The 55,261-nt window shown below is 66.8% G+C and carries 61 protein-coding genes and 2 pseudogenes (2 of these 63 cut by a window edge); 23 read left to right on the top strand and 40 right to left on the bottom strand.

The genetic code is table 11. The features are described 5' to 3' along the window. The 5 genes from MNR00_RS09180 to rpsB form a co-directional block, all read right to left on the bottom strand. Positions 1 to 59, bottom strand: the start of a protein-coding gene (locus MNR00_RS09180) for a phosphatidate cytidylyltransferase (protein ID WP_241925632.1). It extends 1,195 nt beyond the left edge of the window; 59 of the gene's 1,254 nt are visible here — the first part of the coding sequence; it begins with the start codon at positions 57 to 59; the stop codon falls past the left edge of the window. A gap of 5 nt (positions 60 to 64) precedes the next feature. Beyond that, positions 65 to 619: a ribosome recycling factor gene (gene frr / locus MNR00_RS09185; protein WP_241925633.1), complete on the bottom strand. Its 555-nt coding sequence runs from the start codon at positions 617 to 619 to the stop codon at positions 65 to 67. Between the two features lie 72 nt (positions 620 to 691). Beyond that, entirely contained in the window at positions 692 to 1,408 is a 717-nt protein-coding gene (pyrH, locus tag MNR00_RS09190; protein WP_241925634.1) for a UMP kinase, read from the bottom strand. A gap of 95 nt (positions 1,409 to 1,503) precedes the next feature. Then, positions 1,504 to 2,331 carry a translation elongation factor Ts gene (tsf, locus tag MNR00_RS09195; protein ID WP_241925635.1) on the bottom strand — a complete coding sequence of 276 codons (828 nt, stop codon included), beginning with the start codon at positions 2,329 to 2,331 and terminating at the stop codon, positions 1,504 to 1,506. Positions 2,332 to 2,372: 41 nt separating this feature from the next. After that, positions 2,373 to 3,350 (bottom strand): 30S ribosomal protein S2, encoded by a 978-nt coding sequence (gene rpsB, locus MNR00_RS09200; RefSeq protein ID WP_241925636.1) that lies wholly within the window; start codon positions 3,348 to 3,350, stop codon positions 2,373 to 2,375. Between the two features lie 335 nt (positions 3,351 to 3,685). Between rpsB and MNR00_RS09205 the strand changes: the two genes are divergently transcribed. Further along, positions 3,686 to 4,279 carry a M23 family metallopeptidase gene (locus tag MNR00_RS09205; RefSeq protein ID WP_241925637.1) on the top strand — a complete coding sequence of 198 codons (594 nt, stop codon included), beginning with the start codon at positions 3,686 to 3,688 and terminating at the stop codon, positions 4,277 to 4,279. 19 nt (positions 4,280 to 4,298) lie between these two features. On the opposite strand, the gene MNR00_RS09210 is transcribed toward MNR00_RS09205, so the two are convergent. The 9 genes from MNR00_RS09210 to MNR00_RS09250 all read right to left on the bottom strand — a co-directional run bounded on the left by MNR00_RS09210 (position 4,299) and on the right by MNR00_RS09250 (position 11,367). Beyond that, the gene (locus MNR00_RS09210) at positions 4,299 to 5,258 is read right to left on the bottom strand and encodes a tyrosine recombinase XerC (protein ID WP_241925638.1); all 960 of its coding nucleotides are present in this window, start codon (positions 5,256 to 5,258) and stop codon (positions 4,299 to 4,301) included. 57 nt (positions 5,259 to 5,315) lie between these two features. After that, positions 5,316 to 6,500: a DNA-processing protein DprA gene (gene dprA, locus MNR00_RS09215; RefSeq protein WP_241925639.1), complete on the bottom strand. Its 1,185-nt coding sequence runs from the start codon at positions 6,498 to 6,500 to the stop codon at positions 5,316 to 5,318. Further along, positions 6,497 to 8,026, bottom strand: a complete 1,530-nt coding sequence (locus MNR00_RS09220; RefSeq protein ID WP_241925640.1) for a YifB family Mg chelatase-like AAA ATPase — start codon at positions 8,024 to 8,026, stop codon at positions 6,497 to 6,499. The genes dprA and MNR00_RS09220 overlap by 4 nt, the downstream gene beginning before the upstream one ends. Beyond that, positions 8,023 to 8,385 (bottom strand): YraN family protein, encoded by a 363-nt coding sequence (locus tag MNR00_RS09225; RefSeq protein ID WP_241925641.1) that lies wholly within the window; start codon positions 8,383 to 8,385, stop codon positions 8,023 to 8,025. Before MNR00_RS09225 ends, MNR00_RS09220 begins: the two co-directional genes overlap by 4 nt. 97 nt (positions 8,386 to 8,482) lie before the next feature. Then, positions 8,483 to 8,809: a DUF2469 family protein gene (locus tag MNR00_RS09230; RefSeq protein WP_241925642.1), complete on the bottom strand. Its 327-nt coding sequence runs from the start codon at positions 8,807 to 8,809 to the stop codon at positions 8,483 to 8,485. A 28-nt stretch (positions 8,810 to 8,837) separates the two neighbouring features. Further along, positions 8,838 to 9,497: a ribonuclease HII gene (locus MNR00_RS09235; protein ID WP_241925643.1), complete on the bottom strand. Its 660-nt coding sequence runs from the start codon at positions 9,495 to 9,497 to the stop codon at positions 8,838 to 8,840. Then, on the bottom strand, positions 9,494 to 10,228 hold the full coding sequence (gene lepB / locus MNR00_RS09240; protein WP_241925644.1) for a signal peptidase I: 735 nt from the start codon (positions 10,226 to 10,228) through the stop codon (positions 9,494 to 9,496). Before lepB ends, MNR00_RS09235 begins: the two co-directional genes overlap by 4 nt. A gap of 122 nt (positions 10,229 to 10,350) precedes the next feature. Continuing rightward, entirely contained in the window at positions 10,351 to 10,698 is a 348-nt protein-coding gene (rplS, locus tag MNR00_RS09245; RefSeq protein ID WP_241925645.1) for a 50S ribosomal protein L19, read from the bottom strand. A gap of 177 nt (positions 10,699 to 10,875) precedes the next feature. Then, positions 10,876 to 11,367, bottom strand: coding sequence for an MFS transporter permease (locus MNR00_RS09250; RefSeq protein WP_241925646.1), 492 nt, complete (start codon positions 11,365 to 11,367; stop codon positions 10,876 to 10,878). A gap of 104 nt (positions 11,368 to 11,471) precedes the next feature. Between MNR00_RS09250 and map the strand changes: the two genes are divergently transcribed. After that, entirely contained in the window at positions 11,472 to 12,254 is a 783-nt protein-coding gene (gene map / locus MNR00_RS09255) for a type I methionyl aminopeptidase (protein ID WP_241925647.1), read from the top strand. Positions 12,255 to 12,265: 11 nt separating this feature from the next. Here map and MNR00_RS09260 read toward each other — a convergent pair whose 3' ends face one another. Genes MNR00_RS09260 through rpsP form a run of 5 tightly spaced genes read right to left on the bottom strand, consistent with a single transcriptional unit; the run spans position 12,266 to position 15,022 of the window. Continuing rightward, positions 12,266 to 13,003: a class I SAM-dependent methyltransferase gene (locus tag MNR00_RS09260; protein ID WP_241925648.1), complete on the bottom strand. Its 738-nt coding sequence runs from the start codon at positions 13,001 to 13,003 to the stop codon at positions 12,266 to 12,268. A 30-nt stretch (positions 13,004 to 13,033) separates the two neighbouring features. Then, positions 13,034 to 13,723 (bottom strand): tRNA (guanosine(37)-N1)-methyltransferase TrmD, encoded by a 690-nt coding sequence (gene trmD / locus MNR00_RS09265; RefSeq protein ID WP_241925649.1) that lies wholly within the window; start codon positions 13,721 to 13,723, stop codon positions 13,034 to 13,036. Positions 13,724 to 13,743: 20 nt separating this feature from the next. Then, positions 13,744 to 14,373: a ribosome maturation factor RimM gene (gene rimM / locus MNR00_RS09270; protein WP_241925650.1), complete on the bottom strand. Its 630-nt coding sequence runs from the start codon at positions 14,371 to 14,373 to the stop codon at positions 13,744 to 13,746. After that, complete coding sequence (locus MNR00_RS09275) at positions 14,357 to 14,587, bottom strand: RNA-binding protein (protein ID WP_071644715.1); 231 nt, start codon at positions 14,585 to 14,587, stop codon at positions 14,357 to 14,359. The genes rimM and MNR00_RS09275 overlap by 17 nt, the downstream gene beginning before the upstream one ends. A 6-nt stretch (positions 14,588 to 14,593) precedes the next feature. Then, the gene (rpsP, locus tag MNR00_RS09280) at positions 14,594 to 15,022 is read right to left on the bottom strand and encodes a 30S ribosomal protein S16 (protein WP_241925651.1); all 429 of its coding nucleotides are present in this window, start codon (positions 15,020 to 15,022) and stop codon (positions 14,594 to 14,596) included. A 204-nt stretch (positions 15,023 to 15,226) separates the two neighbouring features. On the opposite strand from rpsP, the gene MNR00_RS09285 reads away from it, so the two are divergent. From MNR00_RS09285 to glpK, 3 genes are read left to right on the top strand one after another with little or no spacing between them, the layout of a single operon-like run. Then, complete coding sequence (locus MNR00_RS09285; protein ID WP_241925652.1) at positions 15,227 to 16,375, top strand: glutamate--cysteine ligase; 1,149 nt, start codon at positions 15,227 to 15,229, stop codon at positions 16,373 to 16,375. A 4-nt stretch (positions 16,376 to 16,379) separates the two neighbouring features. After that, on the top strand, positions 16,380 to 18,095 hold the full coding sequence (locus MNR00_RS09290) for a glycerol-3-phosphate dehydrogenase/oxidase (RefSeq protein WP_241925653.1): 1,716 nt from the start codon (positions 16,380 to 16,382) through the stop codon (positions 18,093 to 18,095). A 43-nt stretch (positions 18,096 to 18,138) separates the two neighbouring features. Next, positions 18,139 to 19,665, top strand: coding sequence for a glycerol kinase GlpK (gene glpK / locus MNR00_RS09295; RefSeq protein WP_241925654.1), 1,527 nt, complete (start codon positions 18,139 to 18,141; stop codon positions 19,663 to 19,665). A gap of 37 nt (positions 19,666 to 19,702) precedes the next feature. Here glpK and ffh read toward each other — a convergent pair whose 3' ends face one another. The 4 genes from ffh to MNR00_RS09315 are packed head-to-tail and all read right to left on the bottom strand — an operon-like array spanning position 19,703 to position 22,627. Next, a complete protein-coding gene (gene ffh, locus MNR00_RS09300; RefSeq protein ID WP_241925655.1) occupies positions 19,703 to 21,256 on the bottom strand; it encodes a signal recognition particle protein in 1,554 nt (517 codons plus the stop codon). A 13-nt stretch (positions 21,257 to 21,269) separates the two neighbouring features. Continuing rightward, the gene (locus tag MNR00_RS09305) at positions 21,270 to 21,743 is read right to left on the bottom strand and encodes an RNA polymerase sigma factor (protein WP_241925656.1); all 474 of its coding nucleotides are present in this window, start codon (positions 21,741 to 21,743) and stop codon (positions 21,270 to 21,272) included. A 48-nt stretch (positions 21,744 to 21,791) separates the two neighbouring features. Further along, positions 21,792 to 21,983, bottom strand: coding sequence for a hypothetical protein (locus MNR00_RS09310; protein WP_241925657.1), 192 nt, complete (start codon positions 21,981 to 21,983; stop codon positions 21,792 to 21,794). 59 nt (positions 21,984 to 22,042) lie between these two features. Next, a complete protein-coding gene (locus MNR00_RS09315) occupies positions 22,043 to 22,627 on the bottom strand; it encodes a TetR/AcrR family transcriptional regulator (RefSeq protein WP_241925658.1) in 585 nt (194 codons plus the stop codon). Between the two features lie 107 nt (positions 22,628 to 22,734). On the opposite strand from MNR00_RS09315, the gene lipB reads away from it, so the two are divergent. Next, positions 22,735 to 23,388: a lipoyl(octanoyl) transferase LipB gene (lipB, locus tag MNR00_RS09320; RefSeq protein WP_241925659.1), complete on the top strand. Its 654-nt coding sequence runs from the start codon at positions 22,735 to 22,737 to the stop codon at positions 23,386 to 23,388. Next, positions 23,385 to 24,377: a lipoyl synthase gene (gene lipA / locus MNR00_RS09325; RefSeq protein WP_241925660.1), complete on the top strand. Its 993-nt coding sequence runs from the start codon at positions 23,385 to 23,387 to the stop codon at positions 24,375 to 24,377. The genes lipB and lipA overlap by 4 nt, the downstream gene beginning before the upstream one ends. A gap of 10 nt (positions 24,378 to 24,387) precedes the next feature. Here the strand turns inward: lipA and MNR00_RS09330 are convergent, their stop codons facing one another. Together MNR00_RS09330 and ftsY are read right to left on the bottom strand one after the other, a co-directional pair. Then, a complete protein-coding gene (locus MNR00_RS09330; RefSeq protein ID WP_241925661.1) occupies positions 24,388 to 24,888 on the bottom strand; it encodes a DUF2004 domain-containing protein in 501 nt (166 codons plus the stop codon). Positions 24,889 to 24,926: 38 nt separating this feature from the next. Next, positions 24,927 to 25,802 (bottom strand): signal recognition particle-docking protein FtsY, encoded by an 876-nt coding sequence (gene ftsY / locus MNR00_RS09335; RefSeq protein WP_241925662.1) that lies wholly within the window; start codon positions 25,800 to 25,802, stop codon positions 24,927 to 24,929. Between the two features lie 22 nt (positions 25,803 to 25,824). Between ftsY and MNR00_RS09340 the strand changes: the two genes are divergently transcribed. Next, positions 25,825 to 26,499, top strand: a complete 675-nt coding sequence (locus tag MNR00_RS09340; protein ID WP_241925663.1) for a hypothetical protein — start codon at positions 25,825 to 25,827, stop codon at positions 26,497 to 26,499. An 89-nt stretch (positions 26,500 to 26,588) separates the two neighbouring features. On the opposite strand, the gene smc is transcribed toward MNR00_RS09340, so the two are convergent. Then, on the bottom strand, positions 26,589 to 30,110 hold the full coding sequence (gene smc / locus MNR00_RS09345; RefSeq protein ID WP_241928811.1) for a chromosome segregation protein SMC: 3,522 nt from the start codon (positions 30,108 to 30,110) through the stop codon (positions 26,589 to 26,591). 508 nt (positions 30,111 to 30,618) lie between these two features. Between smc and MNR00_RS09350 the strand changes: the two genes are divergently transcribed. From MNR00_RS09350 to MNR00_RS09370, 5 genes are all read left to right on the top strand, one after another. Then, entirely contained in the window at positions 30,619 to 30,909 is a 291-nt protein-coding gene (locus tag MNR00_RS09350; protein ID WP_241925664.1) for a hypothetical protein, read from the top strand. A gap of 8 nt (positions 30,910 to 30,917) precedes the next feature. Continuing rightward, a complete protein-coding gene (locus MNR00_RS09355; protein ID WP_241925665.1) occupies positions 30,918 to 32,012 on the top strand; it encodes a GNAT family N-acetyltransferase in 1,095 nt (364 codons plus the stop codon). Further along, complete coding sequence (locus MNR00_RS09360) at positions 32,009 to 33,097, top strand: GNAT family N-acetyltransferase (RefSeq protein WP_241925666.1); 1,089 nt, start codon at positions 32,009 to 32,011, stop codon at positions 33,095 to 33,097. Before MNR00_RS09355 ends, MNR00_RS09360 begins: the two co-directional genes overlap by 4 nt. A 98-nt stretch (positions 33,098 to 33,195) precedes the next feature. After that, the gene (locus tag MNR00_RS09365) at positions 33,196 to 33,891 is read left to right on the top strand and encodes an ABC transporter ATP-binding protein (protein WP_241925667.1); all 696 of its coding nucleotides are present in this window, start codon (positions 33,196 to 33,198) and stop codon (positions 33,889 to 33,891) included. Next, on the top strand, positions 33,888 to 35,210 hold the full coding sequence (locus MNR00_RS09370; RefSeq protein ID WP_241925668.1) for a permease: 1,323 nt from the start codon (positions 33,888 to 33,890) through the stop codon (positions 35,208 to 35,210). The genes MNR00_RS09365 and MNR00_RS09370 overlap by 4 nt, the downstream gene beginning before the upstream one ends. Positions 35,211 to 35,216: 6 nt before the next feature. On the opposite strand, the pseudogene MNR00_RS09375 reads toward MNR00_RS09370, so the two are convergent. From MNR00_RS09375 to MNR00_RS09385, 3 genes and pseudogenes are all read right to left on the bottom strand, one after another. Beyond that, a pseudogene (locus MNR00_RS09375) lies at positions 35,217 to 35,354 on the bottom strand (zinc finger domain-containing protein); the annotation flags it as partial. 42 nt (positions 35,355 to 35,396) lie between these two features. Beyond that, entirely contained in the window at positions 35,397 to 35,717 is a 321-nt protein-coding gene (locus tag MNR00_RS09380) for a helix-turn-helix domain-containing protein (RefSeq protein ID WP_241925669.1), read from the bottom strand. 117 nt (positions 35,718 to 35,834) lie between these two features. Then, entirely contained in the window at positions 35,835 to 36,131 is a 297-nt protein-coding gene (locus MNR00_RS09385) for a hypothetical protein (RefSeq protein ID WP_241925670.1), read from the bottom strand. Positions 36,132 to 36,284: 153 nt separating this feature from the next. Between MNR00_RS09385 and MNR00_RS09390 the strand changes: the two genes are divergently transcribed. The 6 genes from MNR00_RS09390 (at position 36,285) to MNR00_RS09415 (ending at position 42,665) form a co-directional block, all read left to right on the top strand. Further along, the gene (locus MNR00_RS09390) at positions 36,285 to 36,461 is read left to right on the top strand and encodes a helix-turn-helix transcriptional regulator (protein WP_241928812.1); all 177 of its coding nucleotides are present in this window, start codon (positions 36,285 to 36,287) and stop codon (positions 36,459 to 36,461) included. A 6-nt stretch (positions 36,462 to 36,467) separates the two neighbouring features. After that, entirely contained in the window at positions 36,468 to 36,914 is a 447-nt protein-coding gene (locus MNR00_RS09395; RefSeq protein WP_241925671.1) for a hypothetical protein, read from the top strand. A gap of 162 nt (positions 36,915 to 37,076) precedes the next feature. Further along, entirely contained in the window at positions 37,077 to 37,964 is an 888-nt protein-coding gene (locus tag MNR00_RS09400) for a hypothetical protein (protein ID WP_241925672.1), read from the top strand. Next, a complete protein-coding gene (locus tag MNR00_RS09405; RefSeq protein WP_241925673.1) occupies positions 37,961 to 41,116 on the top strand; it encodes a hypothetical protein in 3,156 nt (1,051 codons plus the stop codon). The genes MNR00_RS09400 and MNR00_RS09405 overlap by 4 nt, the downstream gene beginning before the upstream one ends. Positions 41,117 to 41,276: 160 nt before the next feature. After that, a complete protein-coding gene (locus MNR00_RS09410; protein ID WP_241925674.1) occupies positions 41,277 to 42,365 on the top strand; it encodes an endonuclease NucS in 1,089 nt (362 codons plus the stop codon). 90 nt (positions 42,366 to 42,455) lie between these two features. Further along, complete coding sequence (locus MNR00_RS09415) at positions 42,456 to 42,665, top strand: hypothetical protein (RefSeq protein ID WP_241925675.1); 210 nt, start codon at positions 42,456 to 42,458, stop codon at positions 42,663 to 42,665. Positions 42,666 to 42,812: 147 nt separating this feature from the next. Here the strand turns inward: MNR00_RS09415 and MNR00_RS09420 are convergent, their stop codons facing one another. After that, positions 42,813 to 43,616, bottom strand: a complete 804-nt coding sequence (locus tag MNR00_RS09420) for a hypothetical protein (protein ID WP_241925676.1) — start codon at positions 43,614 to 43,616, stop codon at positions 42,813 to 42,815. A 56-nt stretch (positions 43,617 to 43,672) separates the two neighbouring features. Between MNR00_RS09420 and MNR00_RS09425 the strand changes: the two genes are divergently transcribed. After that, entirely contained in the window at positions 43,673 to 44,713 is a 1,041-nt protein-coding gene (locus MNR00_RS09425) for a DUF4062 domain-containing protein (RefSeq protein ID WP_241925677.1), read from the top strand. Between the two features lie 10 nt (positions 44,714 to 44,723). Here MNR00_RS09425 and MNR00_RS09430 read toward each other — a convergent pair whose 3' ends face one another. The 4 genes from MNR00_RS09430 to MNR00_RS09445 all read right to left on the bottom strand — a co-directional run bounded on the left by MNR00_RS09430 (position 44,724) and on the right by MNR00_RS09445 (position 47,064). Beyond that, a complete protein-coding gene (locus tag MNR00_RS09430; protein ID WP_241925678.1) occupies positions 44,724 to 45,152 on the bottom strand; it encodes a hypothetical protein in 429 nt (142 codons plus the stop codon). 5 nt (positions 45,153 to 45,157) lie between these two features. Continuing rightward, the gene (locus tag MNR00_RS09435; RefSeq protein ID WP_241925679.1) at positions 45,158 to 45,583 is read right to left on the bottom strand and encodes a hypothetical protein; all 426 of its coding nucleotides are present in this window, start codon (positions 45,581 to 45,583) and stop codon (positions 45,158 to 45,160) included. A gap of 382 nt (positions 45,584 to 45,965) precedes the next feature. Beyond that, complete coding sequence (locus MNR00_RS09440; protein WP_241925680.1) at positions 45,966 to 46,349, bottom strand: hypothetical protein; 384 nt, start codon at positions 46,347 to 46,349, stop codon at positions 45,966 to 45,968. A 133-nt stretch (positions 46,350 to 46,482) separates the two neighbouring features. Continuing rightward, on the bottom strand, positions 46,483 to 47,064 hold the full coding sequence (locus tag MNR00_RS09445) for a hypothetical protein (protein WP_241925681.1): 582 nt from the start codon (positions 47,062 to 47,064) through the stop codon (positions 46,483 to 46,485). A gap of 347 nt (positions 47,065 to 47,411) precedes the next feature. On the opposite strand from MNR00_RS09445, the gene MNR00_RS09450 reads away from it, so the two are divergent. Next, complete coding sequence (locus MNR00_RS09450; protein WP_241925682.1) at positions 47,412 to 48,581, top strand: hypothetical protein; 1,170 nt, start codon at positions 47,412 to 47,414, stop codon at positions 48,579 to 48,581. Beyond that, on the top strand, positions 48,578 to 49,057 hold the full coding sequence (locus MNR00_RS09455) for a hypothetical protein (RefSeq protein WP_241925683.1): 480 nt from the start codon (positions 48,578 to 48,580) through the stop codon (positions 49,055 to 49,057). The genes MNR00_RS09450 and MNR00_RS09455 overlap by 4 nt, the downstream gene beginning before the upstream one ends. 283 nt (positions 49,058 to 49,340) lie before the next feature. Here the strand turns inward: MNR00_RS09455 and MNR00_RS09460 are convergent. Then, positions 49,341 to 49,484, bottom strand: a pseudogene (locus tag MNR00_RS09460) (zinc finger domain-containing protein); the annotation flags it as partial. Positions 49,485 to 49,771: 287 nt separating this feature from the next. Between MNR00_RS09460 and MNR00_RS09465 the strand changes: the two are divergent. Further along, positions 49,772 to 50,809, top strand: a complete 1,038-nt coding sequence (locus MNR00_RS09465; protein ID WP_241925684.1) for a DUF4062 domain-containing protein — start codon at positions 49,772 to 49,774, stop codon at positions 50,807 to 50,809. Between the two features lie 31 nt (positions 50,810 to 50,840). On the opposite strand, the gene MNR00_RS09470 is transcribed toward MNR00_RS09465, so the two are convergent. From MNR00_RS09470 to rpmF, 5 genes are all read right to left on the bottom strand, one after another. After that, entirely contained in the window at positions 50,841 to 52,004 is a 1,164-nt protein-coding gene (locus MNR00_RS09470) for a hypothetical protein (RefSeq protein WP_241925685.1), read from the bottom strand. Positions 52,005 to 52,269: 265 nt separating this feature from the next. Then, complete coding sequence (locus tag MNR00_RS09475; RefSeq protein WP_241925686.1) at positions 52,270 to 53,172, bottom strand: hypothetical protein; 903 nt, start codon at positions 53,170 to 53,172, stop codon at positions 52,270 to 52,272. Positions 53,173 to 53,629: 457 nt separating this feature from the next. Continuing rightward, complete coding sequence (gene mutM / locus MNR00_RS09480; RefSeq protein ID WP_241925687.1) at positions 53,630 to 54,520, bottom strand: bifunctional DNA-formamidopyrimidine glycosylase/DNA-(apurinic or apyrimidinic site) lyase; 891 nt, start codon at positions 54,518 to 54,520, stop codon at positions 53,630 to 53,632. Between the two features lie 7 nt (positions 54,521 to 54,527). Further along, positions 54,528 to 55,220, bottom strand: a complete 693-nt coding sequence (gene rnc / locus MNR00_RS09485; RefSeq protein WP_241925688.1) for a ribonuclease III — start codon at positions 55,218 to 55,220, stop codon at positions 54,528 to 54,530. Positions 55,221 to 55,231: 11 nt separating this feature from the next. After that, positions 55,232 to 55,261, bottom strand: partial view of a 50S ribosomal protein L32 gene (rpmF, locus tag MNR00_RS09490; protein WP_241925689.1) — the end only. The gene runs 180 nt beyond the window's last position; only the last 30 of its 210 coding nucleotides appear in the window; the start codon falls outside the window, past its right edge; the stop codon is at positions 55,232 to 55,234.

A 55,261-nucleotide genomic window follows, 5' to 3' on the forward strand; every position in this document is an offset into this window, starting at 1 on the left:
CCCAAGCGGGCTTCACGCCGCGTGAGCGGGCGTTCCTCGGAGTCGCTGTCGTCAGACATGTGGATCAGACCTCGAGAAGCTCGGCCTCTTTGCGCTTGAGCGCATCGTCGATGGCCTCGACGTGCTGACGCGTGAGAACGTCGAGCTCCTTCTCGCCGCGAGCGATCTCGTCCTCACCGATGTCGGCCTTGAGAGCGTCGAGCTGGTCCTTCGCCTTGCGTCGGATACCACGCAGCTGCACCTTGGCATCCTCGCCCTTGGAGCGCACGAGCTTGACGTACTCCTTGCGACGCTCTTCAGTCAGCTCTGGCATGGTCACCCGCACGATGTTGCCGTCGTTGGTCGGGTTCGCGCCGAGGTTCGGCATGTCGCGGATCGCCTGCTCGATCGCCTTGAGAGCGCTCTTGTCGTAGGGCGTGACGATCAGCGTGCGCGCTTCGGGGTTGGCCATCGACGCGAGCTGCGCGATCGGCGTGGGCGAGCCGTAGTAGTCCACCTGCAGCTTCTGGAACATCTGCGGGTTGGCGCGTCCGGTGCGGACCGTGGCGAAGTCCTCCTTGGCGGCATCGACCGCACGCGTCATTCGGGAGGTGGTATCAGCGAGGACATCCGCGATCACGGGGGTCTCCTTACGTCGTGGGTTTCAGCAATTCTATCGGGCGTCGATCCATCGACACCTGAGCGACAGGGGTCAGGAGGTGACGAGCGTGCCGATCTGCTCGCCGAGCAGGGCGCGCGTGACGTTGCCGGCCGGCTCCATGCCGAACACCCGCATGTCCATGTTGTTGTCCATGCACAGGCTGAACGCCGTGGAATCCACGACCTTGAGTCCACGCTGCAGGGCATCGCGGTAGGTGACGCGCTCGATGCGCTCCGCGCTGGCGTCCTTGTGCGGGTCCGCGGTGTAGATCGCGTCCACACCGTTCTTGGCCACCAGCACCTCGTCTGCGCGGATCTCCAGCGCGCGCTGCGCGGCGACCGTGTCGGTCGAGAAGTACGGCAGGCCTGCGCCTGCGCCGAAGATCACAACGCGTCCCTTTTCCATGTGGCGCTCGGCGCGCAGCGGGATGTAGGGCTCGGCGACCTGAGTCATCGAGATGGCGGACTGCACGCGAGTGGCGGCGCCGGCCTGCTCCAGGAAGTCCTGCAGCGCCAGTGCGTTCATGACGGTGCCCAGCATTCCCATGTAGTCGGCACGACCGCGGTCCATGCCGCGCTGGCTGAGCTCGGCTCCACGGAAGAAGTTTCCACCGCCGACGACGATGGCGATCTCGACGCGATCCACTGCGGCGGCGATGTCCCGCGCGATCTGGCCGACGACATCAGGATTGACGCCGAGCTGGCCTCCGCCGAATGCCTCTCCGGAGAGCTTGAGGAGGACGCGACGGCGTCCGGTGCGTTCGGTCATGGGGGTGTGTGTCCTCTCGTCCCGTTTCAAGATAGTGCCTCATGGGCATGAAGAAGGGGTTCGGATCATGTGGATCCGAACCCCTTCTGCGAAAACTACGCGCCGACCTTGAACCGGGCGAAGTCGGTGACGGTGATACCAGCGTCCTTGGCGACCTGCGCCACGGACTGCTTGTTGTCCTTCGCGTAATCCTGCTCGAGCAGTGCGACCTGCTTGAAGAAGGCGGTCACGCGACCCTCGACGATCTTCGGAAGGGCAGCCTCGGGCTTGCCCTCGTTGCGGGAGATCTCCGTGACGATCTCGCGCTCCTTCTCGACGTCGGCGGCCGGCACGTCCTCACGGGTGAGGTACGACGGGTTCGCGAACGAGATGTGCTGCGCGATGCTGCGAGCGGTCTCGGCGTCGTCACCCGTGTAGGCGACGACGACGCCGATCTGCGGCGGCAGGTCCTTGCTGGTGCGGTGCAGGTACACCGAGAACGCATCGCCCTTGAGCGTGCGGACGCGACGCAGTTCGACCTTCTCGCCGATGATCGCTGCCTCGTCCGAGATCAGCTGCTCGACGGTCTGGTCGCCCGCGGGGGCTGCGAGTGCAGCCTCGAGCGAGTCGGCACCCGACGCGGCAACCGCGTCGACGACCTTGTCGGCCAGCGCCATGAAGCGCTCGTTCTTCGCGACGAAGTCGGTCTCGCAGGCGAGCTCGATCAGCGTCACGCCGCCGTCGGTCTCGCGAGCGACGATCAGGCCCTCGCTCGTCGAGCGGTCGGCACGCTTCGCGTTGCCCTTGGCGCCCTTGAGGCGCAGGATCTCGACGGCCTTCTCGACGTCTCCGTCAGCCTCTTCGAGCGCCTTCTTGGTGTCGACCATTCCGGTGCCGAGCTGCTCGCGCAGCGCCTTGATGTCAGCAATGGTGAAGTTGGCCATGTGTGGTGGCTCCTTGCTTCGTAAGTGGGTGTTCTCGGAAGTTACTTCGACTCAGCGGCCTCGTCAGCGGCCTCAGCGGCCACCTCGGCCTCGACGGCGGCTTCAGCAGCCACCTCGGCCTCGACGGCGGCTTCAGCAGCCACCTCGACGGCCACCTCGGCCTCGACGGCGGCTTCAGCAGCCACCTCGACGGCGACCTCGGCCTCGACGGCGGCTTCGACAGCCACCTCGACGGCGACCTCAGCCTCGACGGCTGCCTCAGCGGCGCCACCCTCGAGCAGCTCCTGCTCCCACTCGGCGAGGGGCTCAGCGCCGCCGGCCTCGGGATTGTGCTTCTGCTGCAGGCCCTCGGCCGCGGCGTCGGCGATGATGCGCGTCAGCAGCGAGACCGAGCGGATCGCGTCGTCGTTGCCGGGGATCGGGTACTGGAAGTCGTCCGGGTCGGCGTTGGTGTCGAGGATGCCGATCACCGGGATGCCCAGCTTCTTGGCCTCGTCGATCGCGAGGTGCTCGCGCTTGGCGTCGACGACCCACAGGGCCGACGGCGTCTTCGACAGGTTGCGGATGCCGCCGAGCGACTTGTGCAGCTTGTCGAGCTCGCGCTTCTTGAGCAGCAGCTCCTTCTTGGTGAAGCCCGAAGCGGACGGGTTCTCGTAGTCGAGCTCCTCGAGCTCCTTCATGCGAGCCAGACGCTTAGCGATCGTCTGGAAGTTCGTGAGGAGTCCACCGAGCCAGCGCTGGTTGACGTACGGCTGGCCGACGCGGTCGGCCTGCTCGGCGAGGATCTCCTGTGCCTGCTTCTTGGTGCCGACGAAGAGGATCGTGCCACCACGGGCAACGGTCTCCTTGACGAAGTCGTAGGCGTTGTCGATGTACGCCAGCGACTGCTGCAGGTCGATGATGTGGATGCCACTGCGCTCGGTGAGGATGAAGCGCTTGACCTTCGGGTTCCACCGACGGGTCTGGTGTCCGAAGTGCACGCCGCTGTCGAGCAGCTGGCGGATGGTGACCACAGCCATGGTCGTCTCCTGGTTCTGGCGCGATAGCGCCGTTGAGGTTGTGTTCTTCGGCCTGGTGGCCGAGGATCCTGGTGCCCGGCGCACACCCGCCCCCTGATGAGGAGGACCTGTGGATGTTGCTGCCACGACCTCTGTCTTCGAAAGACGTCGGTCGCTGTGGGCACGCGTAGTCACCCCGAGATCGAGGTGCTCTCCCAGTGTACAGGATCAGCATGCCGGCCGCCGTCGCGCACGACTGCGGCGACACCTGTCCACAGGGGCGGGTTTCTGCCGGGTTCTCCCCCGTTCGCGGGATGCGCTCCGCGCGTTGCCGTCGCAGAAGTAAGGCTGGTCGGATGCTGTCACGAAGCGCTCGGATGCCTGATGCTGTTCACCTGGCCCGCAGGCGGATATCAGCGGCGTCGCGATCCGTGCTCATCGGCGTGCTCACCGGCGTGCTGCTCGGCGCCCTGCCCGCGGCGGCATCGCCCGCGCCGGGCCGAGGATCAGCACCGACCGCCGTCGCGGACGCCCCCGGCGCTGACTGGCTCTGGCCCGTGCCAGGCCCCCGCACCGTGACCGCCCCGTTCCGTGCCCCCGCTCACGAGTACGGTCCCGGGCATCGCGGCATGGACGTCGCTGCCGGCCCAGGAACAGCGGTGAGCGCGCCCGCCGACGGCGTCGTCGCGTTCCGCAGCACGGTGGTCGACCGGCCGCTGCTGACGATCGACCACGGGCACGGGTACGTCAGCACGTGGGAACCACTGGATTCGACCCTGACCCCGGGAGATGTGATCGCTGCGGGCGACATGATCGGCATCGTCGCTAGCGGCGGCCACGCCGTGCGCGGGACACTGCATGTGGGCGTGCGGGTGGATGACGTGTATGTGAACCCGCGTCCGCTGTTCGGTGATGTGCCGCGGGCCGTGCTGCTGCCCTGCTGCGAGTGAGCAGAAACCCGAGTCGACCTCACGCGCGCGGATGCGCCAGCTTGTAGCTCGCCGTGAGCCGTTCAGCGGAGACATGCGTATAGATCTGGGTGGTGCCGAGGCTGGCGTGCCCGAGGATCTCCTGCACGGCGCGCAGGTCGGCACCCCCATCGAGCAAGTGCGTGGCGGCGGAGTGCCGTAGAGCGTGCGGACCGACATGCTCGGCGCCCACAATCGGTCCCAGCACGCGGGTCACGAGCGCGTACACCGTGCGAGGGCCGATCCGTGCGCCACGTGCACCCAGGAATACGGCGGCGCCAGGCACCGGGGCTCTGGTGAGCAGCGCGGGGCGTGCTCTGGTCAGGTACGCGCCGACAGCATCCGACGCGGGTCCTCCGAACGGCACGACCCGCTCCTTCGAGCCTTTTCCGAGTACTCGCACCGTGCGACGCTGCAGATCGAGGTCGTCGACGTCGATGCCGCACAGCTCGGAGACCCGCATACCCGAGCCGTAGAGCATCTCGAGCATCGCGTGATCGCGAAGCGCGATCGCGTCTCCGTCCGCGGCTGCGGCGCGCTGCGCGTCGAGCAGATCTCGGATGCCGTCCTGCGAGGCGACCACGGGGAGCGTCTTGGACCGCTTCGGCGTGATCAGCCGCAGACTCGGGTCGGTCTCGATGAGGCCGTTCTCATGCGCCCATCCGAAGAACGAGCGCACCGCGGCGGCGCGGCGGGCCATTGTGGACCGGGCGTCACCGCGCTGGGTGGCCTGCCACAGCCAGTCGCGAAGGGCCTCCAGGTCGACCGTGGACAGCTCGATGGCGCTCGCGGCGCGGGCGCTGTCAGTGCCGGCCTGCTCATCAGCGCTCGCTCGCTGCGCGGAGAGCGCTCTGCCGAGGTCGGTGAGGTCCGAGCGATAGGCGCGAACGGTCGCTGGCGAGAGTCGGCGCACCTGCTCGAGGTGCGTCGTGAACTCCGTGACCGCTGCCGAATACTGCACGGTTCCAGCATGCCCCCGAGCGGCCGAACCGGCGGCTGCCGCGCCGACACCGGGGTCTCAGCCGGCGCGGAGCCAGCCGCCTTCGCGCTGCGTCACCTCGCCCTCCAGAGCCAGCAGTCCGAGCAGGCTGCGCACGCGCTCGACTGAGAGCCCGCTGCGGCGGGCGATATCAAGGGACTCGCGAGGAACCCGCGCACTGAGAGCGTCTCTCAGCCGCACCCGATCCGGGTGCTCCGTCGTCGTGGGCACCGGGGCGATCGCCGCTTCGCCCCAGAGCTCACGTACTTCGGCGGCGTTCGTCACACACACCGCGTCATACTCGCGCAACAGCCGATGACAGCCCGCTGACGCCGCGCTCGTGACCGGGCCCGGCACGGCACCAAGCGGCCGCCCGAGGTTCGCCGCGTGACCTGCGGTGTTCAGCGAACCGCTGCGCCACCCCGCCTCGACGACGACGGTCGCCATGCCAGCAGCGGCGATCATCCTGTTTCTGGCCAAGAACCTCCACTTTGTCGGCGCTGCCCCGCACGGCACTTCGCTGAGCACCAGCCCCCTGGTGCGGATCCGGTCGAACAGCTGCTGATGACCGATCGGGTAGGCGCGATCGACACCGCCGGCGAGAAATGCCACGGTCGTGCCACCGACACCCAGCGCCGCGCGATGAGCGGCTCCGTCGATGCCGTAGGCGCCGCCCGAGATGACGGTCGTGCCACCCGCGGCGAGATCGCCGGCGATCTCGCCGGCGATCGACTCGCCGTATGAGGTCGCGGCCCGCGCGCCGACGATCGACACCGTCGTGCGCTCCCGCAGCACGGCGGCGTCACCGCGCGCCCACAGCGCCACCGGCGCGTGCACGCCGAGGTCATCGAGGCCGTGCGGCCAGTATTCATCCGCCGGCAGCAGCAGGTGCCCGCCGACGTCCTGGCAGGAGTGCAGCGCCTCCCGCAGAGCCCGGACGTCGGCCCTGGGTCGCCACCGTGCCTGGGCTTCTGCGAACTCACGGGGAGGAACGGCCCCCGGTGGCAGGAGCCCCGTCTCCCCCAGCGCGACGCTCAGCGCCTCCGCTGGCCCGAGAGCGGCGATGAGCGCACCCGCGATGCCGTCTCCTGGTTCGACGAGCACCGACCACGCGGTCCGTGCAGCGGTCTCGGTGACGTCAGCATGCGGACGCAGTCGCTCGGCCGCGCGGAGCACCTCGTGGTCGGCGAGCAGTTCGTTCTGGGTGCTGGTGGTGGTCTTCATGCGAGCAGTCCTTTCTTGAGGAAGAGGGCGCGACCGAGCTCATCGACACCGGGCGTCCCGAGTCCGGCGATATCGCTCAGCGTCCAGGCGATGCGGAGCACGCGGTCGTACGCCCGCAGCGTCACGGTGCCACGCTCCAGCGCGCGGTCGAGCGGCGCGCGCACCTGGGCAGGCAGGCGCAGGCGGCCCTGGCGCAGCTGCTCCCCCGGGATCTCGCCGTTGACGCGCCACGGTGTGCCGCGCCAGCGTTCGCGTGCCATGCCCCGCGCTGCGAGCACGATCTGCCTGGCGGCATCCGAGGTGCGTGTGGATCGCTCGCCTGACGTCGCACGCGACGCCGCCACCCTGGCGACCTGCAGATCGATGTCGATGCGGTCACGCAGCGGACCGGAGAGGCGGCCGGCATAGCGGCGGATGGCGATCGGAGGGCAGGCGCACTCAGCGCCTCGCACGCCGTAGTTGCCGCAGGGACACGGATTCATCGCGAGAATCAGCTGGAACCTCGCGGGGAAGCTGGCCGTGAAACCCGATCTGCTCACTTCGATGCGCCCGGATTCCAGAGGCTGGCGCAGCGAGTCCAGCGCCACCCGCTGAAATTCGGGTGTCTCGTCGAGAAAGAGTACGCCGCGGTGCGCACGAACGATCGCTCCTGGCCTGGCCACGCGCGATCCGCCGCCGACGAGGGCGGCGGCCGAGGCGCTGTGGTGTGGTGCCTCGAACGGCGCGACCGTGTCCAGCCGGCTGACGGTGCGCCCGGCGAGCGACCTGATCGCCGCGACCTCGAGTGCCTCGTGCTCGTCCAGCAGCGGCAGGATGCCTGGCAGCCGCCGGGCGAGCATCGTCTTGCCTGCACCCGGCGGGCCGCTGAGCATCATGTGGTGGCCTCCCGCTGCGGCAGTGATCAGCGCGTCGACGGCCTCGTCCTGACCGACGACGTCGGCGAGGTCCAGTGGCTCGACCGCGGAAGCGTCATCGAGCGGCGCCGAGACCGGCTCCACGTCGGCGACCTCCACCTCTGCCCCGTGCAGCGCGGCGACCTCGGCGAGAGACACCGCCGCCCGCACGTCCATCCCGGGCACGAGTCGCGCCTCGTCGACGTTCGCATGCGGCACGATCACACGTTCGAATCCAGCGCGCGCAGCCGCGAACACCGAGGGCAGCACTCCGGGCACGGGGCGCAGACGCCCGTCGAGTCCGAGCTCGCCGATGTGGACGGTCTTGCGGATGGCATCCGATCGCACTGCGCCCTCGGTGGCGAGCGTGGCTACAGCGATGCTCAGATCGAATCCGGAGCCGTGTTTGGGCAGGTTCGCCGGGGACAGGTTGACGGTGACCCGACGCCGAGGGAACTCCAGGCCGGCGTTGACACAGGCGTTGCGCACGCGCTGCGCCGCCTCACCCAGCGCCTTGTCCGGCAGACCGATGATCTGGAAGCCCGGAGTCTGGTTGCTGAGATCGGCCTCGACCTCGACCAGATGACCATCGACGCCGGTGAGCGCAACCGCCCAGGTGCGCGCCGTGCTCACAGCAGGTCTACCAGATGCTCGAGGTGCGCGGTGCCGGCCTCCGCGCCGATCAGGCCGATCGCCTCGAGGCGGATGGTGCGTCGCCGTGCCGCCTCAGGATGCTCCGTCGCCCACGCGAAGGCGAGATGCCACAGCCTGCGCCGCTTGCGCTCATCGATCGCCTCGAACGGGTGCCCGAAGGCCTCGCTGCGTCGGGTCTTGACCTCGACGATGCAGAGCATGTCTTCGGTGAGGGCGACGATGTCGATCTCGCCCTGCGCGCACCGCCAGTTGCGATCGAGGATCGCGTACCCGCGTGATCTCAGATATGCCGCGGCTCGTTCCTCGCCCGCGCGTCCGAAGTCGTCTTTCGCTGCCATGCCGACAGCCTGGCTGCCGGCGCAGACGGTAAGACGCCGCTATCCCAGTGCGTGTGGAAAGCTCACCGCAGGTCGCGGACTGGGGATAACGTCGCGGTCACTGGCCGTCGAGCGAGAGATCCTCGGGAATCTCGAACTCGCGCCGCTGCAGCTCTTCGACGTTGACGTCCTTGAAGGTCAACACGCGCACGGCCTTCACGAAGCGGTCGGCACGGTAGATGTCCCAGACCCAGACATCAGACATCGAGATCTCGAAGTAGAAGTCGTGCTCGGTGTCACGGCGCACGACGTTCACCTCGTTGGCGAGGTAGAACCGCCGCTCGGTCTCGACGACGTACTGGAACTGCGTGACGACGTCGCGGTACTCGCGGAACAGCGCGAGTTCGAGCTCGCGGTCGTAGTCGTCGAAAGCATCCTCATCCATGATGCTTCCATCCTAGGCGAGAGGCGCGTCAGAACAGTGTCGGGGCGTCGGCGATCGCCCAGGATGCCCGATGCCACGGCGACAGCCCGAGTTCGCGGATCGCCTGCCGGTGCTCGAGGCTCGCGTAGCCCTTGTTTCGATCCCACTGATAAGCCGGATGCTCTGAGTGCAGCGATGCCATCAGCGTGTCCCTGTCGACCTTCGCGATCACCGATGCTGCCGACACCGAGGCGCAGTCGCGGTCGCCCTTGATCACGGTCCGCACGGTCAGTGGGGCGGAGTGCACCTTGGAGACGTAGTCGTGATTGCCGTCCAGGATCACGAGTGTGCGATCCAGGGAGACGCCCTGGTCGACGACGGACTGCACGGCCCGGGAGGCCGCCATTCCGAGTGCCCACATGATGCCGCGCTCGTCCACCTCCGCGGCGGTCGCCCAGCCGACAGCCGAGGTCGGAACCCACTGCCGCGCCCGCTCCGCCATCTCTGGCCTGCGTCGCTCGGTGATGAGCTTCGAGTCACGCAGCCCGTCAGGCACCCGTCTGCGCGAGCCCGTGGCATCCATCACCGCCGCGCCGACCGCCACCGGCCCTGCCAGCGCGCCTCGTCCGACCTCGTCGAGCGCGATGATCAGATCGAACTCCTTGAGCAGCCGCCTCTCGAGCGAGAGGGTGGGCACGACGACGGTCACTTCGGCTCCGTCTCCGGCACCGATTGGAACACTTCGTCGTGGGTGTCGATCAGCCCGAACCGGTCGAACGGCCAGGTCGTCAGGAAGGCGCGCCCCACGACGTTCTCCAGCGGGACGAAGCCCCCTCCTGGCAGTTCCTGATGTGCGCGCGAGTCCTGTGAGCGGTCGCGGTTGTCGCCCATCACCCAGATGGTTCCCTCTGGGACCGTGACGTCGAAATCGGTGTTGGATGCCGCCGTGTCGCCCTCGGGGAGATTGAGGTACGACAGCTCGTCGATCGGCGAGCCGTTGATGGTGATCTGACCGAGCGCATTGCAGCACACCACGTGGTCACCTGGCATGCCGATGATCCGCTTGACGAGGTGATCCTGCGCGTCAGAGGTCGAGATCCCCACGAAGGTGAGGGCCCAGTCGACGGCTTCGATCAGCGCGGGGCGAGCAGGGCGCTGAGGCGCCGGCGGCAGCCAGCCGCCCGGGTCCTGGAAGACGACGACATCGCCGTGGTCGTAGCCGGCGAAGCGCGGAGTGAGCTCGTCGACGAGAATGCGGTCGTCGATCAGCAGCGTGCGCTCCATCGACCCGGACGGGATGTAGAACGAGCGCACGACGAAGGTCTTGACTACGAACGAGACCAGGGCCGCGATGACGATGATGACGACGACATCGCGGAGGAAGATGAGCACTCCCCTGCGTCGCGGCTGACGTGGTGCTGCCTCAGCGGCGTCTGTCATGTGCTTCCTTCTTCATCAGGCACGCCGCGCGAACACGGCAGATACCAGGTTCGCACATCGGAGGGGTAACGACAGAACCCCGGGACATGCGTGTCCAGGGGTTCTGTGAAAGGTATGGCGCGTCAGTTGAAGCGCTTCTCCTTGATCTTGGCCTTCTTGCCACGCAGGTTGCGCAGGTAGTACAGCTTCGCGCGACGAACGTCACCGCGGGTGACGACCTCGATGTGGTCGATCACCGGCGAGTGCACCGGGAAGGTGCGCTCGACGCCGACCTGGAAGCTGATCTTGCGGACCGTGAAGGTCTCGCGCACGCCATCGCCCTGGCGACCAAGGACGACGCCCTGGAAGACCTGGATACGCGAGCGCGAACCCTCGGTGATGTTGACGTGCACCTTGACGGTGTCACCGGGGTGGAAGACAGGAATGTCGGAACGGAGCGAAGCCGCGTCAACGGCGTCCAGGATCTGCATGATCGTCTCTCTCTGCACTCGCCACAGGTCGGATGCATGAATTAAGGAATAAGAACGGGTGTGTGCCGAGCGGCGCGCGAAGCGTTCGCGGGCTCCCCTGAGGCAGAGCCGGTTGGCGGCACAAGAATCTATTCTGCCATGAAGCGGACGCTGTCGCCAAACGCACGACCGCGAGGATCAGTCGAGAGTGCGGTGCTCCTCGATGATGATGACGTCGGCAGCGGACTGCGACGGTGACGAGCGATCTGAGCTGGACATGCTCGACCAGGTGATCGTCTCTCGCAGGCGCGCGCCGGACCCGCGCGCCTCGTTCCACAGCTGCCACAGCTGCAGCCAGAACAGCGCGAGCGCTGCCACGATCGCGCCGGTGAGCAGCCAGGGGAAGGCGCCGTCGATGAAGCAGGCGACGGCGATGGTGAGCCCGTGCCAGACGGTGAACCCCAGGACGTCCCACCAGGAGACCGCTCGTTCAGCGCGAACAGAGGGGCGAGAACGGGTCAGCAGCGTCAGCACGAGCTGTCCGACGAAGACCGAGGGCACCGCCATCAGCAGCACCCACAGCAGCCCCCATCCGCTCTGCCCGAAGATCGCCCAGCCGACGATCATCCACAGGGGCAGCACGAATGCTGCCGGCAGCAGCCAGCGGAAGAAGCCCCGTCGCAAGAACATGCTTCGATGTTACGACGGCGGGGACGGTGCATGGCGCGAGTTCGCTGTGGGCATCCAGACAGTTCGAATCGGGGAGAATGGATGCTGACGAGAGGAACACCCCCATGATCGAACTGCGCACTCCGGCCGAGATCGACGAGATGCGCGCCGCCGGCCGCTTCGTCGCCGAGACCCTGGCGACGCTGCGTGACGAGACGAAGGTGGGCACGAACTTGCTCTCGATCGATGCGCGCGCGCATGATCTGATCCGCAAGGCCGGCGCCGAGTCGTGCTACATCGACTACGCCCCATCGTTCGGCAACGGCCCGTTCGGCAAGGTCATCTGCACCTCGGTCAACGACGCCGTGCTGCATGGTCTCCCCCACGACTACGTCCTGCGGGATGGTGACCTCGTCTCGCTCGACTTCGCCGTGTCTGTGGACGGATGGGTGGCCGACTCGGCCGTGTCGTTCGTTGTCGGCACAGCGCGCGACGAAGACCTCCGCCTCATCGACACCACCGAACGGGCACTGGACGCGGCCATCGCGGCAGCCGTCATCGGCAACAGGATCGGCGACATCTCAGCATCCATCGCCACGGTCTCGCACGGCCAGGGCTACGCGATCAACACCGACTTCGGTGGGCACGGCGTCGGCCGGATCATGCACGGCGACCCGCACATCCCCAACGACGGCCGCGCCGGGCGCGGCTTCCCGCTGCGCGAGGGCCTGGTGTTCGCTCTGGAGCCGTGGCTGCTCGCCACGACCGATGAACTCATCACCGACGCCGATGGCTGGACGCTGCGCAGCGCTGACGGCTCGCGCGGCTCGCATTCCGAGCACACCGTCGCCGTCACGAAGGATGGCCCGATCGTGCTGACCGACCGGAGCTTCCTCGGCGTCGACTGAACGCCGGGGGCTCAGGCCGCGCGATAGATGTAGACGTCGGTGATCTGAGGCAGGTCGTACTCGTCGCTCCCGGCGGTTCCGGGGTCGGTGTCCAGAATGCGCTCGAGCTCGGCGACCATGCGCGCCCGCTCATCATCGGAGGCTGCCATGAAGCTGCTCACCGTGAGCCAGCGCGCGATGTAGTCAGCCCGCGTGATCCGCTCCTGCCATGGCACCTGCAGGAACGTCGGCGCCTCGAACCCCGGCAGCTGTTCGGTGGTGTCGGGTGCGGCCGTGAGCCCCTCATCGAGCGCGGGGTGCGCGACCCGCGTGCATGCGCGATCCCACGCGCAGGTCGCGTCGGAGTGGTTCCACAGCAGCCCGAGGGTGCCCCCTGGTACCAGTACGCGTCGGATCTCGGCGCACGCGGGATCCCGGTCGAACCAGTGGAACGCCTGCGCGACGGTGACGACGTCGATCGAGTGGTCTTCGACCGGGATGTTCTCGGCGGTCCCGATGTGCGCCTCGACATCGGGCAGCTTCTCGCGCAGCACGGCGAGCATCTGCTCGGAGGGTTCGACCGCGACAACGCGGTTCGCCCGATCCGCCAGCCGTTCGGTGAACTTCCCCGTTCCCGCACCGAGATCGAGCGCGGTGCGCACGGGTGCAGGCACGATGGCATCCGCCGCCACCTCGGGGAACCCTGGACGGAACCGCTCGTAGTCCTCCCCCGCGTTCAGAAAGGACTTCGCCAGCGTCGCATCAGTCATGCCCCCAGCGTACGGGGGTTGCACGGTGCGTCAGTCGGCGAGCAGGTCGGGGCGGCGACTGCGCGTGCGCTCGAGCTGCTGCTCGTGCCGCCACTTCGCGATCGCACCGTGGTTGCCGCTGAGCAGGATCGGCGGCACCTCGCGGTCGCGCCAGATCGAGGGCTTCGTGTACGACGGGTACTCGAGCAGCCCGTCCTCATGCGATTCCTCGACCAGGCTCTCGGGGTTGCCGACGACGCCGGGGATGAGGCGGCCGATCGCCTCTGTCATCGCCATGACGGCGACCTCTCCGCCGTTGAGCACGTAGTCGCCGAGGCTGATCAGGCGGACTTCGCCCAGCGATGCCGCGTACTCGAAGACCCGCTCGTCGATGCCCTCGTAACGGCCGCAGCCGAAGATCAGGTGCTCACGCGTCGCGAGATCGCGTGCAGTCGCCTGTGTGAAGACCTCACCGGCCGGCGAGGGGAAGATGATCGTCGGTCGCGAGTCGGAGGCGGACGCGAGTTCGTCGAGCGCGAGCCCCCAGGGCTCGGGCTTCATGACCATGCCTGCGCCGCCACCGTACGGTGTGTCATCGACCGTCCGGTGGCGGTCGTGGGTCCAGTCGCGCAGATCGTGCACGTGCAGATCGAGGATGCCTGAATCGCGCGCCTTCCCCAGCAGGGACAGCGTCAGGCCGTCGAAGTACGACGGGAAGATCGAGACGACGTCGATGCGCATACGACGATGCTAACGAGAGGTCACTCGGTGCCGGCGGGGCCGGCATCCGACGCTTCGGCATCCGACGCGTCGGCGCTGCCAGTATCCGACTCCGCGTCAGCGGAGGGAAGCTCTTCGAAGAGACCGGGCGGCGGGGTGACCACCACACGGCGCGCGGCGATGTCGACGGTCGGCACGATCGCCTCGACGAACGGGACCATCACGTCTCCCGAGTCGGTCTTCACGATCAGCAGGTCCTGCGCCGGCAGGTGCTCGACACGAGCGACGCGGCCGACGACGACGTCATCTCGGACGACATCGAGACCGACCAGCTGGTGCGCGTACCAGGCGTCGTCCTCCACCTCATCGTCCTCGTCCATCCATAGGATGGCCCGCACAAGCGTCTCGGCCGCATCGCGGTCGTCGACGCCCTCGAGGAAGACGACGGAGTTACCGTTCATCACGCGGTACTCGCGAATGGTGACGGTCTTGCCGTGCCACTCGGATGCCTCTGGCACCTGCAGAGTGAACTCTGCGCCGGGGATGAAGCGACGCTCGGGGGCGTCGGTGTACAGCTCGAGCTTCAACGCGCCCTTGAGACCGTGTGCTTTGAGCAGACGGCCGACGCGGAGCTGGTTCTTCTCTGCTGCCACGTCAGTCGTCCGCGACATCGACGCGGACACGACGTCCGTCGGCGAGGGCGGAGATGAGCGTGCGCAGCGCCTTGGCAGTGCGGCCGCCGCGCCCGATCACGCGACCACGGTCATCCGGGTGCACGTGCACCTCGAGCAGATCGCCACGGGGCGATGCGGATGCGGTGATGCGGACATCGTCCGGGTGATCGACGATCCCCTTGACGACGTGTTCGAGCGCGGCGGCAAGCACAGCGAATTACTCTGCGTCTGCTGCGGAAGCGTCAGCGGCCTCCGCGTCAGCGGCGGGAGCCTCCTCTGCAGGAGCCTCCTTCTTCTCCGCCTTGGGCTTGACGACGGACTTCTTGGCCGAGTCGACCTCGAACGGAGCCTTGGGCTCAGCGACCTGGACGGTGGACTTCGCGTCCTTGTCGCCCTTGAACTTGCCCCAGTCGCCCGTGAGCTTGAGCAGAGCGGCGACCTGCTCGGTCGGCTGAGCGCCGACGGACAGCCAGTACTGCGCCCGCTCGGAGTCGACCTCGATGAACGAGGGCTGCTCGGTGGGGTGGTACTTGCCGATCTCCTCGATCACACGACCGTCGCGCTTGGTGCGCGAGTCGGCGACGACGATGCGGTAGTAGGGCGCACGGATCTTGCCGAAGCGCTTGAGACGAATCTTGACAGCCACGATTCTCCTGAATGGTGTGGAAGGAAGTTGAACGTCGCCTGGAGCGTGGGGTGCACACCCGGCGGAAGCTCTAAGGGGGGACGATTGCTGGATAGAGGGTCGAGCAGCCGTCCGACCCTCTATTCTGCCAGATCCGGCGGCCGTCCGCGAAACGACGCGACACGATGAATGCCGTGTCGCGAGCGCGCATGTCAGAATGTGCGCGTGTCGATCGAATTCGCCTCCTCCGCCCGCTCCACCATCGGGCTGGAATGGGAGGTCATGCTCGCCGATCCGACCACCGGCGACCTGGTCGGCCGCGCACCTGAGCTGCTCACCGCTCTCGAGGCGCAGAGCGCACCGGAACGCCATACCGTCACCGGCGAACTGCTCACCAACACCATCGAGGTCACCAGCGGGGTGGGGGCGACGGTGTCGGATGCCGTCGATGACATCGCCGCGGCGATCGCGTCCGTCCGGCGCTCGACCGATCCCGCCGGCATCGCGCTGCTCTCGGCGGGCAGTCACCCCTTCGCGCAGTGGTTCAATCAGCGCGTCACCGACAAGAACCGCTACCGCAAGCTGATCGAGCGCACGCAGTGGTGGGGGCGCAACATGATGATCTGGGGCATCCACGTGCACATCGGCGTGGAAGATCGCCGCAAGGTGCTGCCGATCGTCGGGGCGCTCTCGGCCTTCCTCCCCCATCTGCAGGCCCTCGCTGCTTCGAGCCCCTACTGGGCCGGAGAGCGCACCGGCTACGCGTCGAACCGCGCCCTGGTGTTCCAGCAGCTGCCGACGGCCGGCCTGCCCTGGCCGATCGAGACCTGGCCCGAGTTCGAGAGCTACGTCGACGACATGACCCGCACCGGCGTGCTGGCCGATGTCTCCGAGATCCGCTGGGACATCCGTCCGGCACCGCGCTGGGGAACCATCGAGGTCCGCGCATGCGACGGCATGTCCACCCTCACTGAGCTGGCATCCGTCGCCGCGCTGACGCAGACGCTGGTGGAGTTCTTCTCGCGCGAACTCGACGAGGGCCGCACCCTGCCGACGCTTCCGACCTGGTTCCACCGTGAGAACAAATGGCGAACGGCCCGCTACGGGCTCGATGCGCGCGTCATCGTCGACGCCGCCGGATCGCAGGTGCCGGTGCGCGAGCACGTCGCAGCGGTCGTGGAAGACCTCCTCCCGATCGCACAGGACCTCTCCTGCGTGCGCGAACTCGAAGGCGTTCTCACGATCGCCAAGGACGGCGCGAGCTACGCCAGGCAGCTGGATGCTGCGGATGCCGCCGACGGCGACCTGCGGGAGGTCGTGCAGCACCTGATCCGCGAGTTCCGCGCGGGTCCGGAGCGATCCGTGATGGACTGAGCACATGGCCCTGAAGACGCGCACAGCACGCCGAGACGACGAGCTCGCGGCGGTGCGCGCAGCAGGTCGGACGACCGTGCTCATCATCGGCGCCGGCATCAACGGCATCTCATTGTTCCGCGACCTCGCGCTGCAGGGCGTGGATGCTGTCGTCGTCGATCGCAGCGATTTCGCGAGCGGTGCGTCGTCGGCCTCCAGCCATATGGTGCACGGTGGCATCCGCTATCTCGAGAACGGCGAGTTCCGGCTGGTTCGCGAGTCGGTGCACGAGCGCAATGGCCTGCTGCGCATCGCGCCGCACTACGTCAAGCCGCTGCGCACGACGATCCCGATCTACTCGACCTTCTCTGGCCTGCTTGCCGCTCCCCTTCGGTTCCTGAGGCACACCAGCGGCCAGCCGCAGGAGCGCGGCGCGGTGCTGATCAAAGCCGGCCTGATGATGTACGACCTGTTCTCCCGAGACGGTGGCGCCGTGCCGAGGCACCGCTTCCTCGGGCGGCGAGAATCGCTCAAGGAACTGCCTGCCCTCGACCCCGACATCAAGTACACCGCGACGTATTACGACGCCTCGATGCACGACCCGGAACGGCTCGCGCTCGATGTGCTGCAGGACGGCCGATCGGCGAACAGCGCCTCGTACGCGCTGAACTACGTCGAGGCGATCAGGCGCGATAGCGATGCGGTCGTGCTGCGCGATCGCGAGTCCGCCGAGGAGTTCACGATCCGCGCCGACGTCGTCGTGAACACCTCGGGCCCATGGACCGACCTCACCAATGATGCGCTGGGGTACGAGACCCGTTTCATGGGCGGCACCAAGGGTTCGCACATCGTGCTCGATCATCCGGAACTGCTCGCGGCGACGCAGGGACGCGAGATCTTCTTCGAGCACTCCGACGGCCGCATCGTGCTGATCTACCCGCTGAAGGGGCGTGTCCTCGTCGGGACGACCGACATCGACGCCGATCCGCGCGAGCCTGCCCGCTGCACGGAGGAGGAGATCGACTACTTCTTCGCGCTGATCAAGCACGTCTTCCCCGCGATACCGGTGGACCGTGAGCAGATCGTGTACCGCTACTCGGGCATCCGACCGCTCCCTCGGCACGAGGACACCGCTCCCGGCTTCGTCTCGCGGGACTACCGCATCGAGGTCGATCCTGGTGCCGCGGTGCCGACGCTGAGCCTGGTCGGCGGCAAGTGGACGACTTTCCGCGCCCTGGGCGAGACGCTCGCAGACCGTGTGCTCGATCTCCTTGGGCGTGCGCGCTCCGTCTCGACCAAGGATCTGCCGATCGGCGGCGGACACGGGTTCCCTCGCACGGTTCGCGCCCGCGCCTCGTGGCTGCAGACGAACCTCGCCGGCGCCGATGAGTCCCGCGCCGAACAGCTGCTGGTGCGCTACGGCACTCGAGCTGCTGAGGTCTGGGCGCACATCGAGCAGGAGCCGGAGGATCACCCGCTCGTCGGCGGCGCGCTGTCGTTGCGCGAGCTGGAGTGGATGGTCGAGGACGAGCTGGTCGTGCGCCTGGCGGACGTCATCATGCGGCGCACCAACATCGCGTTCGTCGGCGGGGTCACCGCAGAGGTGCTCGAGGAGATCGCCGATGCGCTGGCGCCTCTGATGGGGTGGAGCGATGATCGCCGGGAGGCTGAGATCGAGGCGACAGTGCAGTTGCTGAACGACGCGCACGGGCTGACATTGACCGCGCCGGCGCATGGCTGACGCATCACCGGCGACCGCGCAGGACCCACCGAAGGAGAGCCGTATGGCCACCCAGTACATCCTCGCCATCGACCAGGGCACGACTTCGAGTCGGGCGATCATCTTCGATCACAGCGGCAGCGTCGTCGCGACCGGTCAGAAGGAGCACGAGCAGATCCTGCCGAAGGCGGGCTGGGTCGAACACGATCCTGCCGAGATCTGGCACAACGTGCAGGAGGTGATCGGGCTCGCACTGACACGGGCGCACCTCACTCGCCACGACATCGCTGCAGTCGGGATCACGAATCAGCGTGAGACCACCGTCGTGTGGGATCGGCGCACCGGCAAGCCGGTGTACAACGCGATCGTCTGGCAGGACACGCGCACGCAGCCGATCGTCGACCGGCTCGCCACCGATGGCGGCCTCGACCGGTTCAAGGAAGTCGTCGGGCTGCCACTGGCCACCTACTTCGCGGGGACGAAGGTGGCGTGGATCCTTGAGAACGTCGACGGTGCGCGCCGGGCGGCGGATGCTGGTGACCTGCTGTTCGGCACCACCGACACCTGGGTGCTGTGGAACCTCACCGGTGGCGTCCACGGTGGCGTGCACGCCACCGACGTCACCAATGCCTCCCGGACGATGTTCATGGACCTGTTGACGCTGCAGTGGCGTGACGACATCCTCGAGGCGTTCGGCGTGCCGCGCTCGATGATGCCGGAGATCCGGTCGTCGTCAGAGGTCTACGGGACGGCTGAGACGTCGTCGCTGCTGCGGCACGCCCCGATCGCGGGCATCCTGGGCGATCAGCAGGCCGCCACGTTCGGGCAGGCGGCCTTCGCCGCCGGCGAGAGCAAGAACACGTACGGCACCGGATGCTTCCTCATCTTCAACACGGGTGAGGAGATCATCCATTCGACTAATGGACTGCTCACCACGGTCGGGTACAAGCTGGGCGACGCTCCGACGCACTATGCGTTGGAGGGCTCGATCGCGGTCGCCGGCTCTCTGATCCAGTGGCTGCGCGACCAGCTCGGCCTGATCTCCTCGGCGCCGGAGGTCGAGGAGCTCGCCGGTCAGGTCGACGACAACGGCGGCGTCTACATCGTGCCGGCGTTCTCGGGCCTGTTCACGCCGTACTGGCGACCAGACGCGCGTGGCGCGATCGTCGGTCTCACGCGGTTCGCGAACCGCAATCACATCGCGAAGGCAGCACTCGAGGCGGTCGCGTTCCAGACCAGGGACGTGCTGGATGCTGTCAATGCCGACGCCGAGGTCGGACTCAGCGAGCTGAAGGTCGACGGCGGCATGGTCGCCAACGACGCGCTGATGCAGTTCCAAGCCGATATCCTCGGCGTGCCGGTCGTGCGGCCAGTGGTCACTGAGACGACAGCGCTCGGCGCCGCGTATGCGGCGGGTCTCGCGGTGGGGTTCTGGAGCGGGCTTGATGACCTGTCTGCGAACTGGCAGGAGGATCAGCGGTGGGAGCCGAAGCTGGACGCCGCCGAGCGCGACCGCCAGCTGCGTCTGTGGCGCAAGGCCGTCACCAAGTCGATGGATTGGGTCGACGAGGACGTACGCGCAACCAGCTGACCGCGCGCGCCGTCTGCGCGGTGATCAGCCCCTCAGATCAGCCCTTGCCGAACAGCTTCTGGATCTCGGCCAGGTCGGCCTCGCTGGGCGCAGCCTGACCGCCGAGGCCGAAGCCAGAGCCGGTCGGATTCGCGTTGGCCGTAGCGAGACCCGAGTTCTCGGCTGCGCGCTTGGCCGGGTTGCCCGAGCGCGAACCGCTGCTCTTGCCCTTCGCGCCCTTCTTGCCGCGCTTGGCGGATGCGCCGGGCTTGCCCATCGGGCCCATGCCGGGAATCTGCGGAGTGCCGCCACGAGCGACGGTCTTCATCATCTTGGCGGCCTGCTCGAAGCGCTGCACGAGCTGGTTGACGTCCGTGACGGTCATGCCGGAGCCCTTGGCGATGCGCAGGCGGCGCGAGCCGTTGAGCACCTTCGGGTTGTGGCGCTCGCCAGGCGTCATCGAGCGGATGATCGCCTCGGTGCGGTCGATCTCACGCTCGTCGAAGTCGTCGAGCTGCTGCTTCATCTGGCCCATGCCCGGCAGCATGCCGAGCATCTTCTTCATCGAGCCCATCTTCTTCATCTGCTGAAGCTGCTCGAGGAAGTCCTCAAGGGTGAACTGCTCGGTCGCCAATTTCTCGGCGACCTTCATCGCCTCTTCCTCATCGAAAGCGGCCTGCGCCTGCTCGATGAGGGTGAGGATGTCACCGAGGTCGAGGATGCGGCTCGCCATGCGGTCGGGGTAGAACGGCTCGAGGTCCTCGAGGTTCTCGCCCGTCGAGGCGAAGATGATCGGACGGCCGGTGACGGAGGCCACCGACAGCGCGGCACCACCTCGGGCGTCGCCGTCGAGCTTCGACAGCACGACGCCGGTGAAGTCGACGCCCTCCTGGAAGGCCTTGGCGGTGTTGACGGCGTCCTGACCGATCATCGCGTCGATGACGAACAGCACCTCATCGGGGCTGGTCGCCTTGCGGATGTCGGATGCCTGCTTCATCAGCTCGGCGTCGACGCCGAGGCGTCCGGCGGTGTCGATGATGACCACGTCGTGCTGGTGACGACGGGCGTAGTCGACGCCGTCCCCCGCGACCTTGACGGGATCGCCGACGCCGTTGCCGGGCTCGGGCGCGTAGATCGTCGCGCCGGCGCGCTCGGCGACCACCTGAAGCTGGTTCACGGCGTTCGGGCGTTGCAGGTCAGCCGCGACGAGCAGCGGCGTGTGCCCTTCGCCCTCGAGCTGCTTCGCGAGCTTTCCGGCGAACGTGGTCTTACCGGAGCCCTGGAGGCCCGCGAGCATGATGACGGTCGGCGGGGTCTTCGCGAACTCCAGCCGGCGCTGCTCGCCCCCGAGGATCGCGACGAGCTCCTCGTTCACGATCTGCACGACCTGCTGCGCAGGATTCAGCGCCTTGCTGACCTCGTCGCCGAGGGCGCGCTCGCGCACCTTCGACGTGAAGTCCTTGACGACGACGAGCGCGACGTCGGCGTCGAGCAGAGCGCGACGGATCTCGCGAACAGTGCCGTCGACGTCGGCGGGGGTCAGCTTTCCCTTCGTGCGCAGATTGCGGAAGGTCTCGGTGAGCCGATCGGAGAGCGTGCCAAAGGTAGCCATGGTGCCTCCGATTCTACGCGAGCGGAGCCCCCACCCTGAGCGCGGCGCGAAGCTCCTCCTTCGCGCGCTGGTACCGACCTCGAGCGGTGGATGCCGGGATGCCCAGCAGCTCGGCAGCATCCGCAATGCTCAGCCGCTCCCAGTGCACGAGACGCACGAGTTCGGCGAGGTCCGGATCGAGGCGATCGATGGCATCCCGCACCTCTGCGCCTTCGTCAGCGGCGGGTGCGGTCGGCGACTCGCACACCTGGAGCCGGATGCGGTCGGCCAGCGCCCACCGCCGTCGCTGCCCTCGCTGGTGGTTCAGCAGCGTGCCTCGGGCGATGCCGAACAGCCACATCCGAGCTCGCTCAGCATCCTTGGGGAGCTCCTTCACGCGTCGCCAGGCGACGACCATGGTCTCGCCGAGCAGGTCGGGCGCGTCGTCGGCGCCGACGCGCCACTCGAGGTAGGCGAGGAGGTCGGATGCTGCGGATTCGAGGGCCATGGTGAGACGATCGGCCGGCTCGATCCCGCTCACTCGGCTGCGCACGGATCAGGCGAAGCCGCCCAACGCGAGCGCGGCGAGTCCACTGAGCACTGCAACCTGCCGCCGCGGGCGATTCACCGGGCGCGCCGTGTCGCGGGCATCCGACACCATCTGCGCGAGCGCGGCGTCGCGGGCGCTCCCCCGGTCGGCGATCATCGGGGCAGCACGGTCGAGCAGGTCATCAAGCGAGTCGGTCATGAGATCCTCCTTCAGCGGGTCTTACTCATGACCTGTCCGGCTGAGGCGGAAGTGTCCGTTCAACCCCACGGAAGATCGTGGATGCTGTGCAGCGCCTCGTCGAAGCGCTGCTCCAGCGACGCCTGACCAGCTCCCTGCTCCGCCCACACCCGCAGCGACGACAGCACAGCCGTGGCCAGTGCGGAGCCGAGGATGTCGGCGCGGATCTCATCGACGCCCGCGCTGCGAGCAGTAGCGGCGACAGCCGACGAGATACGGGCATGGCGGATGCCGGTGTCGCGCAGCAGCTCCTGCTCGAGCCCCATCGCCGAGGCGTTGCGCAATGCGAGCGCCAGCGGGTCCGGAGCGAAGTCGTGCACCACTGGCTCCAGCGCCGCGCGGACCGCTGGGCCGTCAGCGTGGGTCCCGAGCGCGGCCAGTGCGACCAGAGCCTTGTCGATCCGGGCATCGAGGCCCGACCAGAGCACGTCGCTCTTGGAGGAGAAGTAGTTGAAGAAGCTCGAGCGGCTGACCCCAGCACGGCGGGTGATGTCGGCGACCGAGGTCGCGTCGTACCCCTGCTCGAGGAAGAGTTCGCACGCCGCCTCAGCCAGCGTCTCCCTGGACGATGCCCGCGGGCGACCGGCACGCGACTCGGATTCCATAGCGCTCAGCGTAGCCGCGCGGGTCGCTCGCCGACGGCACGGGATCGGCGTATGCTGAACCACGCACCATTCTTGGACAGCATCCAACAACTCGGAAGGCATCGTCGATGCTCGACATCCTCACCCCCGGTCTCGCCCCCAATTACGTGCCGTACCTCGACGGGTGGGAGCTGCAGCGCAGCATCCACCACGATGTCGTCGCCGGTGCCCGTCCCGACACCCTGCTGCTGCTCGAGCACGAGGCCGTCTACACGGCCGGCAAGCGCACCGAGCCTCAGGAGCGTCCACAGGACGGCACGCCAGTGGTCGATGTCGATCGCGGTGGCAAGATCACCTGGCACGGCCCCGGGCAACTCGTCGGCTACCCGATTGTGCGCCTGCCCGAGCCCATGGACGTCGTAGCTCACGTGCGCCGTCTGGAGCGTCTGCTCATCAGCATCCTCGAGCCACTCGGCGTGGACGGCTACCAGGTCGACGGCCGCAGCGGCGTCTGGGTGCGCCGACCGCTCAGCGAGGACAAGATCGCCGCGATCGGCGTGCGAGTGCAGCAGGGCGTGACCATGCACGGTTTCGCGATCAACTGCGACAACTCACTCGCCGGGTTCCGCGGCATCATCCCCTGCGGCATCACGGACGCCGGAGTCACGACGGTCAGCGAGGTCGTCGGTTCCGATGTCTCCCCCGCCGACCTCGTGCTCGCCGTCTCCGACGCCTTCGCCGCCGAGTACTCCCCCGAGACACGCAAGGAGGTGGCCGCGTGAGCGCCGCAGGCCCCGAAGGACGCAAGCTGCTGCGGCTCGAGATCCGCAACGCCGAGACGCCGATCGAGCGCAAGCCCGAGTGGATCCGCACCAAGGCGAAGATGGGTCCCGAGTACCAGGCACTGCACTCACTGGTGAAGGACGAGGGCCTGCACACGGTCTGCCAGGAAGCCGGCTGCCCGAACATCTACGAGTGCTGGGAAGACCGCGAGGCGACGTTCCTGATCGGCGGGTCGCAGTGCACGCGCCGCTGCGACTTCTGCCAGATCGACACCGGCAAGCCGGCCGACTACGACACCGACGAACCGCGCCGCGTCGCCGAGAGCGTCACGCGCATGGGCCTGCGCTATGCGACGGTCACCAGCGTCGCCCGCGACGACCTGCCTGACACGGGCGCCTGGCTGAACGCCGAGACCGTGCGGCAGATCCACGCCCAGAACCCGAACACGGGGGTCGAGCTGCTGGCCAACGATCACAGTGGCAACCCCGACTACCTGGGGCAGATCTTCGACGCGCGCCCTGAGGTGTTCGCGCACAACGTCGAGACCGTCCCGCGCATCTTCCGCCGCATCCGCCCGGCGTTCACCTACGAGCGCTCACTGAATGTGATCACGCAGGGGCACGAAGCCGGCCTCATCACGAAGTCGAACCTCATCCTCGGCATGGGCGAGGAGCCGGAGGAGGTCGTGGAGGCGCTGCAGGACCTGCGCGATGCGGGGTGCGACATCATCACGATCACGCAGTACCTGCGCCCCACGCCCCGGCACCTTCCGGTTGCCCGTTGGGTCAAGCCGGACGAGTTCGTGGAGTTCAAGGGCGAAGCCGAGCGGATCGGCTTCCTCGGGGTGCTCGCCGGCCCGCTGGTCAGGTCGTCGTACCGCGCCGGGCGGCTCTGGGCGCAGTCGATGCAGTCCAAGGGCCGTGAGATTCCCCCGCACCTGGCGCACATCGCTGAGGGCGCCGACCTGGGGTTTGCGCAGGCCGTGTGAGGCAGATCGTCTAGTCGGCGCTCATCACCGAGAGCACGCTGCCGTCGGAGCCGAGGTTCACGAGCAGCACGTCGTCGGTGGCATCCGCATCCAGGGCGTACTCGAGCACGGCGAACGGCTCTGAGCCGCCATGCTCATCGGCGAGGATCGTCATGCTCGAGAAGCGCAGCGAGCGGATGATGTCGACCGCCGCGTCGCCGCTGATGTCGACCAGCACGTCCTCCAGCTCATCGCCGTACGCCTCCTGCTGCTGCAGGATGTACTCGGTCACCTCACTGGTGCGGTCATCGACCTCGGTGAGCATGGCACCGCGCACAGACGCGTCCAGGTCTTCGAGGGCGCCGATCAGTGCGGCCGCCGCGTCGAGCGCCGCCTGCGAGACGTCGTCCTGGTCAGGCGCGGTGAGATCCACCGTCACCGACTGGTCGCCGAGTTCGACCCTCTCGGTCCAGAAGATGGCACCGTCTGGCCCGGATGAAAGGACTCCGAAGTAGTCGTGTTCGATTGCCATATCGCTATGAAACCAGCCTCTGCGTCGCCACGGTAGTCCTACGCGCCGACGAGCGACTGAACGAACACGTGCGGGGTGAAACCGGTGAGGTCATCGATGCCCTCACCCTGCCCGAGAAGCTTGACGGGGATGCCGGTGCGCTCCTGCACGGCCAGCACGAATCCCCCCTTCGCGGAGCCGTCGAGCTTCGTGATGACCAACCCGGTGACGCCGGCATGCTGCAGGAACGCCTCCGCCTGCAGGACCCCGTTCTGACCGGTCGTCGCATCGAGCACCAGCAGCACCTCGCTGATCGGCGCCTGCTTCTCGATCACCCGGCGCACCTTCGACAGCTCGTCCATCAGCCCTGCCTTCGTGTGCAGGCGACCGGCAGTGTCGATGATGGCGATCTCGACGCCGTTGTTCCGCGCGTATTCGACGGTCTGGAAGGCGACCGACGCCGGATCCTGCCCCTCATGCTGGGGACGCACGATCGCCGCTCCCCCGCGCTGGGCCCAGGTGGCCAGCTGTTCGACGGCGGCGGCACGGAAGGTGTCTGCGGCGCCGACCACAACGCTGCGCTCGAACCCGCGCAGGAACTTCGTGAACTTGCCGATCGTCGTCGTCTTGCCGACGCCGTTCACGCCGACGACGAGCACGACGGCCGGTCGCTCAGTGAGCTTCAGGGTCGTGTCGAACTTCGCGAAGCGCTCCTCGAGCGTCTCGCGAAGCATCCGCTGCAGGTCCTTCGGATCCGTCGTGCGGAACCGGTCGACCTTCTCGCGCAGCTCGTCGATCAGCTGCTCGCTGATGTCTGGACCGAAGTCCGCCGTGATCAGCGCGGTCTCCAAGTCCTCCCACGTCGTCTCATCGATCGTGGGTTTGACGAACATGCCGCGCAGTGCGCGACCGAGGGACCAGGACTTCTCCGCCATGTCTCCAGCCTACGATGACGGGATGACCTTGCGACGCCTCTACGTCCACGGTGCGGGCCGCCGCGGCGACGCGGCCTGGCCGCACGTCACGGGCGCGCGAGAGGTCGACTTCGTCTCGTTCCCGAATGCGTCGTCGATCGCCGCGCAGGTCGAGAAGCTCATCGCGCTGTGCGGCGGCGAGCGGATGCTGATCTTCGCGCACTCGATCGGTGCCGTGCCCGTCGTTCTGGCAGCGGACCGGCTGGATATCGCCGGTCTCGTGCTGGTAGAACCCGCGCTCTACGATCTCGCGCGCGGTGAGGAGGCGATAGAGCGGCACATCGCGATCGTCACCGAGGCGCGCTCTCAGGCGGACAACGGCGATCTGGTCGCGTTCTGGGCGATCTTGCGTCCGCTGATGTTCGGCGGCCCGTTCGAGCCCGCCACTTGGGACGATGAACGCCCGCTCGCCGAGCACTGGGCATCGACCAATCTTCCGTGGGGCCATGGTGTGCGCGCAGGCATGCTCAGGGGCATCCCCACCCTCGTAGCGACCGGCGGATGGAACGCCGAGTACGAGCGGATCGCGGCACGACTGGCATCCGACGGCGCGACGCATGTCGTGCTCGAAGGGTTCGCGCACCGCCCGCAGGACTCGCCCTCCTTCGGCGCGGCGGTGGCCGACTTCAAGCGCGATCTTGCTGTGTCTGATCGCTGACGCCCGAGACACATTGCGGCGTGTCGGGGCGCGACACGCCGCTGTGAGGCGCTGTCTTCAGTAATCCGACACGTAGCGTCCGCGTCGGGTCAGGAGGCGGCCGCGGCGCGGTCGCCCACGCGCTGACCCACCACGGCTGAGACGCCGTCCTGGCGCATCGACACGCCGTACAGGGCATCGGCGATCTCCATCGTGCGCTTCTGGTGGGTGATCACGAGCAGCTGAGAGCTCTCGCGAAGCTGCTCGAACACCGTCAGCAGGCGCCCCAGGTTCGCATCGTCCAGGGCTGCCTCGACCTCATCGAGGATGTAGAACGGACTCGGCCTCGCCTTGAAGATCGCCACCAGCAGCGCGACTGCCGCCAGCGACCGCTCTCCACCGGAGAGCAGCGACAGCCGTTCGATCTTCTTGCCGACCGGCCGTACCGAAACCTCGATCCCGGTGGTGAGCATGTCATCGGGATTGGTGAGCGAGATGCTGCCCGATCCACCGGGGAACAGCAGCGGGAACACCTCGGTGAAGGCCTGCCTGGTGTCTTCGAACGCGCTGGCGAAGATCACCTCCATCCGCTCGTCGAGCTCGGCGATGATCGTCAGCAGGTCTTCACGCGTCTTAGTGAGGTCGGCCAGCTGCTCAGTGAGGAACGCGTGCCGCTGCTCGAGTGCGGCGAACTCCTCCAAGGCCAGCGGGTTGACCCGGCCGAGCTGCACGAGCTTGCGCTCGGCGTCCTTCAGGCGTCGCTCCTGGATGCGCCGGTCGAACGGGATCGCCGCATCCTCGTCCGCATCCTCAGCACCAGGATCGCGTGGAACCAGCTGGTCGGGACCATATTCCGCAACAAGAATATCTTCGTCGAGGGCGAGTTCGGACGCCACGCGCTCCAGCAGGCTCGTCAGGTGCAGCTTCTTCTCGTGGATCTGCATCTCGAGCCCGTGCACACTCTCGGTGAGCCCGGCGAGCCGCTCTCGCAGCGACCCCTCCTGCGCCCGAAGCACGGTGAGCTCCTCGTTGTGCGCCGACCGCTCCGCTTCTGCGGCTGCGAGGGCGAGTCGTGCTTCGCTGACCGAGCGGTCGAGCGAGTCGAGAATCCGCGGGAGCTCAGCGGCGACCGAGGATGCGGCGTCGCGCTGTCCGCGTCTGATCACGGCCCGGCGAGCAGCCTCGGCGGCGGCATCCCGCTCCTGCTCGCGCTGACGCTGCAGCGCGACGACCCTGGACTGCGCTGCGCGCACACGCTCGCGCAGGGTCTCGATCTCCAGACGCGCCCTGACCTCGCCCTCGCGGGCGTTCTCGAGTGCCTCCAGCAGCCCATCTCGCGCCGACGCATCGAGCACTGGACGGGGTTCGGACTGTGAGGATTCCAGTTCTGCCTTCGCGGCGGTCGCGGCCTTCTCAGCATCCGTCACCGCGGCCTGCGCCTGGCCGAGACCGGACTCGAGTCGTTCGCACTCGGCGACCGCGGCCTCATGCTGCACGGTGACACGGTTCACCTGCTCGGCGTGGGTCGCGAGTGCCGCGTCATGCTCACGCAGATCGCGCAGTGCGTCTTTGGCGCGACGGCGCGCGGATTCCACGCGTTCGCTGACCTCTACGCGGGCCTCGCGCAGACTGTCGACGATGACGCGCACCTCGACGAGCCGCTCAGCAGCAGCGTCGCGCTCGGCCGCGAGCTCGAGTCGCGACGTCTCTCCCGAGCCGGCGCGCATCGTGTGCGCGGTGATGACCTCGCCGTTCTTGGTGACCACAGTGGTGCGCTCATCTCCCAGCGCGTCCAGCGTGTGACGCGCGCTGCGGGCGACGTCGAGGTCATCGGCGATCAGCACGGAAGCGAGGATCGCCCGCACACCGTGCGGCGCATCCACGACACCCGATGCCGCGACGGTGCCCGTGACGGCAGCGGCGAACGTCTCGGTCTCGACAGTTCCCTCGGCGATCACGAAGTCCACGGTTCCGCGCGCGCCCTCGGCCACCAGCGCGAACGCGTCGTCGACGCCGTCGACGAGCACGCCGTCAGCCAACGGGCCCAGCACGGCGGCGATCGCCGCCTCGTAGCCGGCGCGCACCTGAACCGCGTCTCCGACGAGCCCGCGCACCCCGGCGGCTCCCGACGCTGCGATCTCGGCAGCGCCACCGGACAGGGCCAGGGCGCTGCTGAGTGCGGCCGCCTTCGCGGTCAGAGCATCGGTCTCGCGCTCGGCGTCATGCAGTCGCTCGCGCAGCGCGTCCCGTTCTGCCTCGGCCGCGGTCGCCGCCTTCTGCGCATCCTCGTAGGCTGCGGCGTACTCGGCGGCCGTGCCGTCCGGCGCCTCGGCGTGGTCGATCGCCTCGAGTGCCTCAGCCGCCTCACGGCGGCGGGCATGGGCGGCTTCCAGCGCCTGCTCCTGTCGCAACACGGCGCCCCGCACAGCGGCGAGAGCGGATGCTGCCGCGTCAGCGTTTCCGCGCAGCGTGCTGACGTGCATGTCATAGGCCGAGACGAGGGCGCTCTGCTCGGCGATGTCGACGTCTAGCGTGTCGAGCTCGGCGCGGGCGCCCATCACCTCGCGGCTTGCCATCGTCGCAGCATCCTGCGCGTCACCCAGCCCCTCCGAGATGCGGGTGATCTCGTCGTTCGCCTCGTCGATCGTGTCCTGGGTGACGGTGATGGCCGTCACGACGTCGTCTTCTTCGACGCCGAGCAGCGCGAGGCGCTGATTGGCCAGGGTGAACAGGCTGCGCATGCGCTCCTGTGCTTGCTCCAGGCCGAACGAGACCCGCCGCGCCTCGTCGACGGCGGCGGAGTTCTGTGCCTGTTCCAGCCGCTGGATGCCCGTGCGCACAGCATCGGACTGCTCGGCGAGCACCAGACGCTCGGTGTGCCGCTCCTGCTCGGTGCGGGTGTGATCGGCGAGGGCGGTGCGCAGCGCGACGACGTCGTCGGCGAAGATCCGCGCCTTCGCGTCGCGCACGACGGCGGCGATGGTCTGCGCTTCGCGGGCGATCTCGGCTTGGCGCCCGAGCGGCTTCAGCTGCCGGCGGATCTCGCCGGCCAGGTCGCTCAGGCGTGTGAGATTGGTCTCCATCGCGTCGAGCTTCCGGAGCGTCTTCTCCTTGCGCCGACGGTGCTTGAGGATCCCAGCGGCTTCTTCGATGAATCCGCGCCGATCCTCGGGTGAGGCCTGCAGCACGGTGTCAAGGCGTCCCTGACCGACGATGACGTGCATCTCGCGCCCGAGCCCGGAGTCGCTGAGCAGCTCCTGCACGTCGAGCAGCCGGCAGTTCGATCCGTTGATCGCGTAGTCACTCGACCCGTTTCGGAACAGTGTTCGACTGATGGTGACCTCGGCGTAGTCGATCGGCAGCGCTCCGTCGCTGTTGTCGATCGTCAGGTGCACTTCAGCCCGACCGAGCGGACCTCGGGTCGACGTGCCGGCGAAGATGACGTCTTCCATCTTGCCGCCGCGAAGCGTCTTCGCCCCCTGCTCGCCCATCACCCAGGCAAGCGCGTCCACGACGTTCGACTTGCCCGACCCGTTCGGGCCGACGATGCAGGTGACGCCAGGTTCGAACACGAAGCTCGTCGGCTGCGCGAACGACTTGAAGCCCTTGAGCGTCAGGCTCTTCAGGTGCATGCCGGCGCCTTCGAGGTCAGGTGGATCACGCCCATACGCTACCGGAATCACGCGTCCCAGCGCGGAGCGCGCGCGGTACAGCGGCAGGATCGCAGCCATTGCGACACGCCGAAGATCACAGAAAGGTCTTGACCTGACGCTTCCAGGTCGATAGCGTGACTTCTCGGTCATATGAGAGGAGGTCACCGATGATGATCACGAAGCTTGACGCCCGGTTCGATACCGCGTCGCACGTGCCAGCGCTTGCCGCCGTCTCGGTGACCTTCGCCTACGTCGCGGGCTAGAACTCCACCGCCTCTCCCGATCTCTCAGGCATTCTCTGCCTGATCGATGATCGCCGTCGTCACGCTCCTGTGCGTGATCGACGCTCCGCCCGTTCATCGGGCATCCGCCCACGTCGCGGGCCTGCCTCGGATCGCTCTCCGGCGATCCGTCTTCGGCTCCCTGCGTCCGCCCTGTGCGACGCAGGCAGGGCCGTCTCCTCCATGAAACAGAAAGCGCACACATCGTGAGCACGATTCTGCTGGCCGACAACCGTCAGCAAAACACGTCCATCCATCCGCCGGATACCAAGGATCACGAGATCCTCACCATCCCCGACAGGGAAGGTCTGCGGCACCTCACGCTCGCCGATCGTCTCAGCCTCCGTATCGGTCTCTGGCTGCTGCACCACAGCCTGAACCGAGACCGTTTGCCCGCTTCGGGCGCCCCGGATCTGCAGTACCTGCAGCTCCGACTTCTCGAAGAACAACAGGCGAAGGCACTGCTCACCTACGGGCTGCAGCGCGGAATGTACTGAGGATCCTGATGACGACCGTCTCCCTTCCCGCAGGTGCGACCCTGCGTCCGCTCGAGCTTCCCGCCCGAGCGGACGCGGGGCCAACCACGCTCGTCCGCGAGTACGCCGCCGTACGCAACGCCTCGCTGCGCGAGGCCACCGGACGCGACGATGACGCGCAGACCGCGGAGTCTCTGCTGCCGATGCTGCGCAGCGACGCCGATATGAACCGCCGCCAGTGGTACATCGAGTCAGGCGGCGCCATCGTCGGCTGCGTGCCGTTGAACATCTTCCAGGACGAAGGCGCGGCCATCGCCATAGGGACGATCGCACTGCTCCGACCGCACTGGAACCAGGGCATCGGCACAGCGGTGCTGGCTTTCGTGGAACAGCAGGCTCGAGCAGCGGGGGTGCGCAGGCTGCTGTCCTTCAACGAGCATCACTCTGACGGCGCCCTGGACAGCATCCCCTCGCCGACCGGTCTCGGCTCAGTTCCCCGCGATCACAGCGCTCGGTTCCTGGAGCGTCACGGCTTCCATCTGGAGCAGGTCGTGCGTGCCAGCGCACTTGTCTGGTCCGATGAGACCGCGGCGTTCCTCGAGGGACTGCAGAGCGACGCGCAGAGCCATGCCGAGGACTACCGCGTCGTGCAGTGGATGCTGCCGACGCCGGAAGAGCATCTCGACGGCTACGCGTGGCTGAAATCTCGCATGTCCACCGACGCGCCGGACGCTGAACTCGGCATGCCCATCGAGACGTGGGACGCCGATCGCGTGCGCCGGCATGACGCGCGCTACGCGGCGCGAGGTGCACGGGTGCAGGTCACGGCGGCCGAGCACATCGCCACCGGCGAGCTGTGCGCGTTCAACGAGCTCGCCATCGTCGGCGATGATTCCGCGAAGACCGACCAGGAGGACACACTGGTGCTCGCCGATCACCGTGGGCACCGACTCGGGATGCTGGTGAAGACCGCCGGCCTTCGGACGTGGCGGGCACAACACCCGCTGTCGGGGCGGGTCGTCACCTACAACGCTGAAGAGAACCGGCCGATGCTCTCTATCAATGAAGCCATCGGCTTCACCCCCGTCGCCTATGAGGGCGCGTGGCGAAAGGACCTCGCATGACCACCGTCTCCCCCACCACGCTGACGATCCGAGAGCTCGTGCTGCCGCAGCGTCTGGACACACCCGACGCTGCTGACTTCCATGCGCTCGTCGCCCTGATGAACGCGATCTGCCGGTCGGACACCGGCCTGTCCGACTTCGACCGGACGGCGGAGGAGAGTCTGCCGGAATGGCTGGACAGCTCCGACGACGTCGACCGTGCGTTCCTCGCGGAAGAAGACGGCAGGATCCTCGGTGCCGTCGCGCTCCACTACGCGACAGCGGAGCCCACCAGCGCCGACATCGACCTGATGGTTCTGCCGGTGAACTGGGGTCGAGGCATCGAACAGGCGCTGCTGGATCGCGCCGAGTCGGAGGTCCGACTGCTCGACCGCAAAGTCCTGCAGTCGTGGACCCTGCATCGACCGGACGCCGCTGGTGAGACGCTCGCGGCGCCCACCGGCTGGGGACGGGTCTCGGCGACACCACACGCCCGGATCCTCGAGCGGAACGGCTACGGTCTGGAGCAGGTCGAACGCAACAGCGCCCTCGATCTGCAGGGCCCGATGGACAGCATCCGCACCCATCTCGATGCGGCGCTGGCGATCGCCGGCGACGACTACCGCCTCGTGCAGTGGACGGTGCCGACGCCCGCCGAGCATCGGGAGGGCTACGCGTGGGCGATGTCGCGCATGTCGACCGACGCACCCAGCGGCGGCCTGGAGGTCGATGAGGAGGTGTGGGACGCCGACCGGCTCGCACGCCGCGAGGCGCGTTTCCTCGAGAGCGGCCAGACCGTCTCGGTGGCGGCCGCTGTGCATGTGCCAACCGGAGCCTTCGCGGCGCTCAACGAGCTCGTGATCGGCGACGACCCCACCGGTGTGACGCATCAGTATTCGACGCTGGTGCTCAAGGAACATCGTGGACACCGACTCGGCATGATCGTGAAGTGCGCGAACATCCTGCGCTGGAAGGACATCGCACCGGATTCGCCGCGGATCTCCACGTTCAACGCCGAAGAGAACCGGCCGATGCTGTCCATCAACGAGGCGCTCGGCTTCACGGCCGTCTCGTACGCCGCGGCCTGGCAGAAGAAGCTGAGCTGACGGCGATGCGCTGCGGTCATCCCCGAGGATGACCGCAGCGGGGCGGGATCATTCGCTGGTTCGATGATTCCGCCTCGCACCGCGACGAGGCTGGAAGCATGACCGATCCGATCCTGCTCGCCCACTCGCTCACGAAGACCTACGGTGCGACTCACGCGCTCGCCAGCGCCGACATCGCGGTGCAGCGGGGTGAGTCCCTCGCGATCATGGGTGCGTCCGGCTCTGGTAAGACCACTCTGCTGCATGTGCTGGCGGGCATCGTCGCCCCCGACACCGGGTCGGTGCTGTTCACGCCGGCCTCGGGCATCCGCCTCGATGTCGCGGCGATGTCCGAGACGCAGCGTTCGCAGCTGCGCAGAGAGCGCCTCGGGTTCGTTTTCCAGCAGGGTCTGCTGATTCCCGAGCTCACCGCCATCGAGAACGTCGCCCTCGCGCTGATGATCAATGGGGTCACGCGCGCCGAGGCGACCGCCCAGGCCGCTGCCTGGCTGCATTCGCTGGGCCTTGCCGGTATGGAGGACCGCCGCATCGGCGAACTGTCCGGCGGCCAGGCGCAGCGCGTGGCGATCGCGCGGGCGCAGGTCACCGGTGCCGAGTTGATCTTCGCCGACGAGCCGACCGGGGCACTGGATTCGCAGACGTCGGCTGAGGTGATGGATGCCCTGCTCTGGTCGACCACCGCTCAGGGCCGCACACTCGTCGTCGTCACGCACGATGCGCAGGTCGCCGCGAAGTGCTCGCGTGTGCTGCGCATGCGTGACGGCGTGATCGTCTCGGCGGAGGTGCCGGCGTGAACCTCGCGGTCATCCGCCTGCTGATGCGGCCAGAGAAGGGGCACGCCGCGACGCTGGTGCTGCCGGCCGTCGCGTTCGCTGTCGTCACGACCCTTGCGCTGACCGTGATCGGCGGTGCGCAGACCTTCTGGACCTGGGACGACGACTACTCGATGATCTATCAGACGCTGGCTGCCGTCGCACTGGTGCTGCTGGTCATGCCATTGGCATCGCTCGGTGGCGCGGCCGCACGCCTGTCGGCGCGTCGCCGCGACGAGCGGCTCTCGACGCTGCGCCTGCTGGGCGTGACGCCGTTCGGTGTGGGTGTGGCGACTGTCGTGGAATCCACGCTCATCGCCGCGGCCGGCGTCGTGGTGGGCATCGTGCTGTATCTTGCCCTGGTGCCAGTGGTCGGGCTGATCCCGTTCCGCGGCGAGGCGCTGGGGGCCGCAGCGGTGCTGCTCTCCCCCGCCGCTATCGCCCTGGTGAGCCTCGGCGCGGTGCTGCTGGCTGTGGTGAGTGCCGTTCTGGGGCTGCGCACCATCGTCATCTCGCCGCTGGGGGTGCGCATGCGCACACAGGGCGCGAAGGTGCACTGGGTGCGTGCCGTCGCGGCGGGAGTGCTGCTGCTCGCGGCGTTCCTCGTGGCCCAGGCCGTGCCGACACTGGCCAGTGCGATGGCGGTCACCGTCACACTCGCCGTGCTGTTCGGCGGCACGTTGGCGCTCTTGAACCTGATCGGTCCGTGGGTGCTGAAGGTGATCGCAACTCGACAGGTGCGGCGGGCGCAGACGCCAGAGCGGCTGCTCGCCGGGCGGACGGTGCTGGATTCACCCAAGGGCACCTGGCGTCAGGTCGGCGGGGTGGCGATGGCGAGCTTCATGGCCGTGTTCGCCGGCACTGGAGTGTCGCTGATGAACCTGATGAGCACCGAGGACGCCGCCGCGGAGCAGGTCGCGCTAGCAGCGGACATGCGCACCGGCCTGATCATCACGCTGATCGCCTCGTTCCTGATGGTGGCGGCGTCGGTGGGAGTGACGCAGGCGTCGGATGCCCTCGACCAGCGCCCCCTGCATCGCAGTCTTCACCAGCTGGGCATGCCAAGGACGACCGTCGAGGCCGCACGGCGCCGCGCCGTCATGTCTCCGCTGCTGATCACGACCCTCGGCTCAGCGCTGGTCGCCGCCGTCGTGGTGTTCCCCCTGCTCGGTGCTGCCGTGATCGTCGCGCCCCTGTCGCTGCTGACCATCGCGCTGGTGCTCTGCGCAGGCATCCTCATCGTGTGGCTGAGCACCCTCGCGACGCGGCCGCTGCTGCGAGCCGCGTTCGCGGATGCGTGAGAGGTATCAGCGTCGCCGCTGGCACCTCGGGCAGAAGTGACTTGACCGGTTCATGAACGACGCGCGCTGGATCGGCCCGCCGCAGCGCGGGCAGGGCTGGCCACCGCGGCCATAGGCGTTCAGCGAGTGGGCGAAGTAGCCCGACTACAGCAGTAATGTACGTTCACCCTCCTTAATTGGTACACGTCAGCGGCGGGTACCTGGATTGAGAAGCACAGCGAGGCGCGCCCTCTGCTCTTCGGTGAACGGAGGAGCCGCCGCCCTGATCGCAGCGACATGACGGTCCTGCGCTTCGGTAGAGAATGCAGCGTCCAGGTCTTCCACCTTGATCAGGTGTTTCCTTACGCGGCGGCCGTCGCGCCCGGCCACGACGATCAACTCGGACGGCAGCGTTCCCTTCTTGATGAGGTTGTAGATCGTGTTGCGGCTGCAGGCGTGCCTTTCCGCGGCCGCTCGAATATCGAGGCCGTTCTCACTCACACCTGGACGCTCGTCATCGTGGTTCATGGGCACTTCCCGCTCGTTCGAGCAGTCGAAAGCTGTCCAAGCGAACCCGCGGCGGTGAAGCCTGTTCAACCAACATGAACGTAGGTAGGAATCGAGAGGTTCTGATCGCTGCCGACATCACTGCCGTCGGACTTCCAGCGCTCGTCGGATCCGTGTGATCTGCGACTCCGTCAATGGCGTGGCCGCGGCTCGAATCGCGGCGACGTGATCGTCGTGGGACCGCAGTCGGTCGATCGCGTCGAGGTCCTGGACGCGGATCATGTGCTTGCGCACGCTGCGGCCGTCACGCCCGGGAACGCGAACCTTCTCCGAAGCGAGCTGCCCCGTCCGGATCAGGTGATAGACGGCATGGATGGGACGCCCAAGTCGCACTGCGGCGGCGGGGATGTCTAATCGTTCATCGGGTCGTTCCATGGACTCCACCCTTCTCGACACCGTTGTCGAGAACCCGTCGTCACCACGAATCAATGTGACTCATAGTCCGTGGATTATGAGTCACTTTAACTTCATCGTTGAAGGATGACTACCCCTGCGCATCGGATCGCCTTTGGCGATCCGTTGCGCAGGATGCGCCAGGAGCACGGATGGGCTTCGCAGGAGGCCTTCGCGCATCACGCGGGACTCGACAGGACCTACATCAGCTCCATCGAGCGCGGCCGCCGGAACCCAACCCTGGACGTGATCGTCAAGTTGGCCCACGCATTGGAGGTCCGACCCGCGGATCTGCTTGCGACGGTTGAGTAGCGAGCAGTGCACAGCATTCCCGAGCTCGAAGACCTCGTGCGCCGCGTACGCGCAGCGATACTTAGCATCGACGCGGAACCAAGTCGAAATCGCAAGACAATCTTCCCCGCAATGTGGTGCGAATACGCATCCATCGTCATCGCGGAGATCCTGGAGCGGGATCATTCGACCTCATGGACGTTCATCGATGCAGGCCTGCCTGAAGCGCCGAATGGGCATGCGTGGCTCGAACTACGAGACGACGATGGCACTCGTCTCCTCACGATCGACGCCACTCTAGATCAGTTCCCCTGGAGCGGCGACGGTCCACATGTGGGCACGGAGCAGACGCCGGCCGCACAAGTCTTCACGACGAGACGTTACGAGGGCCCATGGGAAGGCTGGGGCGTGCTGGCGTTCGACCCTACGTTTCGCAAGTATGCAGAGGACTTTGCAGCTCAGTCCGGCCTCTAATCGCATGCGTCGTCCCCAGGGCGATGGACCGCGCGGGCGCAGCGCAGCACGATGCCTGTTTTTACAGCCTGAACAGGCATTGTCTTTCACCTTCGCGTAGACTTGATCCAAGGCCTTTGACTGGCGCACTACAACTGAACAGGCGGGGTTCTCTTGACCTCAGTGACCCAGCGCATCGCGCAGTACAACAGAGAAGTCGGCCAGCCGCGCGGCGGGCTGGTATGTCCCCAACTACTGACCGTGACGCAGCTCGACGACGGGTGCGGTGAGCTGGACTCCACGGTGGAGAACATCCGCAACGTCGGGCCGGTGATCCACTACCTCAGCCGCCTGACTGGCGCGCTCGTCGCCTCGCAGGCAGAAGCGAGAGAGGCTGCGGAGTCAATCTTCCGGACATCGCTCGCCGGTGCACAGAGGCTCAGCGACGAGGGCCTTTATCCCGAAGCGCATGATGATGCACTCGAGTCGTTGAGCGACTTCAGTCTGTCGACGTATGCCGACGGCGTGGCGTCGTTCGAGCTGGACGAACGAGCTGTAAGCGCTGCGTGCCGGCTCGCGTCCTACGACATCGCCCCGCACGCAGGCGTCGCCTGGTACGACCCAGCCGATACTGATCGCTCCCCCGACGCGAAGACGCTTTCGCACATCATCATGATGACGGAGAGGACGCACGACTTCCTCCAAGAGCACGGCCCAGCCACGGCGATCGAGTTCTCGTTCGCCAGCGAATATGAAGAGGATGAGGATGAAGAGACAGACGGATACCTGATCGCCCTCGATGCCGGGGACGGGGACTTCATCACCGAAGAAGCGGTGTGGGCCTACAAGGCCCGAAGCTCGCCTCCGAGCAAGGACCACCTGTTGAGGCTGCTGGTGCACTACCTGATGGGCAAGGATTCCGGACTCCCCCAGTTCCGGACGCAGACTCACCTAGGGATCTTCAACCCGCGGATGAACGCAATGTACCGGCTGGCTGTCGACGACATTCCCGCACGTGCGATCGAAAGTGTCCGGCGCGACATCATCGGATCAGGGAGGATCGAACCATGAGCCTTACGAGTGAACTGCGTCACGCCGGATCTCCGATCCGCGCGTACCTCGACGGGGTCTCGCCCGTTCTGGCTGCGACGCGCGGCAGCAGCAGCACCGCGCGGCAGGCCGCTGCCACCCTTGGCCTTGTCGAGCTCGCCGAGAAGCCGCTGCTCGTGCCCGCCGGCGATGCGGTGGACAGACCACTGTCGGGAACTGCATTCGACATCAGGGCACGGATCGAGCTCGGTGGTTTCGACCCAGCCGCTTCGACATCCGCCGCCGGCGTCGACGCGCTGCCACGCGTTGCCGCACTGGTCGAGAACGGCGAGCATCGGGCGGCAGTTCTCAGCGACGCGTTCCGCGTCGGCGACGAACTGCTCAGGCAGCCCGCGGATGCTTCCGACCTGACGCGGGCCTCGGTTCTCTTCGCCTACTGCGAGCAGGTCTACAGGGGCGGTGCCGACGCTCTGGCCGGCGTGCTCGGAGCGGCCTGCGACGAGGTGGAGGACGGGCTGGGGCTGGCTCAGGCGATTCCCGACGCTGCGCTCGAGGACGTCGAAGCTCTGCTGGAAGCGGCCCGCCCGCAGATCGATGTCTGGAGCGAGCGCATCGCGGCCGGAACGCGCTTCGAGCCGAACCCGCGCTTCAGCGGTGCGAGGCTCCTGGGCGGGGCCGACGGCGACTGGATGATCGGCGAGACACTCATCGACTGCAAGGTGTACGGGGGGCTGAGCATCGCCAAGCTGCGCGACTTCCTCCGCCAGCTCCTCGGCTACGTCATGCTGGACCTCGAGGACGCGCTGAGGATCCGAGAAGTCGGCGTCTGGCTTCCGCGGCAGCAGGAGCTGAAGACCTGGTCGCTCGGGCAACTGCTCGGCGACGATCCCGAGACGCTCCTGCCGAAGCTGCGCGAGGGCTTCGTCGGCGCGACCGCACGCAACCAGATCGCCGTGCACGTGCCAGTGTCGGAGCGCCGCAAGCTGCAGCTCCTCGCCGACAACCGGCACACCCCGCACGCTATGCTCATGGCGCTCGCGGCGGGCGACGACATCGATCTACGGTTCCGCGTCGGACGCAACGCCTCGTCCCCGACGGATGTGGTGAAGCAGCTCGCAACAGACCATTACGCCCGCGTGCGCGAAGGCGTCGCCATGAACACGGCAGCGCCAGCCGAGGTGTTCCAGAGCCTCGCCGGGGACAGCAGCGTGATGGTGCGCCGCGCGGTGGCCGCGAACCCGTCGTCAGGCACCGCATCGGCGCAGCAACGGACGCAGATCGCAGGGCGCACCGATGGTGCGGCTCCGATCGAATCCGGCAATGGCGAGATCGTTCAGCTTGATGAGCGCCCAGCGTACGAGGTCGATACGCGCCGCGTGGAGATCAACCAGGACCGCGATCCCGAGGCAACTCCGGGGGTCGCGCTCGGATCGATTCTGTTGGCGATGCTGCACGAGTCCGGCGGTCGAGCTCTCGACAGCTGCTTGCCGGAGGCCAGCCGTATCTGGTCCTGGAAGTCCGACAGATCCCTCCGCCTCCCGACGGAGGCATCACAGGGCCTCCCTATCGAGGTCATCGCGGACCTGATGTCGGACCAGCGGACGGCTTACGTGCGCCGGATCGCGGCGAGGATGCTTCCTATCGCGGACACCGCCGTCCGCCGGGCGCTCTTCGCGGACGATGACCCCGGAATCCGTTGGGACGCGCTCGAGCGATCGATAGGCAATCCCGACCCGCAGCTCGGCGAAGTCCTCACGGAGCTCGCGGGCTCTCGTGAAGCACGGATCGAGTTCGCCACGGGAGGGCTTGAGCCGCACGAGCGCTGGCAGACGCCGACCGAGTACAGCGACCAGGTGGCGCGGCTCATCGCGCGTCACCCGGCGACGCCGAGCGAGGCATTGACGGACCTGGTCGCCGAGAAGTCGCCCGAAGTGCTGATCGCGCTGGCAGGAAATCCCTCGCTTAGCGCGGGGTCACTGGAGTCGCTGACGACGAAGATGGCGAGCATGCGGACCGAGGCCGCGCGCGAGATGTTCGCCGAATCCGATCGGACACCGGTCGCGGTGCTTGAAGGGCTATCGACGGATAGGAGGAACTATCTCCGCGCCGCAGTGGCGGCCAACCGCTCCGCTCCGCTGCATGTCCTGTCACGGCTGGCGCAGGACAGTTCGGCCGATGTCCGACTGGCGGTCATGGCGAACCCCCAGGTCCCCAGCGAGCTTGCCTTTTCCATCGCGGAGGTGCTCCTGGCCTCTTCGGAGAACCTCGATCTGCACTCGGTGGTCATCGAGGTGGAACGAAGACCGGATCTGGCTGTGTCTGATGGCCTGATGGAGGCTGCGCTCGACCGCTTGTCGAAGAGCAGAGTCCGCGATCCCGATCTCCGCCACTACGCGGCGTTGGACCAGAGAACCGGCATCAGCACTCTGGAACGCCTCGCCAAGAGCAAAGACGCAGAAGTAAAGATAGCGGTCTCCGAGAACCCTCGCACCCCGCGGCATGTCCTGGAAGCACTGGCTCTCGACGCAGACGCGGAAGTCCGCCGAGCGGTCGCGTGCAACGACCGCCTGCCGCAGAATCTGCTGAACGTTCTGCTGCTCGACGACGACCTTGACGTCCGCATCGCGGCCTACCGGGAGCCCGACGCGGAAGAACAGACCGACGACGAGCCTACGCTGTCGACGGAGGTGAACGTCGCCGCCCGGCCCACAGTTCCGACGGTCACGGAGCTGCAAGAGATGGCCGCGAACTCGAGGGCCGAGGTGCGGATCCGGGTCGCTTACAGCGTGCACGCGACGCCGGACATCCTGGCGTTTCTCGGAGGCGAGCGGCGCAGCGCGAAAGTCCGGCGCGCTGTTGCCGCACACCCGAAGACGCCACCGGAGATTCTCAGATCGTTGGCAGCCCGAGACGACGTGGACACGCTCATGTCCATAGCATTCAATCCAGGCGCACCGATCGACGTGATGGCCGAGCTCGCCGGCCGAAGTGCCGAACTAGCGGTGCTGGTGGCGCTGAACCCGGACGCTCCGCTCGAGGTGCTCAAAGCACTGGCGAGCGACTCGGACCTGTTCGTCAGGTTCGTCGCGGAGGCTCAGATCCAGAAGCGGGCGCGGTCTGTTCAGACAACCTCTGAAAGCGTTCTGATCGCATCAGAAGATCTGTTGGCATGAGCGCGGCTTGCCAGGCAAACTATGTATTGGCTATGCCTGCTGACAATTAGATCGCAGTCCGGCATCGGAAGTACAGCCGACTCGCTCGGTCGCAGAGCACCCCTCGATAGGCTCGTTGCCAGGCGACCGGACGCCTCACGGTGTTGGAGGGTGAACAGCAATGGCAGTTGAAATGGGCCTGTGGCGCGCGGACGGCGGCCGACTCAGCCGCATCGTCCCGACCTCGATCGGACTCGAGTCGCAGCTCGAGACGTACATCGAGTCCGACCCGTCGATGCTCGGCGAGACGCTCCTGATCATCGGCCGCCAGGTCCCTACCGCTTTCGGCGGGTTCATCGACCTGCTCGCGCTCGACGAGACCGCCGCAGTGCACGTCATCGAACTCAAGCGCGACAAGACTCCGCGCGACGTCACCGCGCAGGCGCTGGACTACGGATCCTGGGTCGCGGGGCTCGGCCGCACGCAGATCCAAGCCATTTTCGAGGCGTACAAGCCCGGTGTCGCGCTCGAGGAGGCCTTCGCGGAGTGCTTCAACGAGACCCTCCCCGAGGAGGTCAACAGCACGCAGACGTTCACCATCGTCGCCGCGAGCGTCGACGCGGCCACCGAGCGCATCGTGCGGTTCCTCAACGAGGGCTTCGCCGTGCCGATCAACGTCGTCTTCTTCCGCCACTTCGAGGACAACGGCGCGAAGTACCTCGCCCGCACCTGGCTGGTCGAGAACGAAGGCCAGCAGGCTCCCGGCGCTGCGCCCGCTCGGCAGACGAAGACCCGCGAGGCGTGGAACGGCAGCGACTGGTACGTCGCGTTCGGCGAGGACAGCGGCACCCGCCAGTGGGCCGACGGGCAGAAGTACGGCTTCGTCTCGGGCGGCGGCGGGGCATGGTTCTCCCGGACCCTGAAGAACCTGCCGATCGGCGCGCGCGTCTTCGTGCACATCCCCAAAGCTGGTTACGTCGGCGTCGGGACCGTGATCGGCGAGGCCCGCCGCTTCGACGAAGCGCTGGTCGACGTCGATGGCGTCGAGACCCCGCTGCAGAGCCTCCCGCTCCTCGGCAGCTACCGCCACGAGGGCGAGGATGAAGACGACAGTGCCGAATGGGTCGTGCCCGTCGAATGGACCAAGACCGTGCCGCGCGAGCAGGCGGTCTGGAAGAACGGTATGTTCGCGAACCAGAACACCGCGGCGAAGCTGCGCCAGAAGTTCACCATCGAGCAGGTGACCGACGAGTTCGGCCTCGACGACTGACTATCACCGGGCTTCGGGACGCGTTTGCATGCCTACCCAGGGAGAGTCACCCACCTGTTCGCCCGGAACCTCACCAACTACGCCGCGTCGGTGCAGCGCTCCGCCGAGGTCTGCTTCGACAGATCCGAGCCAGGCGCGGCCGTCTACTGGTTGTGCCGTGCCTACCAGGGCGCGCCGCACGACGAGGCGCTGGAGAAGACCGACGCGCTGTACCAGGCGATCGAGGACTCCGGCTGTCTCGTGCTCGAAGGACCCGAGTCGAAGATCAGGCCGGAGATGGTGCCCGGCTGGAATCACTAGAGACCAATCGACAGAGAAGGCCCTGGTGGGAACGCCGGGGCCTTCTGCTGTCTCACGTGGACCGTGCCCGGCCAGAACGAGCGATAGCGAGCGAGCTTGAACGCGACCGCCGAGGGCTTGTCCGCGGCCGGTCCGCACGTCGGCCGTTCATCCCCTGGGCAGCGTCTCCAACGACGCGTGGTACTGCTGATACCCGAGGAGCTTCGAGTGCAGGTCGAAGCCGAGTTGGACGAGTCCGTCGGTCTGCACTTCGTGTTCTTTGCGCGCAGCCACGGAAGCGATGGGATCGAGCCTCGTGGAGTAGTGGTCGTCCTCGGTCCAGGCCACGCGGAGGAACTGCCGGAACCATGCCTCCGCGGCTTCGGACAGCACAGCGAGCTGGTCCTTGAGGCCGGCGTTGTGGGGCGCACGTGTTCGTGGCAGCTCGGACAGCTCCCGCGCCGCGTCGACGAGCTCTCGCGAGATCTTGTACGGGAAGAACTCGGCTAGCTCATTGAGGACGTTCGAGTTGGAGGCGTAGGCATTGAGCTTGTCGGCGAGGGCGCGGTCGGAGTCGCCCATACGGGCATCCGACGCGAGCCGCGCCGCAGCTTCGAGCGTCTCGGTCGCTGCGTTGGACGCCTCGATGGCTTCCGCGGCCCTGCGTCCCTCCAGCTCAGCGCGCGCCTCGGCCTCACTTGCACGTGCTACGGCGTTGTCGGCCCGACCCTTCTCGCTCGCCGCATCGGCTCGCGCGTTCTCCAGCATCTCGTGCACGGCGGCCAGTCGAGCATGCAACAGCACCACCGCGGTCGTCAGCACGAGCAGCGCGACCCACACGGCCCAGACCGCGTGCTCGTTGACCCACGCCACACCCTGCAGCGACGGGAGCAGGATCGTCAGGGTCGTGGCCACAACGGTCGCGAGGATGCCGAAACGCTTGAAGATGAAGAACTTTGTGCGAGCTGGCATGACCCGAGACTATCGGCGGGGAATCAGCGTCGTACGTCGCCGATAGCATCTGAGGCATGGACAAGCGGTACCAGGTATTCATCAGCTCGACCTTCGTCGACCTCGTCGACGAGCGGCGCGAGGTAATGCAGGCGCTGCTCGAGATGGACTGCATGCCTGCCGGCATGGAGCTGTTCCCGGCGGCCAACGAAGACCAGTGGACGCTGATCAAGGGAGTCATCGAACAGAGCGACTACTACTTGGTGGTGCTCGGCGGCAGATACGGCTCGATGACAGAGGAGGGCATCAGTTACACCGAGAAGGAGTACGACTACGCCGTCGAGCTGGGTATCCCCGTGATGGGCTTCGTCATCGCCGCCCCCGACGCGATTCCGGTCGGCAAGACCGACAAGAACGAGGCAGCGGCGAAGAAGCTCGACGAGTTCGGTGCCAAGGTGCAGACCCGTATGACGAAGGCTTGGCGCGATGGACCGGACCTCGCGGGAAAGGTGGCCCTCGGGCTCACGCATCTGATCAAGAAGCACCCACGTCCCGGCTGGGTACGAGGCGACCAGGCAATGTCACCCGAGACGCGGGTGAAGATCGCCGAGCTGGAAGCGACGATCGCGAAACTGGAGAAGAAGGAGATCGAGACGAGCACCGTGACCGCTGCTCAAATCGACGACAGCTTCGCTCATGGCCAGGAACAGGTTGAGCTTGCGCTGGTGCATAAGGGCTACAGCTATGCCAACGGGAGCATGGAGGAACTGGGCGACCTCACCTACACATGGGACGAGATCATCGAAGTGCTCGGCCCGTTCATGATCGACGAAGCTCCCGAGCCGATGCTCCGTCAGACATTCGATAGCCATATGCTCAGTGACATCCAGAACGACCCGGACAACTGGACGAACGACATGTCGCACGAGTCGGCCTCGATCACCGACAAGTCGTGGGGGTCCATCATCGTGCAGCTTCGAGCGTTGCGCCTCATCATCAACGGCACTAAGAAGCGCACCGTCAGCGACAAGGCCGTGTACTGGAAGCTCACGCAGGCTGGAGACAACTACCTGGTCGCGCTCCGTGCAGTGCCGAGCGCGGTGAGGACCAACGAATAGCGTCGAGCTTTCAGGCGCGGACTGAGCCGAGGAGCACCCCAACGATGCCGCTGTCTCTTGCGTGCTCGCGGACGATCCGCTTCGACTTGAGGACGAACTCGGACTTCGCGATCACGACGAGCTTCAGCCCATTCGCCGGCACGAGCTCCCGCTTGCGAGCGTCGTAGAGGCGGCGCTGATCCCCGCGTCCGACCCCTGACACCGTCTGCCTGCGGTCGAAGAACGGCGACGGCTCGTAATGCTGTTCCTCCTGGAACTCGACGACCAGGCTGAGTTCCCTCCAGTAGCCGTCGACGGGCAGCTTGGTTCCCAGCGGCCGACTCGGCGAGGGGTCGCCGCGGAGCCAGTCGAACGTGGCCTGACGCAGGCACGGCGTGCCGAGGATCTCGTCGCACAGATCGAGGACGTAGTGCTCGTCCGAGGCGGACCTCGCGGCCACGGCGCTCAGGCCTCCGGGGCCGCGGAGTCGAGATCGGCCGGGAAGCCAGAGATCTCCGCCAGGAGATCAGCCGAGATGACCCACGGATTGAGGTCGTTGCCGATCAGTTCGATCAGCACCGCGTTGGCGTCTCGCTCCAGCACGCGGAACGTGTCGCCGACGTTGAAGGACACGCCCTGGTCGCTCTCGGCCGCCGCAGTGACCGTGTAGACGGAGCCGGCCAGTTCGTCAGTGGCCCCTGCTCGGCTCCGCCACTTCTCGAACAGCTGTTCCGCCTTCTTCTTGATAGCCGGGGTGGCCTTCTCGATGCCCGCATGAGCAGCACCGCCCGCGACGAGCAGGAGGCCCCCGGCTGCAGCGGCCAGCTTCATCGCGTTCTCAGGCCCGCCGACGCGCTTAATCAGCGTCGTAATCACCTGGTAGCCGCCCAAGTTGCTCATCACGGGGTGTCCCTCCGAATCGTGGGATCAGCCTATCGAGAGGATGTCACGGGCGGCCGATAGCATCTGGGGCATGGACGACATCAACTTCTTCGAGGCTCTCGTCGGCAATCTGCCGAAGGTGCCCGTGAAGGTGTCGTCGCGCTCGTTTCGGAGCGCTCTCGAAGGAGCCCTGATCCGTGCCTCTACCCGTCGGGACCTCGAGACGGTCCTCGCCAAAGAGCTCAGGCCGCGCACCTGTCACCGAGATGCTCGCGCAGCTGCGCCTTCGCTGTAGCCGAGGGCGCACTCGGGGTCGAGGGAACAGTCGAACTCGGTGGGCGTCATGATGGCTCCGTCCTGCGATCGGCGGGACGTCCAGTGTCCAACGGGGTCAATCGTGAGTCTGCAGCTGTGCCTGTACAGCAGGCGGGTACTGGTCGAAGCCCTCGGGCTCCGCATGCCGTACGGCGTCGCTCAGCCCACCGAAGTTCGGGAAGTTCTCCAGCGCGAGCTCGTAGCGTTGCTGCGACCTCAGCACGGCGCGCAGCAACAACCGGCTTTCGGGAGGCATCTGGCTCAGGTCGATGCTCGCCAGCTCCTCGTCGCGGACGGTGCTCTTGCGGGCCTGGATCCTGGCTGATCGGTGCTCGGGGTGCTGTACTTGCGCCTGTGTAGGGCCGACGTACTCGGCCAGACGGTCGAAGTAGCGCCACAGCGCGTAGTAGTCCGAAGGAGCCCAGTCGGCCTGGTCCTCGTAGTAGATCCTGTCGGTCACCTGCGCTCGCTTTCCCGGGGCCTCCGTCAGGGGGGCGGAAGATCCATTGTCCCGCGAGATCCGTTCTAGGGGCGCTGCCGGCCTCAGCGCCGGTCACAGGCACCCGCATGCCTAATGCATGGTCCAGCATCGATCAGTCGGAAAAAGGCCGCCACCAGACCGTGTCGGCCTCGTCGTCAGCGAGTTGCTCCTCGTCATCGATCGGCTCGAACCCGGCCGCCACCAGCGCGCCGGCAAGCTTGCGCAGACCCGCTTCGCGCTCCTCGCCTTCGGGGCGCGGCGCACCGCGGACCAGAGGCAGCGGCTCGGGGAATACGACGACGATGGTCTCCGTCGGTTCGAGCTGGAGCACGTCCAGCAGGTCGTCGACCAGCGCGCCGAGAAGCTTCTGGCCGCGGTACTCGGGTTCCAGCGACGCGCGGTCGAGCATGACCACGGCGTCGAGGACCCGATCGCCTTCGTGCTCCTCGAGGAGCTTCTGCGTGGCATATCCGAGGATCATCCCGTCGGCGCTCAGGGCATCGCCAGCGTCGGCGACGTCGGAGTAGACCTCCCTGGTGAGCCAGCCGCTGAGCCGCCCGATCTCCCTCGGCTCTGAGTCTTCGTCACCGGTGTACCGCACCGTGGCGCTGAAGCCCCGCAAGACATCGGCATCGGCGTCGCAGCGATAGATACTCACCGACGTGTCCAGCCACTCAGGGTCGATCGGGTCCATGCCCACATCATGGCACCGGCGTGAGACATGCGCCTCGCTCAGCCAACCCGCTGGATCAGCCCGCCGGTCTCGCGACCATCGCGGACGTGTTGCACGCGGTTCGGCGCTACGTCGGGAACCGAAGGCGTGCGTGCAGCGACGCACTACTTCAGCATCGCAGCGTCGACCATCAAAATTGCGACGACGACACCAACCATCGCCGCCGCGAAGCCGAGCACCGGGACCAGCCAGGCCCATGTGCGACGCCTCTGGTCGCCGTGCGGGAGATCGACGGCCAATGAGCACGTGGGTGGGTGGCTCCCACTTGGGCGTGTAGACGGTGTCCGGGATCCCGATAGCATAAGCCCGTGGGAGATGAAGACCGTCCAGACGTCAAGCGCGTCCGCCTCACCGGCGCGCGCTTCGACGGTGGTCGTCTGCCCATCGACTCACTCTCCGAACTCCAGGACTACCAGAAGGTCGTGCGCATCGCCGCAGCGGCGCAGTGGCGGAGCGAGCACCCCGGTGAGGAACTGCCGGCCGGCTTCGCTGACGCCGTTAGCCTGACTATCGAGGAGATCAACGAAGGCAGCGCCGACGTCTTCCTCGCCTTCGAGCAGCAGCAGGAGTACGTGCAGTACCAGGCCGAGGCGCAGGACGCGAGCGACATGGTCAATAGCGTGATCGCCGCCGCGTACCGCGACGAGGAGGTCCCAGACCTTCCCCTGCTGTCGCCGGAGGAGGACTCGCTCTTCTTCGAGACGCTGTCGCATCTCGGTGGCACGCTCACGCCCGAGCAATCGATGGAGTTCTACGTCGACGGGCCCGATGCCGCTCCGGTCATGGTGACGGTCGAGACGCGCAAGACCGCGATCGTCAGGCTGGCGAAGATCGACTCTTTCCTTCAATCGCCCGAGGAGACGCCGTCTTCGAAGCTCCAGAAGGACGAGCAGAGCCTCATCGGCCGAATTACCGTGCTGGACGCGGACAAGATGTCATACGAGCTGACGCTTCCCGACGGACACAAGATCCGAGGTCACTACCGCAACGCGCCGGCGCTTCTCGAAGACTTCCGCAAGGTGCTGAACTCGGAGGAGCAGGGGCCGCTGACGCGCATCACCGGCGAGCTCCAGCGGAAGGCGGACGGATCCATCTGGCGATTCTGGGAGACGCGCTCGCTCGAGCAGGTCGAGTTCGACGACACCACATGGGGCGCTCGGCTCGCGGAACTCGCGGGCCTGGCCCCGCAGTGGGACGGGGCCGCGGCCGCCCAAGTCTCGTCGGTCTCGCTGGACGCCGCGCAGCTCCTGCTGCGCGAGATTGACGCGACGGGGAATGCCTCACCTGGCATCTTCCCGACCGAGGACGGCGGAGTGCTCCTTGAATGGAGCAGCCCCGCCGCGGTCCGGAGCATCGAGATCCTCGAGGACGGGACGTTCGAGACCTTCACGATCACGTCAGATCAACAGACCGGCGAGCACGACAGCACCGGCGACCTGACTGTGGTCGTCGCGTTCATCAGGGCGGACGAGGCATGACCGCTCCCGACGTCGGGCTCCTGCAGGGCGAGCGGCTGATGACGGACGCCGACGAGCTCGCCTACCGACAGCTCACACCCAAGATGCTCGAGCAGAACGGCAAACCGTCGTCCCACGTCTTCGGGCCCAGCAGCGCGGACGGCGGTAAGCCGTCCTACTCCCGGTCGAGCATCGTGACGCCCCAGGCCGCGCGCGACTGGCACACGGCGTATGCGAACACGCCGTCGGCAGGCGTATGGGCGGTGTCTGTGAGCGAGGTCATCGAGACGGGGCGATACCTCGTCGACGACTCGGACACGCCGCTTCCGGCGAGCGGCCGGCGAGCTCCGGGCCACTGCTTCGTTGATTTCCGCGGTCTACCCAAGCCCCGGATCAGGGAGATCCGGGCCGTCCTTCTTATGCGTGCCCTGGAGCGCGAGGAGATCCCGACCGAGGAGCCGCTGGGCGACGGCGAGTTGATCGCAGAGACGGCCTGACGGCCTGGAACCCAGATAGCCTGGCCGAACGGAGCACGACGAGCTCGGCGACGTACAGGGCGTGCCCACCGGCGACGACTACCGGACGTGCTCGGTCTGTGGTGGCGACTTCGCAGAATGGACCCTCGGCAAGAGCGACATGCCCGGGATGTAACGGGCCGCTCGCACCCGCCGAACTGATCTTTATGCGTATTGAGCGACCATAGCGAGTACTAAGCGATACTTTTGCGAAGTTATGCTTGATCAGGGAAAAACTGCGTCCGATGATCGCATAGGCTTGTGACTACGAAGAGCGCTTGCGCTGACACTGAGGACAGAAAAACGAGGATCGGTTCATAAATTTCACCCGGCGGATGGGTGATCCACATCGTGCACATGCCTGGTCGGTACGACCATAGGCATTTAGGGAATGCGCAAAATAACCTGACTACCGCAGTAATGGACATTCATGCGGCCGCGAGATCCGGCTGTACCTGACCGAGCGAGCGAAAGCGAGCAGGCCGGAAGCGACAGTAGCGCGACCCAAACGGCCCAGACCGCGTTCGCGACTACCCAGGCCCCACTTGCAACAATGGTAGGAAGATCGTCAGTGCCGTGGCCACAATGCTCGCGAGGATGCCGAATGGCTCGAAGACAAAGTACTTTGTGCGGGCTGGCATGACCCGAGACTGGCGGCGGGGCTCCACGTCCTATGCCGCCGATAGCATCTGAGGCATGGACAAGCGGTACCAAGTATTTATCAGCTCGACTTTCGTCGATCTCGTCAACGAGCGCCGCGAGGTGATGCAGGCTTTGCTGGAGCTGGACTGCATGCCCGCCGGAATGGAGCTGTTCCCGGCGGGCAATGACGACCAGTGGACGCTGATCAAGGGCGTCATCGAGCAGAGCGACTATTACCTGGTGATCCTCGGTGGCCGCTACGGCTCCATGACCGAGGAAGGCATCAGCTACACCGAGATGGAGTACGACTACGCAGTCGAGCTCGGCATCCCCGTCATGGGGTTCGTCATTGCTGACCCTGACGCGATCCCCGTCGGAAAGACCGACAAGAGCGAAGCAGCGGCCCGGAAGCTCGACGAGTTCCGGGCCAAGGTCCAGAAACGGATGACGAAGGACTGGAAGGACGCGGCGGACCTCGGGTCGAAGGTCACGCGCGGACTGATCCACTTGATCAAGAACAACCCGCGTCCGGGCTGGGTACGCGGCGACCAAGCGATGACGCCGGAGACCCGCGCCGACATCGCTGAGCTAGAAGCGAAGATCGCCAAGCTTGAGAAGAAGGAACTCGAGGCGAGCACGGCGACCTTCGCCCACATCGACGACAGCTTCGCGCACGGCAAAGAAACCGTTGAGCTGACAGCCATCCATTCAGGCTGGCGCGCGTACCAAGACCTGCTCGAAGAGGGGACGCTGTCGTACAGCTGGGACGAGATCATGGAGGTGCTCGGGCCGTTCATGCTCGATGAAGCCTCTGAGCCCGTTCTCCGTTCCACTCTCGAAAGCCACATGCTCCGCGATATCTTCCGCGAAGGCAGCGAATGGTCTCAGGACTGGGAACGAGACGAGCTCGAGATCTCCGACAAGTCCTGGGGGTCGATCATCGTGCAGCTGCGCGCCTTGCGGCTCATCACGACCGGCACCAAGAAGCGCGCCGTCACCGACAAAGCCGTGTACTGGAAGCTCACCAAAGCGGGCGATGACTACCTCGTCACGCTCCGCGCGGTGCCGGCCGGAAGAAAGGTCGAAGAGTAGGCCCAGCCGATTCGAAACACCTGGGGCGGAGTCAGGCTGTTTCGGAGCTGACGGGTCCCGAACCCAAGTGCCGGGCCGCATCGTCCACGAGCCGATCAATGACGGCCTGCGTCCCCGCCGGGCCCTCGATCAAGCTCTCCTTGAGCTGCGAGGCCCACTCCACGACTTCGTGGTCGCTGACGCTTTCTAGCCAGGACTCGAGCCCGCTGCGGGTCAGCTCGGCGGACAAGGGCAGCAGCAGTTCGATCAGACTGCCGCGGGCGCTCATCGCCCCGAGCCTGACTTTGGTGCGCTCCGCTGCTGTAATGAGCGAGCCCCGCGCGATGGCTTCTCGCTCGTTCGCGTGGGCCACCGTGATCTCGTAGCGCGCCGGGATCCTCTCCGGAGGCGGGTCCTCCCCGGTGACCAGTCTCGGGACGGCCTGTTCCCGGACCCAGGAAGCGAGCTCGGCCAGCTCGTGCATCAGTATCGGCCACTGGTCGGTCCCCGGACGGTTGGCTCCCACCGTGGGGAACAGCGCTACGGGGACATGCTGGCCGAGCGGTGTGCGGGCGATGACGTCGCCGACTCTCAGCGGGACCTCCGGCTCGAGCCTGACGTTGTGACGTGAGAGCGGGATCTCGTCGTCCCTCACGATAGTGACGAGGCGCACGGCGGTGACCGCGGGCGTGCGGTGCTTGGCGTGGTTCGTGTGCAGCGCGAGGCGGGCCATGGGGTGCAACTCCGGCCTGATGTTCCGGTGGAAGGGCTGGAGTCCCTCGACGCGGCGCAGGAGCTCACTGCCCTTCGCCATGGCCGCAGGCGCGTAGCGCTGACGATTCCTCACCCACTCCGCGTACTTGTCGTAACTGAGCGCGGCCGGCATCTCGATCGAGCGGGCGGCCTTCTCGTCCAGCGCCGTTCCGCTGAGGAACTCTGCCTCGGCGAACAAGGTGTGCTCGATGGCCGCACGGAGCGCCACGAGCGCATCTGCCGCCAGCAGCGGGATCTTCCGAGCGATAGGTGCCAGCCCGACGACGGTCGTCTCGCTGTACGCCCCTCGCACGACTTCCTTGAGCTCGATGACCCCGTTCGGTTGCGTCATATAGTCGAAGAGGAGGTCGCCCACCTGCGCGATCAGCTCGTCCGCGTGGGCGAGCGTGGAGACGACGCCGAGGTGCCGGTCTGGCAGCCATGGAAGAATATCGCCCGTCATGCGACCACCCTACGGGCGACCGGCGACGCTTCCATCCACGTTCAACAATCGGTCGCTCATTGACGTCACGAAATCAACCGGAACATGCAGCTGAGCCCGATGGACAGTGCCTCGGCGATGACCGACGTGCAGGCCGAACTGTTCCGCGGCATGTGCCCCGACACGGAAAGTCGACCTCGACCTCGGGCTCTGACAGGCGTACCAGCACGGCAGAGAAACGAAGAACCCTGCAGCCCTTGGACTACTGAGGTTCTGCGCTGTCCTGTCAGTCGCTGGTCACTTCCTCGGCCGAGGCCGAGGGCTCGTCCTCGGGAACGAGGACCCCGAAAGCTCGCAGCTGCGCCATCATCTCGGGCGAGTTCAACGCAGGAACGGAACTCGAATCGGAGTCGTCCTGGTCCGAGCCACCGACGTCGAGCCTCAACGTTTCAGGTATCGAGCCGTTGATCTTCTTGAGGGTGTCACCGATCACCTCTAGGTCTTTGCTGATCCGCGTCAGCTTGTCGACCGGGGCTTCGATCCTGCTCTCAACGTCAAGATCGATGACGAAGTCTTCCTCGTAAGGCGTCTTCCTGAACTGCGACTCATAGCTCGCGTGGATCCGGTACCGCCTGGGCACGTTCCCGTCATCCTCGAAAAGCTTCGGCGCTCGCCCGAGGAACCAGATGTACTTCGCCCCGGGGCGGATGTAATCGAAGCGCACGGTGCCGTCGAATGTTTCGTTCAGCCTCTCGAAGTGCTGATCCCTGTTCGTCTCCCTCGGTTCGTTGAAGAATGCCGGAAGGGAATCGAACGGCTGATCAACGCTGAGTTTCACATTCTGCGCCGCGCTACCTCCGAAATTGGTCAGTGCAACATAGACGGTGCCCTCGGCGGGCGCGCCTCGGTGCTTGCTGACGAAGCGCTCCGCTTGGAGGTACACCTGGATACGCGGCCGCGTCGTCTCCAGACTTACTTCCAGTGCGACCTCGTTCGATTCGATGAGCGCACGGTTGGAATCGTCTACCTGCTTGATCTGCTTCCAGGCGAACAGTAGAGCGATCAGCGCAACGCCTCCGAAGAGCGCCGAGAACTCCTCGGGCGTCGGGAAGTTCGGGTGCCTCCACCACGTCCCCCAGAGGTACGCGCTCAAATAGAAAAGCACGACGAGCACGAGGACGACGAGCATGAGAGCCGCCCATTGAGACCTTTTGATTTTCACAGCCCTAACCTACTGGCCCCGGTCCGGGCACCCCCGATGACTGACGAGGCTTGAACAGGGGAAATGGCCCGACTACGGGTGTCCTGCAATTCACCCGGTCGAGAACGCTCCAACGCGTCTAGCGATCGAGCCGAACCTCAAGTTGCTCCGGCCGCGAGCCGGAACAGCGGCAGGCCCACCGGCCACTCTGGTCACAGGTGTCCCGCCGTCCATGCCTCGATGCTCCTACCGGGCACCGACACCGTTCGAAAGCAATATATATGCGCATTGAGCGAGTGCGAGCGCTCTACGTTGCGCCGACGCGGGTAAACGTGAACGGGGAGGAATGAAGCTCTTGGACTGTAATGTACATTCACGCGGCCTTGGGTCCTCAACTGCCCTGCCCGTGAGGGCCAGCCCGCACACCACAATCACCCCAACTGGATCATCTTTTTCGTTGGCAGACCGGGCAAAAATGTGACGAGCGGTTCGTGAAGGCAACGCGCTTGATCAAGCTTCCGCAACGGCTGCAGGGCTTGCCGCCACGGCCATACACTTCAATCGATCTGGCAAAATAACCGGCCTGGCCGTTGACGTTCACGTACTGCGCATCGAAGCTGGTGCCGCCTTCGGCCAGAGCCTTCTCGAGCACGAGGCGCACTTCGCTCAGCAGCCGACGCACAGCCTGAGCCGACAGTGCCGCGCCGTGCGACTCGGGATGGATGCGCGCCGCCCACAGGGCCTCATCCGCGTAGATGTTGCCGATGCCGCTGATCAGCGTCTGGTCGAGCAGGATGCGCTTGATCGCACTCGACCGGCGGCGCACGGCAGCGATGAAGGCCCGTTCGTCGAAGGCCGGGTCGAGGGCATCCCGCGCGATGTGCGCGACCTGCGACGGCACCTGGGCCAGATCACTGCCGAACCCGCCGGCGGCGCCCTCCGTCGCGACTAGCGCGTCGACCGCCAGCGACCCGAACGTGCGCTGATCGGCGAATGCCACCGCAAGGCGGCCGTGCTGCGGATGCTCGATATGCAGCCGGATTCGCTCATGGCGCTCGCGCACAGCATCCGATTCGCGCAGCAGCATCTGCCCGCTCATGCCGAGATGTGCGATCAGCGCGTCGTCATCGCCTTCGAGCGGCAGCCACAGGAACTTTCCTCGGCGCACCGCCGCGCGCACGGCGCGGCCCTCCAGGCGCGCGACGAAGTCGGCGGCGCCGAGCGGATGCCTGGTGAGGGCGCGCTCGTCGAGCACATCGACTGCGCTGATGCGCGCGCTGGTGACGGCGGGTGCGAGACCGGAGCGGACGACCTCGACCTCGGGAAGCTCGGGCACGCCGGCTTCAGCCCCGGTCGCTGAGCTGACGCCAAGCGGTGAGCGCGGCGGCCATCTCAGCGGTCTTCTTGCTGGTGCCGACACCCGTGCGGGCGAGGTCACCCACATGAACCGTCGCCGTGAAGACGCGGTCGTGATCGGGGCCGTCAGCCTCGACCTCGTAGCTGGGTGGGGTCTTGCCCAGGCGCGCGGCAAGCTCCTGCAGGCTCGTCTTCGGATCCATCGCCGCGCCATAGCGCTCCGGATCAGCGAGCAGCGGCTCGGTCAGCCGCAGCACGAGCTCGGTGGCGGCGTCAGCCCCGGCAGAGAGGAACGTGGCGCCGAAGACGGCTTCCATGGTGTCGGCGAGGATCGAGTCCTTGTCGCGCCCACCGGTCTGCTCCTCACCACGGCCGAGGCGGAGGTGCTCTCCCAGGCCGATACCGCGAGCGACCTCGGCAAGGGCGACGGTCGAGACGACGCTTGCGCGCCGCTTGGCCAGTTCACCCTCGTCGAGGTCGGGAAGCGTCGTGAAGAGCATGACGGTCACCGCGAGCCCGAGCACGGAGTCCCCCAGGAACTCCAGACGCTCGTTGTTCGGGATACCGCCGTGCTCGTAGGCGTAGGAGCGGTGCGTCAGAGCGCGCTCCAGCAGCTCAGGATCGATCTCTACGCCGAGCTTCTCGGTGAGGGAAACCTCACCCGCGAGAGTCTCGGACATGATCGATCCGATCAGACGTCGGCGACCTTGCGGCCCTTGTA

Source organism: Microbacterium sp. H1-D42 (assembly GCF_022637555.1).
In the GTDB taxonomy this organism is placed as follows: Bacteria; Actinomycetota; Actinomycetes; order Actinomycetales; family Microbacteriaceae; genus Microbacterium.

Coding starts and splice junctions, on each gene's coding strand:
- pyrH (WP_241925634.1), bottom strand. CDS start 1,408: ATGACCGAACGCACCGGACGCCGTCGCGTCCTCCTCAAGCTCTCCGGA.
- tsf (WP_241925635.1), bottom strand. CDS start 2,331: ATGGCCAACTTCACCATTGCTGACATCAAGGCGCTGCGCGAGCAGCTC.
- rpsB (WP_241925636.1), bottom strand. CDS start 3,350: ATGGCTGTGGTCACCATCCGCCAGCTGCTCGACAGCGGCGTGCACTTC.
- MNR00_RS09205 (WP_241925637.1), top strand. CDS start 3,686: ATGCTGTCACGAAGCGCTCGGATGCCTGATGCTGTTCACCTGGCCCGC.
- dprA (WP_241925639.1), bottom strand. CDS start 6,500: ATGAAGACCACCACCAGCACCCAGAACGAACTGCTCGCCGACCACGAG.
- MNR00_RS09225 (WP_241925641.1), bottom strand. CDS start 8,385: ATGGCAGCGAAAGACGACTTCGGACGCGCGGGCGAGGAACGAGCCGCG.
- MNR00_RS09230 (WP_241925642.1), bottom strand. CDS start 8,809: ATGGATGAGGATGCTTTCGACGACTACGACCGCGAGCTCGAACTCGCG.
- lepB (WP_241925644.1), bottom strand. CDS start 10,228: ATGACAGACGCCGCTGAGGCAGCACCACGTCAGCCGCGACGCAGGGGA.
- rplS (WP_241925645.1), bottom strand. CDS start 10,698: ATGCAGATCCTGGACGCCGTTGACGCGGCTTCGCTCCGTTCCGACATT.
- MNR00_RS09250 (WP_241925646.1), bottom strand. CDS start 11,367: ATGTTCTTGCGACGGGGCTTCTTCCGCTGGCTGCTGCCGGCAGCATTC.
- map (WP_241925647.1), top strand. CDS start 11,472: ATGATCGAACTGCGCACTCCGGCCGAGATCGACGAGATGCGCGCCGCC.
- MNR00_RS09260 (WP_241925648.1), bottom strand. CDS start 13,003: ATGACTGATGCGACGCTGGCGAAGTCCTTTCTGAACGCGGGGGAGGAC.
- trmD (WP_241925649.1), bottom strand. CDS start 13,723: ATGCGCATCGACGTCGTCTCGATCTTCCCGTCGTACTTCGACGGCCTG.
- rimM (WP_241925650.1), bottom strand. CDS start 14,373: ATGTCGCGGACGACTGACGTGGCAGCAGAGAAGAACCAGCTCCGCGTC.
- MNR00_RS09290 (WP_241925653.1), top strand. CDS start 16,380: ATGGCCCTGAAGACGCGCACAGCACGCCGAGACGACGAGCTCGCGGCG.
- glpK (WP_241925654.1), top strand. CDS start 18,139: ATGGCCACCCAGTACATCCTCGCCATCGACCAGGGCACGACTTCGAGT.
- ffh (WP_241925655.1), bottom strand. CDS start 21,256: ATGGCTACCTTTGGCACGCTCTCCGATCGGCTCACCGAGACCTTCCGC.
- MNR00_RS09305 (WP_241925656.1), bottom strand. CDS start 21,743: ATGGCCCTCGAATCCGCAGCATCCGACCTCCTCGCCTACCTCGAGTGG.
- MNR00_RS09310 (WP_241925657.1), bottom strand. CDS start 21,983: ATGACCGACTCGCTTGATGACCTGCTCGACCGTGCTGCCCCGATGATC.
- MNR00_RS09315 (WP_241925658.1), bottom strand. CDS start 22,627: ATGGAATCCGAGTCGCGTGCCGGTCGCCCGCGGGCATCGTCCAGGGAG.
- lipB (WP_241925659.1), top strand. CDS start 22,735: ATGCTCGACATCCTCACCCCCGGTCTCGCCCCCAATTACGTGCCGTAC.
- MNR00_RS09330 (WP_241925661.1), bottom strand. CDS start 24,888: ATGGCAATCGAACACGACTACTTCGGAGTCCTTTCATCCGGGCCAGAC.
- ftsY (WP_241925662.1), bottom strand. CDS start 25,802: ATGGCGGAGAAGTCCTGGTCCCTCGGTCGCGCACTGCGCGGCATGTTC.
- MNR00_RS09340 (WP_241925663.1), top strand. CDS start 25,825: ATGACCTTGCGACGCCTCTACGTCCACGGTGCGGGCCGCCGCGGCGAC.
- smc (WP_241928811.1), bottom strand. CDS start 30,110: ATGCACCTGAAGAGCCTGACGCTCAAGGGCTTCAAGTCGTTCGCGCAG.
- MNR00_RS09355 (WP_241925665.1), top strand. CDS start 30,918: ATGACGACCGTCTCCCTTCCCGCAGGTGCGACCCTGCGTCCGCTCGAG.
- MNR00_RS09360 (WP_241925666.1), top strand. CDS start 32,009: ATGACCACCGTCTCCCCCACCACGCTGACGATCCGAGAGCTCGTGCTG.
- MNR00_RS09365 (WP_241925667.1), top strand. CDS start 33,196: ATGACCGATCCGATCCTGCTCGCCCACTCGCTCACGAAGACCTACGGT.
- MNR00_RS09380 (WP_241925669.1), bottom strand. CDS start 35,717: ATGAACCACGATGACGAGCGTCCAGGTGTGAGTGAGAACGGCCTCGAT.
- MNR00_RS09385 (WP_241925670.1), bottom strand. CDS start 36,131: ATGGAACGACCCGATGAACGATTAGACATCCCCGCCGCCGCAGTGCGA.
- MNR00_RS09390 (WP_241928812.1), top strand. CDS start 36,285: ATGCGCCAGGAGCACGGATGGGCTTCGCAGGAGGCCTTCGCGCATCAC.
- MNR00_RS09405 (WP_241925673.1), top strand. CDS start 37,961: ATGAGCCTTACGAGTGAACTGCGTCACGCCGGATCTCCGATCCGCGCG.
- MNR00_RS09410 (WP_241925674.1), top strand. CDS start 41,277: ATGGCAGTTGAAATGGGCCTGTGGCGCGCGGACGGCGGCCGACTCAGC.
- MNR00_RS09420 (WP_241925676.1), bottom strand. CDS start 43,616: ATGCCAGCTCGCACAAAGTTCTTCATCTTCAAGCGTTTCGGCATCCTC.
- MNR00_RS09425 (WP_241925677.1), top strand. CDS start 43,673: ATGGACAAGCGGTACCAGGTATTCATCAGCTCGACCTTCGTCGACCTC.
- MNR00_RS09445 (WP_241925681.1), bottom strand. CDS start 47,064: ATGGACCCGATCGACCCTGAGTGGCTGGACACGTCGGTGAGTATCTAT.
- MNR00_RS09455 (WP_241925683.1), top strand. CDS start 48,578: ATGACCGCTCCCGACGTCGGGCTCCTGCAGGGCGAGCGGCTGATGACG.
- MNR00_RS09465 (WP_241925684.1), top strand. CDS start 49,772: ATGGACAAGCGGTACCAAGTATTTATCAGCTCGACTTTCGTCGATCTC.
- MNR00_RS09470 (WP_241925685.1), bottom strand. CDS start 52,004: ATGACGGGCGATATTCTTCCATGGCTGCCAGACCGGCACCTCGGCGTC.
- MNR00_RS09475 (WP_241925686.1), bottom strand. CDS start 53,172: ATGCTCGTCGTCCTCGTGCTCGTCGTGCTTTTCTATTTGAGCGCGTAC.
- rnc (WP_241925688.1), bottom strand. CDS start 55,220: ATGTCCGAGACTCTCGCGGGTGAGGTTTCCCTCACCGAGAAGCTCGGC.